This window comes from Streptomyces sp. NPDC020917 (assembly GCF_044333795.1).
GTDB lineage: Bacteria > Actinomycetota > Actinomycetes > Streptomycetales > Streptomycetaceae > Actinacidiphila.
Genome location: NZ_JBIRRR010000007.1, coordinates 398,964 through 453,672 on the forward strand (window position 1 = coordinate 398,964; position 54,709 = coordinate 453,672).

Below are 54,709 nucleotides of genomic sequence, written 5' to 3' on the forward strand. Positions count from 1 at the left end.
TCGAGGTCGACGACGACCGGCGCGTGGTCCGACGCGCCCTTGCCCTTGCGCTCCTCGCGGTCCACGTACGCGTCCGAGACCGCCTTGGCGAACGGCTCGTTGCCGTACACCAGGTCGATCCGCATGCCGCGGTTCTTGGGGAAGCTGAGCTGGCGGTAGTCCCAGTAGGTGTACGGGCGGTCGTACTTCAGCGGGCGCGGCACCACGTCGTCCAGCCCGGAGCCGCGGAGCGCGGCGAGCGCCGCCCGCTCCGGCTCGGTGACGTGCGTCTGGCCCTCGAAGAACGCGGTGTCGAAGACGTCCTCGTCGGTGGGGGCGACGTTGTAGTCGCCGAGGATCGCGAACGGGCGCCCGCCCGCGGCATCCTCAGCGGTGGCCACCCGCAGCGCCTCCAGCCAGGCCAGCTTGTAGGTGTAGTGGGCGTGGCCGATCTCCCGGCCGTTCGGCACGTACACCGACCACAGCCGGACCGGGCCGCAGGTCGCGGAGACCGCGCGGGGCTCCTGGACGCCCTCGTACTCCGGACCGCCGGGCAGGCCGGACACCACGTCCTCCAGTCCCACCCGGGAGACCAGCGCCACGCCGTTCCACCGGCCGTCGGCGTTGACGGCGGCCTCGTAGCCGATGGCGCGCAGCTCGTCGTGCGGGAACTGCTCCTGGGTGCACTTGGTCTCCTGCAGGCACAGGACGTCCGTCCCGGTGCTCTCCAGCCAGGCCAGCAGCCGGGGCAGGCGGACGGTGACGGAGTTGATGTTCCAGGTCGCGATGCGCATGTCCCTCAACCTAGCGGCTCGGTCCGACAGTCCGGGTACGACGGGGTGTCATGCCTGGTCACCGGGGGCCAGCCGGACGTGCTCGGCGCCGCCCAGCTCGCCGATCTGCCGGTCGTAGATGGGCCGGGCCAGGTCGGTGAGCAGCGCGTCGTGCACGTCGACGCTGCGGCGCGGGGCGACCTCGCGGACGTAGTCGATGACCTCGGAGATCTTGTTCCACGGTGCCATCACCGGCAGCAGCAGGGTGTCGACCGGGACGCCGGGCACGGTCAGCGCGTCACCGGGGTGGAACACCGATCCGTCGACGAGGTAGCCGACGTTGGTGATCCGCGGGATGTCGGGGTGGATCACCGCGTGCAGCTGCCCGTGCACCTGCACCTCGAAGCCCGCCGCGGTGAAGGCGTCGCCCTCGCCGACGGTGTGCACCCGGCCGGGGAACGCCGCGGAGACCTGGTCGGCCACGCTGGCCAGCGTCCACAGCTCGGCGGCCGGGTTGGCGTCGAGGCCGGTGCGCAGCCGCTCCTCGTTGAAGTGGTCGGGGTGCTCGTGGGTGACGAGGATCGCGTCGGCGCCGGCCGCCGCGTCCGGCTCGCTGAAGGTGCCGGGATCGATGACGAGCGTCCGCCCGTCCTTCTCCAGCCGCACGCAGGAGTGCAGTTTCTTGGTCAACTTCATGGCACCCATCTTCCTACGGGTGTCAGTCGCCCGCAGTCTCCTGCTCGATCACCGGACGCGCCGCGTCCACCGCCGCCTGGGCGGCGGGCAGGCCGCAGTAGACGGCGGTGTGCAGCAGCGCCTCCTCTATCTCGGCCGGGGTCAGGCCGTTGCGCAGCGCGGCGCGGGTGTGGTCGGCCAGGTCGCCGAGCCGGCCGAGCGCGGTCAGCACGGACAGGGTGAGGAAGCTGCGGGTGCGGCGGTCCAGGCCGGGCCTGCTCCACACCTCGCCCCAGCCGAACCGGGTGGCGAACGCGTCGAAGCCGGCGCCGAAGCCCTCGGCGCGGGCCTGCGCGGCGTCCACCTCGGCGTCGCCGACCAGTTCCCGGCGGATCCGCAGCCCCTCGGCGTAGCGGTCGGGTGCCGTGGGCGCGCCGGACGGCAGCGCGGGCGGGCGCGGCGGCACCGGCGGCGGCGCGGGGGCGAACGGCGCGGACGGCACCGTGCGGTCCCACGCGGTGTCGAAGTGCCGGGCGAGCAGGTCGCCGACGGCTGCCGGCTCCTCGACGGGCGCGAGGTGGCCGGTGGCGGGGACGACGGCCAGGCGCGCGTCGGGGATGCCGGCGACCAGCATCCGGGCGTCGGCCGGCGGCGTCTCGGTGTCGTCGGCGCCGGCCACGACGAGCGTCGGCACGGTGATGCCGCCGAGCGACTCGCGGATGTCGAACGCGGCGAGCGCCTCGCAGGCCGCGACGTAGCAGGCGGTGTCGGTGGTGCCGACCATCTGCACCGCCCACTCGGTGATCGCCGGCTGGGTGGCCAGGAACGCCTCGGTGAACCAGCGCTCCGGTGTGGCCTGCGCGGTGCGCTCCAGGCCGTTGGCGCGGACCACGACGCCGCGCTGCCGCCAGGTGTCGGCGGTGGCGTAGCGGGCCGCGGCCGAGACCAGGGCGAGCGCGGCGACCCGGTCGGGCCGCAGCAGCGCCAGCCGGGCGCCGATGGCCGCGCCGAGGCCGCAACCGGCGTACCCGAAGCTGTCGATGCCCTCGTCGTCCAGCACGGCCAGCAGGCGCCGCGCCAGGTCGTCGACGGACGCGGCGGGCTCGGCGGGCGCGCCGCCGTGGCCCGGCAGTTCGTACCGCAGCACCCGCCAGGTACCGGTGAGCACCGGGAGTTGGCGGTCCCACATGTGCCAGGTGGCGCCCAGGGCCGGGCCGAGGACCACCACCGGCGCGTCGTCGGGCCCGTCGAAGCGGTACTGCAGCGGCGGCTGGAGCAGATCGTCACGGTCGTCGTACAGGTCGTGACCGTCGGCGTACGTGGTGGCGTACGTACCGGACCCGGCAGCAGTCATATCGGTCGTCTCGCTCATCGGCTCACACGCTACCCAGGGATCGGGGGACGGCAACAGACGGGTAGGGGCGGGGGCCCGCGGCCGCGCGCCGGTCCGCCCGCCGGCACGCGCCGACTCCCTTGCGGGCGGCGTCAGTTGCCGCGGAAGCCGTGCTGGAAGTTGACGGTGGAAACCACGTACACGGTGGGGACGTCGGGGTCGCGCAGGTCCACGCTGATGGCGTGGTCGGGCTTGTCGCCGGGTTTGTGCATGCTGATGCCGGCCCACGGGCCGGGCCCGGTGAACGTCCAGTGCGCCGCCCGGGCCTGGGCCGCGGTGATGTCGGACGCGCCGGCGTGCAGCGCCTCGCGGCTGGTGCCGACCTTGGCCAGGAAGGTGTCGAGCCCGCCCGCGGTGGTGGTGAACTGCGTGTACAGCACGCTGGTGTCCCAGGAGTTGGTCTCCAGGTAGCCGACGTGCGCGGCACCGTACGGGATCGGCATCTCGTAGATGCGCTGCTGCAGCGCGCTCGGGTAGTAGCCGAAGGTCATGTGCCGGGAGGCGGCCTCCTGCTGCTTGCTCTCGCCGCTCTCCCGGCTCTGCTGGGCCGAGATGATCACGTAGCCGAGGGGGACGAGGACCAGCAGCGGCAGGACGGTCCACCGCACCCAGCGCGGCAGGTCCCGCGGGGTGGCCGCGGACCCGGCCCCCGCGGACCCGGCCGTCGCGCCGGGGCGCCGCGGTTTCGGGGTGCGGGTGTCGGCGCCGCGCGGGCCGGGCTGCTCCGGCGCGAGCGGCTCCGCGGTGCGGGTCCCGGCGGCACGCTGCTCCGGCGGGCGCTGGTCCGCCGCGTGATCGGTGGCGAGCGCGTCCTGCTCGTGCTGGTCCGGCGTGCTGTCGGGGGTGCGCTGGTCGGGGCTCGTGGTCATGAGTCGGCCGCCTGGCGCCCGGCGACCCGGCCGTAGCGCTCGTACCGCTCGACGCGGCGCCGGTTGGCGCGGCGGAAGCGGCGGGCGACCAGCCGGGCCAGGTCCGCGGCGCCGACCATGCCGGCCTCCGGGCCCAGCTCGGCGCGGACGATGCGCGCCTCGGGGCGGTAGCCGCGCCCGGTCAGGGTGCGCCGGAAGGCGTCCCTGGCGGGGGCGATGAGCAAGTCGTCGGCGGCGCTGACGCCGCCGCCGATGACGAAGCAGGACGGGTCGAGGGCGGCGGCCAGGTTGGCGATGCCGACGCCCAGCCACTGGCCGATGTCCTGGAACAGCTCGACGCACATCGGGTCGCCCTGCCGGGCCAGTTCGGTGATCAGCGGTCCGGTGATGTCCCGGACGTTGCCGCCGACCCGGTCGATGATCCCGTACGCCACCGGGGAGTCGGCGACCGCGAGCTCGCGTGCCTCCCTGACCAGGGCGTTGCCGGAGCTGTACTGCTCCCAGCAGCCGCGGTTGCCGCACGGGCAGCGGTGCCCGCCGGGCACCACCTGCATGTGGCCGAACTCGCCGGCCACCCCGTAGCGGCCACGCTTGACCTGGCCGTCCTCCAGGATGGCGCCGCCGATGCCGGTGCCGAGGGTGATCATCACCAGGTCGGGTTCGCCGCGGGCGGCACCGAACCGCCACTCCGCCCAGGCGGCGGTGTTCGCGTCGTTGTCGACCATGACCGGCACCAGCAGCCGCTCGGAGAGCCGGTCGCGCAGCGGCTCGTCGCGCCACGACAGGTGCGGGGCGAACAGCACCCGGGAGCGGTCGGCGTCCACCCAGCCGGCGGCGCCGATGCCGACCGCGTGCACGTCGTGCCGCTCGGACAGGTCGAGCACCAGCTCGACGATGGTGTCCTCGACGACCTTGGGGCTCTTGGACTTGTCGGGCGTCTCGGTGCGCAGCTTCTCCAGGATGTTGCCGTCGGCGTCGACCACCCCGGCCATCACCTTGGTGCCGCCGATGTCGATGCCGACGGTCGGCACGCGCGGGGCGGTCAGGTGCGAGCGCCGCTCACGCCGGTCCATCCCGCTGACGTTGCGCCACACAGTGGCACGGGCGGCACCGCCGCGGTAAACACGTTCACGATAGGCACTCAAGCGGTGGTCTCCGGATCGGCGGCTGCCGCCGCTTCGGTGGCAGCCGGTGTACGGCTCAGTTCGTGGGTCAGCTCGTCGAGCTCACTGCCCCCGGCCATCTCCCGGGTCAGCTCGTCCAGCGTAATGTCCTCCTTGAGGTGGCTGCCGGACATCGCGCCACGCTTGAGAAGGACGAAACGATCTCCGACCAGGTAGGCATGGTGGGGGTTGTGTGTGATGAGCACCACGCCCAGGCCCGCGTCGCGGGCCGCTGCCACGTACTTGAGCACGACACCCGACTGCTTGACGCCGAGCGCGGCGGTCGGCTCGTCGAGCACCAGCACCTTGGCGCCGAAGTGGACGGCCCGCGCGATGGCCACGCACTGCCGCTCGCCGCCGGACAGGGTGCCGATCGGCTGGTCGACGTCGCGCAGGTCGATGCCCATCCGCAGCAGCGCCTCGCGGGTGGTGGCCCGCATGGTGGCCACGTCGAGGCGGCGCAGCGGCCCGCGGCCCCTGGTCGGCTCCGAGCCGAGGAAGAAGTTCCGCCACACCGGCATCAGCGGCACGACCGCCAGGTCCTGGTAGACGGTCGCGATGCCGCGGTCCAGCGCCTCGCGGGGCGAGGCGTGCCGCACCTGCTCGCCCTCGACGGTGTACGTGCCGGCGTCGTGCGGGTGCAGCCCGGCGATGATCTTGATCAGGGTGGACTTGCCCGCGCCGTTGTCGCCGAGCACGCAGGTGATCTCGCCGGCGTGCACGTCCAGCGAGACGCCGTGCAGCGCGCGGACGCTGCCGTAGGACTTCGCCACATCGGTCAGCGAGACCAGCGGGGTGCGCTCGCCCTCGGCCGGGGTCGTGGTGTCGGTCATGTGCTGGCCTCCGCACGCCTGCGGACCCAGGCGTTGAGCAGGGTGGCGAGCAGCAGCATCGCCCCGAGGAAGAACTTGAACCAGTCCGGGTTCCACTGCGCGTAGATGATGCCCTTGCTGGTCATGCCGAAGATGAACGCGCCGACCGCGGAGCCGATCGCGCTGCCGTAGCCGCCGGTCATCAGGCAGCCGCCGATGACGGCCGCGATGATGTACAGGAACTCGTTGCCCACGCCCTCGCCGGACTGCACCACGTCGAACGAGAACAGCAGGTGCTGTCCTGAGATCCAGGCGCAGAAGGCCACGGCCATGTAGAGGCCGACCTTGGTGCGGGCGACCGGCACGCCCACCGCGCGGGCCGCGTCGGCGTTGCCGCCCGCGGCGAAGATCCAGTTGCCCGCGCGGGTGCGCAGCAGCACCCAGGTGGCGACCGCGACCAGGCCGATCCACCACAGGATCGTCACCTGCAGGTCGACCGAGCCGATCGTCCAGTGCGAGGCGAACACGTCCCTGGCGGCCGGGAAGCCCTCCATGTCGCCGATCGACTTGGTGGACACGGTGCCGCTGATCAGCTTGGTCAGGCCCAGGTTCAGGCCGGTGAGCATGAGGAACGTGCCCAGCGTGATGATGAAGCTGGGCAGCTTGGTGCGCACCAGCATGATCCCGTTGAACGCGCCGAGCGCGAGCGTGGCGACCAGCGAGACGCCCACGCCCACCCAGGTGTTCGCGGTCATCTGGTAGCTGACCATCGAGGAGATCAGCGCGGAGCTGGTGACCATCACGCCGGCCGACAGGTCGAACTCGCCGCCGATCATCAGCAGCGCCACCGGCACCGCCATGATCCCGATGGTCGACGAGGCGTAGAGCACGGTGCCGAGGCTGGACGCCTGGAGGAACGAGTCGGCGACGACCGAGAAGAAGACGAAGACCGCTGCCGCGCCGACCACCGCGCCCAGCTCCGGCCGGCCCAGCAACCGGCGCCCCAGCGACCGGGGGGCCAGCCGTTCGTCACGCGCCGCGGCGGGCGGGGTGAGGACGCTCACCGGGTACCCCGCTTGGTGTACGACAGCAGGGCGTCGGCGTCGTCCTTGGTGACGATCTGCGGGCCGGTCAGCACCGGCTTGCCGCCGCCGAGGCTGTCGCCGTTGTAGCGGTAGAGCCACAGCAGGTCGATCGCCTCGTAGCCCTGAAGGTACGGCTGCTGGTCGACGGCGAAGCCGATCGTGCCGTCCTTGAGTTCGGTGGCGACCTGCGCGTTGAGGTCGAAGGTGTCGATCTCGGCGCCGGACCCGGCCTGCTGCTTGGCCTTGGCGGCGGTGGCGGCGAAGGGCGCGCCGAGGGTGACCACCGAGTCGATGCTCTTGTCCGACTGCAGCTTGGCCTGGATCGCGGACTGCACGTCCGGCATGTTGGTGCCGTTGACGTAGAGGTTGTCCATCCGGCCGCCGAAGGTGGCCTTGGCGCCGGCGCAGCGCTGCTCGTGGCCCACGTTGCCCTGCTCGTGCAGGATGCACAGGGCGTGCTGCTTGTGCCGCTTGTTCAGCTCCTCGCCCACCGCGTTGCCGGCCACCGTCTCGTCCTGGCCGATGTGGGTGAGCGCCCCGAACTTCTTGGAGTCCTCGGACCCGGAGTTGATGGTGATCACCGGGATGCCGGCCTTCTCGGCCCTGGCCACCACGTCCTTCATGGCGTCGGGCTTGGCGAGGGTGACGATCAGCCCGTCGACGTGCTGGTCAATGGCGGTCTGCACCAGCTGGGCCTGCTGGTCGCCCTGGTCGCTGTTGGAGTACAGGAACTTGATGTTGTCCTTGGCCGCGGCCTGCTTGGCACCGCTCTGGACGATGTCCCAGAAGGTGTCGCCGGCGCCGGAGTGGGTGACCATGGCGAAGGTCCAGTGCGGGGTGTTGACGGCCGAGCCGTTGGCCGCGAGCCGCTTCGCCCGGTCCTCCGCGCGCTTGCCCCCGGTGCTGCTGCAGCCGGCCAGCGCGCCGGCGCCCAGGGCCGTCGCCACGACCACGCAGAGTATGCCGAGGACCCGCCCGCGGGCGGAGCTCCTTCTCCGTCCAGCCCTTGCCTTCGCCACGTGGCCCTGCCTTTCCGTCCTGTCCGTGGTGCAGCCGGGAGACCTGTGCATCGAAGTGCTGCGAGTGACCTTCCCGGGGGCCCCAGTATCCGTCAAGGGGGTGCGGGCCCTGTCCGCCGGCCCGGAGAGGGGCGTGCTCGGAGGCGCGGGCGGGGCTGTGCACGTGGGCACTCCCCCGAAAGCCCCCTGGGCACGCGGGCGCGGGACACAACGCCAGGAAGTCCGCAGATCGGGGCATAACGTTGACAGGGTGCGAGGCGGCGCGGAAGGTCGGCGCCGCACCACCTCCGTTCTCCTTCTTCCGAGGAGCAGGTCATGCGGATCGGAGTACTCGGCGCCGGGCGGATGGGCGCCTTCCACGCGGGGACGCTGGCGGCGCACCCCGCCGTGGGCGAACTGGTGATCGCGGACGCGGATCCGGAGCGGGCCCGTGAGGTCGCGAAACGCCTGAACGCGGTCGCTCTGCCGGTGGACCGGCTGCTCGCCGGCGCACCGGACGCGGTGGTGATCGCCTCCGCGACGGCGGCTCATGCCGGGCTGGTCGCCAGGGCCGCGCGGGCCGGCATCCCCGCCTTCTGCGAGAAGCCGATCGCCGTGGACCTGGCAGGCACGGTCGCGGCGCTGGACGCGGTCACCAGAGCCGGGACGCTGCTGCAGGTCGGCTTCCAGCGGCGCTTCGACGCGGGGTACGCGGCCGCCCGCGAAGCCCTGCGGGACGGTCGGGTGGGCCGGCTGCACACGGTGCGGACCGTCAGCTCCGACCCGGCGCCGCCACCGGCCGCGTACGTGCCGCTGTCCGGCGGCCTGTACCGGGACTGCCTGATCCACGACTTCGACATCGTGCGCTGGGTGACCGGGCGCGAGGTCACCGAGGTGTACGCGGCCGGTACGAACGAGGGCGAGGAGTTCTTCCGCGCCGCGGGCGACGCCGACACCGCGGCCGCGCTGCTCACCCTGGAGGGCGGCGTCCTGGCGACGGCCACCGCGACCCGCTACCACGCGGCCGGCTACGACGTGCGGATGGAGCTTGCCGGGACCGCCGAGCAGCTGGTGGTGGGGGTGGGGCCGCGGGCCCCGCTCACGTCGGTCGAACCGGAGAGCCAGGGCGAGCGGCAGGCGGCGGCCGGACCGGCGCGCTGGCCGGGGTTCCTGGAGCGGTTCGCCCCTGCGTACCGGGCCGAACTCGACGCCTTCCTGCGCGTGGTGCGCGGCGAGCTGCCCAATCCCTGCGAGGGGCGGGAGGCCCTGCGGGCCCTGCTGGTGGCCGAGGCGTGCGAGGTGTCCCGGCGTGAGCGGCGGCCGGTGGCGGTCGCCGAGATGGAGGCGGCCGCGCGGGCCTTCGCGGCCGAGGTGAACGGTGTCGTGGTGTGAGCGAGGGGTCAGCGGGGCGGCCGCGCGGCGCCACGGTCGATCCCGCGGGCGCGGGTCTGGCGGGTCTGGCGGGTCTACAAGTCGACATGCTTGTGCGCCGGTAGGTCCACGCCGTCGGGACGACCTCCGCGAGGGTCACGCCGCTCCCCAGCGCCGACACCACGTCCAGCGCCTCGAATTCGTTCGCGTAACGCCCGCTCAGGGCGCCAGGCTTGGCCCGTGTCCGAGCCCAAGTACGAGATCCGCGCTGCCCACACGGCCACGACCCTGACCGTCTACCAGGCCTACTCCCCCGCCCTCGGCCTCCCCGCGGCGCGGCACGGCCGCTTCCCCGCGGCCTGGAAGCGCGACCGCATGACGTGGATCAAGCCGTCGTTCCTGTGGATGATGTACCGCTGCGGGTGGGGCACGAAGGAGGGCCAGGAGACCGTCCTGGCCGTCGAGATCACCCGCGAGGGATTCGAGTGGGCCCTCGCCCACGCCTGCCTGTCCCACTACGAGCGCGGCTTCCACGCCGACCAGGCCACCTGGAAACGGCAGTTGAGGACGTCCCCCGCCCGCGTCCAGTGGGACCCCGAACGCGACCTCCACCTGCGGTCGTTGCCCCACCGCTCCCTCCAACTCGGCGTCTCCGGCGAAGCCACCCGCCTCTACGCCGACGAATGGACCGTCTCCCTCACCGACGTCACGCCCCTCGCCCACGAGATCCACGCCCTGGTCCGCGCCGGCCACCTCGACCAGGCCCGCGCCCTCCTCCCCGAGGAACGCCCCTACCCCACCACCGGCGAACTCTTGACCCGTCTCCGCCCCGAGTGACCAGCGCAGCGCACCCGGTCCACGAATCCCACAGCTGAGGTCAGAGTCAGCGCAGGGTCTCGATGCTGAACAGCTCTGTCAGGCTCGGCACCTTGCGTGCTGACGTTGCCTCGTCACGCGCGTCCCAGCGCTCCCCCATGGGGTCTCGGGGGAAGGGGTGTCCGCTCAATCGGACCTCGACGGCGTCGTAGAAGCCTTCGGAGCACTCGTCGTCATCACCCGTGACCCGGGCGTAGGCCTTGGCGGCGGTGTAGTCCAGCGACTCCCACTCGGGCCACTCCACGTCGCTGCTCCATGTACGGCGGTGGCGGCCGGCAAGGCACCGAACCTCTGCGAAGCCGGCCAACGCGTCGGGTTCCGCGACGGCTCGCTCGAAGACCGTGCGGCCTCGGCCGATGAGCCAGAGTCTGAAGTACTCGAAGCCGTCGTCAGAGCACCAGCCACCGAAGATGCGCATGGCGGCCCCCCAGAGATCCCAGGCGTACGCACGTCCGCACGCGATGTCCAGGTGGGTCTGGAACAGGACTATGTGGTCGGCAGGCAGTTCGGCCAGCCGCTCGGCCAGGAACGCCTCCCGCCGGCTGCGGCTCGGTGAGTACCGCAAGCTGTCCTCGATCAGTCGCCAGAACGCGTCGTTGTCCACAGCGGGCACTTTCGCAGTCCTCACTGACACCGCCCCCAGCTCGCATCCGCCACGGACTCCGCGCGGCCGCTGCTCAAGGAGCCGGGCCCGCCGTCGTGGCCGAGCCGGACGCCCCCCACGACCGGCCGGGCCCCTCACGCTAGAGTGCGGCCCTCACAAGAAGGGCGGACCATGCAGCCACCGATGCAGCTCAAGCTGGGTGACACGCTCCTCGGGACACTCGTTGTCGATGGCGGCGACATGCCCTGGTGGTACGGCCACTTCCAACCCACGGTCGAATTCACGCCCGCCCGGCCGCTCTTCGACGAGTGGTCGCGGGCTGTGGAAGAGAGCGACGAAGCCGCGATGATCGCTGCCGACCAAGCGCTGGAGGCGATGGACCTCGTGATCACCGGTGCCGGCGACGGGGAGCCGCTCACAGAGTTCCTGCTCTACATCGACGACGATCGCTTCCGTCTGCGCTACTGACCGATCCGAAGGTGTCCAGGATCTCCCGGCCTCTGCTGAGACTGGTCGGCAGGATCGAGTCGTGCCCTCGGACGGCTGGAGGCCAGCCTGAGGCCGAGCCCAATCATGCTGCACACAGGGAGACGGGCCGAGAGGGTTCGGCCGACACCGCTGACGGGTTCTCAGCCTGCGAGACATGCTGATCGCCTGCCCAGGCGCGGCTACGGGCGGTGCGCACGGGGCGGCGACGAGAGACGTGGACCCGGCGATCCAGGGTTGTCGCAGCCCTTGGGAACGAAGGGCCTTCTTGCGCCCTGCTCGGCCGCCGCAGAGCATCGAGTCCGTATCCCAACGTGCGCTGATGAAGGGCGGCTTCCATGCTCGAGGAGTACATCGACCGCGCCGCGATCGTCGACGTCGCCGTCGCGTACGCGACGGCCCTGGACACCGGGGACTGGAAGCTGCTGGGCGGGCTCTTCACCGAGGACGCCTCCTGGGCGTACAGCGGTTCGGGTGAGCAGGTCCGCGGGCGGGACGCGATCGTTGCCCGGCTCAGCACCGGCGGCGATCGCTACGACGCCACCCATCACCTGAACGGCAACCATGTCACCGTCGTAAGCGGGGACGAAGCCGAGCACAGGTGCTACTTCCAGGCCCAGCACATCCGTCGCGGTCTGCCCGACGGGGAGCACCTCCTCGTGGGGGGCCGGTACGACGACCGGCTGCGGCGTACCCCGGCCGGCTGGCAGATCACCCACCGCGAGGTCACCAAGGTGTGGAGCGAGGGAAACCCCGCCGTCAGCGCGTCCTGACCCGACCGAGGCCCGGCGTGAAACGGCCGGCTGTCGTACCTGAGTTCTAGAGTCCTCCTCATGTCCCGTCACACGCCCGGCCGTCCGGTCGACGTCGAGAAGCTCTTTCCCGAGTTGCTGCCCTTCCGGCGCGAGTCGGTCCGCCTTCACCCGCGTCCTGGCACTCCGACGTGCCAGGAGAGTTCCGTGGGAGGTCCGTTGCTGTGGCCTGCCGCGGAGCCGTGGCCGATGTGCCGGGAGGAGCACTCGGACCCGGACAGCGCGAGTCGGCCCGCGCCCGCGGTGGCCATGGTCCCGATCGTGCAGGTCCGCCGTGCCGACGCGCCGTCCGTGCCCTTCCCCGAGGGGACCGACCTGCTGCAGGTCCTGTGGTGCCCTTATGAGCACGGCGAGTTCTGCTACCCGCTGCCGCGGGTCCACTGGCGGGACTCCGGTGCCGTGGGCGAGGTACTCCCCACTCCTGCACCGGGGCCCGAACTGCCCGAGGACTGGTATCCGGCCCGCTGCGCCGTGCACCCCGAGCAGGTGACCGAGTACCCGGGATGGGATCTTCCCGATGAGGTCGGGGACCCACTCAAAGGACGTTTCGACGAACTGCTCGCCGAGACCGGCTGGCGCTACTTCTACCACCTGGCGGACGCCCCCGGAATCAAACTGGGCGGCTACCCGGGCTGGACGCAGGAGCCGGTGTGGCCCGACTGCGAGGGGTGCGGCAACCGGATGGAACACCTTCTGACCGTGGCCAGTTGGGAGTTCGACGGCGAGTCCTGGCGCACCTGGCTTCCCGAAGAGGACCGGGTCGACCCGCGCGTATCGGACGGCCGGCGGTGGAAGGAAGAAGCCCACAACCCTGCCGGCCTCTGCCTCGGCGACGCCGGAGGCGTCTACATCTTCGAGTGCCGCACCTGCCCCGAACGCCCCATCGGCCACTGGTTCGACTGCTCCTGACGGCCCAACAGCGTCGCCGCGCCCGTCGGTTGACTCGGCAGTATCCGCCGACCGGTAAACCGTCGAAGCGCCGGCCGTGATGGCCGCCGCCTCGATCACGAGGTACTCCCTGCCTACCGAATCGAGCCCACGATGAGCGACGACGTCCTGTCGGTGATCCCCACGGCCCCCCACTGGCAACCCGATCAGGCCGCAGCCGACCGGCTGCTGTCGATCGTCGAGGAACTGGCGCCCGGGCTGGAGGGTGGCGTTGACGTGGACATCGACGTCACCTGGCACGACAAGGTCACCGTCGTGGACTGCGGCTCGAACCTGGAATGGATCACTTGCCCGCTGTGCGCGGCCTCGATCGACACCGAGTGGTGGGAGGACCTGGTGGAGGCCCACGTCGAGGACGGCTTCCCGACCCTCACGATCGACGCTCCGTGCTGCGGTCGAACGACGTCTCTGGACGCGTTGACGTACGAATGGCCCTGCGGCTTCGCTCGCTTCGAGGTCGCCATCTGGAATCCGGAACGGGCCTGGTTCAGCGACCAGGAACTCGCCACGCTCGGCGAGGCACTCGGACACCCCGTGGCGCAGGTCAGGGCCCACATCTGAGCTACCCGAGCCCTCTTGTCCGTTCTCGCTGCCGAAGCCCGGGCAAAGCTCAGTGTCGCGGTCGTGGGGACACCACCGCGCCGGCGTGGGGGCCCGCTTCCGGGGCGGTCCGCGTCAGCGAGGGATGCCCGCGTCGTCCAGATGTTGGTGCATGACCTCCGAGGGAAGGCTGGGGTTGCTGAGGGCCTGCGCGAAGATCTCGGGATGACCGCAGCTATGGATGATGAGCTCGACCGGCAGTGCGGGGTGCCGGGCTGCCATGGCGCGGACACGAGCGTCCGGGTCCGCAAGCAACCGGATCACTGTGTCAGCGGGTGCTTCGGCGTCGAGCCCCACGAGCCATCGCTTCTCCGGGTCCGGGTCGTCGGCGAAGCGTTGTCCGGCGCCCGCGCGGGGGAAGTTCGGGTGGGACAGCAGGGCACCCTTGGTGATGACCTGGCAGTCCAGATACGTCTGGAGCACTACTTCGCCGTCCACCGTCGGCTGGTTCTCGCAGAGAAGGAGCCGCACGGCGTAGTCGTCGTCGTGGGAGAGCAGGTCGACGGCGTCGGCAGGCAGGTGCCGACTGTACGCGGCGCTGCGCCGTAGCAGCGTATTGGTCGACTTGGCGCACTGGCGCAGGACTTCGGGATCGGCACAGAGGCGAACCCACTCGACGGGATAGAGCCGGTCGGACGGCCTCACGCTGATGTCGACAGCAGTTCGTGCGGTCTCCGTCAGTTCGGGTCGAACGGATACGGCCAGCCGAACGCTGTGTGCTTCGTCGTCCGCCAACGTCCGGACGATGTCGATGGCCACGTTCGGATTGGCGGCCAGTTCGCGCCGGTCCTCCTCGTCGGGGCTTGCCGCGAGCCGTTCGGCGGTCGCCCTGCTCATGGCGCCGTTCCGGATCACGTCCTGCCTGGCGAAGCGGCCAAGTTCGCTCGCGAGAAGAAGCTCGGTAATGCCCGCGTCATCGCGGCAGGCCTCGATCATGGCCGCCTGACGGACCGTGCCATCAACGTCGCGGACAAGACGGCTTCGGGTGTCCTCGGACAGCAGGGCCCACTGGCTGCAGGCCGCCTGCCGAAGCGGCGCATCCTGGTGGTCGGCGAGCGCAGCGACCATGCTTGGCGCGGTGTCGCGGCAGAAGGCGGCGGTGCGGCGGATCCGCGGGTCCGGATCGGCCAGCAGGCGCTGCTGGGCGGGCAGGGGCAGGGGCTGCGCGGAAATGCGGAACCACTCGGGTCCGTGGGCCAGTGCATGGCGGACACGTGGATCGGGATCGTCCACGAGCCGGGCGCGTTGCTCCGCCGTCACTTCGACGTTCTCGGCGAACGCGGTTCGCAACCTGTGGTCGGGATGCGTGACGATGGCGTCGACGACGTCGTCCGGCAGAGCGCGCCAGGCGATCCTGCTCCAGACTTCGACGGCTTCCTCGCACAGAAGCCTGGTCAACACCGCTGCCGACGCGCCGGGATTGCGCGCGATCGCTGCAACGGTCTCGCGGTGACGGCGATCTCCGCTCATGATGCCCCCTCGTTCGCCCGCGGGTGTCGCGGGCTCGCCGATTGTGTGCCTGCCGCAGGCAGAGGGGCAACGCCGCGGTGCGGCCCCCTGGTGAGGGGCCGCACCAGGGGGATCAGTGCTGGGCCATGGCGGGCGGGGCCGCGTTGACGCCCCAACTCGTCGGCTGGGACGAGAGGTCGACCTTGAGGGTGCCGGCGCGGAGCAGGTCCTCGTGGGAGAGCCAGCTCTGGTTCAGCGCACCCTTGTTCGTGCTCACGGAGGACACGTACTGCAGCTTCGACGCGTCCGCTCCCGGAGCGTCGATCCTGATCGTGCGCCCGTGGGCCGGCCGGATCTCGACCTTGTCGAACATCGGCGCGCTGATCACGTAGGTGGCGGAGCCGGGCTGCGCCTCGAAGATGCCGGCCATCGCGAAGACGAGCAGCGACGAGGTGGCGCCGAGGTCGTCGTTGCCGGGCATGCCGTACACGTTGTCCGTGAACAGCGTCCGCAGCGCGCGCAGCACGGCCGAGGTCTTCCACGGCGCGCCCGTCCAGGTGTACATCCACGGAGCGCTGAAGTCGGGCTCGTTGTTGGGGTTGAAGGCGAAGTTGTTGTGGTAGTCGTAGGCGCCGGTCACCCACGAGTCCGAGGCGGCCTTCGCCGGGTCGGTGAGCACGGTCGGCATGTCGAAGAACTTGTCGAGCCGCTGCTCGGCCTGCGCCTGGCCGCCCATGAGCCCGAAGAGGGTCTGCGGGTCCTGCTGGGCGAGCCACTGGTACTGCCACGCGGTGCCCTCGTGGAACGGGGCGGTCTGGGTGGGGTCGGGGTTGCCGGCGACGGAACCGTCGGCGTTCCTCGCGACCGGGAACCCGGTGAAGCCCTGCGAAGTGACGCCGGGCTCCCAGAGCTTGGTGAAGTTGTCGCAGCGCGAGGCGAGCGTCGCGGCCTCGTCCTGGTGGCCCAGGCCCTTCGCCATCGTGGACAGCGCGCAGTCCGCGAGCGCGTACTCGAGCGTGGCCGAGCCCGCCTGGCGGCTGTCGCCGTACTTGTAGCCGGGCAGGTTCTGGTAGGCCACCCAGCCGTTCTTGACGTACGACGGGTTGCCGTCGCGGCCGCGGAAGATCGACTGGTCGGCCGGCACCTCGTTGACGTTCTTCCACAGCGCGTCGAAGAGCTGGTTCGCGGTGGTGCCGTCCAGCAGGCCGCGGTTGTAGATGTCGACGATCCACGGGGTGATGGGGTCACCGCTCATGACGTTGGTCTCGCTGTTGGCGAGCGCCCACCGGGGCAGCCAGCCGCCGTCCTGGTAGATGTGCAGCACGGACTTGGCCATGTCGGCGGCCCGGCCGGGCTCCAGCAGGTCCACCAGCTGGTTCTGCGAGCGGTACGTGTCCCACAGCGAGAACATCTGGTAGTACGGCGAACTCGCCTGGTGCACCTGGTCGTCGAAGCCGCGGTAGCGGTTGTCGACGTCGGACCCGATCGCCGGATCCAGCAGCGAGTGGTAGAGCGCGGTGTAGTACGTCCGCTGGTCGGCGGTGCTGCCGCCGGCCACCCGCATGCGGTTCAGCTCGTCCTGCCACGACGCGTGCGCGGCGTCGCGGGCCTTGTCGAACGACTTCGGCTGCTCCGCCGTGCGGTTGAGGCGCGCGCCGTCGACCGAGGTGTAGGAAAGGCCGACCGACGCGCCGACCTGGCCGCCCTTGGCCGGGTCGAACGTCAGCCAGGCGCCGGCACGTTGGCTGCCGCGCGACGCGTCCCGCTGGTTCGGGGTGAGCGTGTTGTCGGTCCACGTGCCGAAGCTCGAGAACGTCCGGTCGAACTTGGCGCTGAAGAAGATCCGGTAGCGCTCCTTGCCCGTCTCACCGCAGAAGTTGCCGCCCTGGAGCCAGCCTTCGACGGTGTCGTCGCCGACCACGTGGACGTCACCGGCGTAGGTGCTGCCGTTGCTCTGGCCGACCTCGATGAGCACGTTCTCGGGGCCCGAACCGGCGGGGTAGGTGTAGCGCTGCTGGCCGGTCCGCTCCGTCGCGCTCAGCTCGCTCTGGATGCCGTTGTCGAACTTCACGCCGTAGTAGCCCGGCGCGCGGGTCTCGTTGTCGTGGCTGAACTTCGCGCCGTACTGGGCCGGGTCGGACGACGTGACGGCGCCGGTGGTCGGCATGAACCGGAAGTTGCCCATCGTCTGGCAGCCGACGCCCGACAGGTGGGTCATGCTGAAGCCGAGGATGCTGTTCTGGCTGTAGTCGTAGGAGGCGTACTTGTTCAGCTGGGTGTCGGGGCTCAGCTGCACCATGCCGAACGGGACCGCGGCCCCGGGGAACGTGGTCCCGTCGCCGTTGTTGCCGATCGAGGTGTCGACCAGCGTGGTGGGGTCCTTGGCGAACTTCGGCCCGCTCTCGGCGTCGGCGACGCCGCCGGTCGCGGCGGAAGCCACGGTGACGGTCGTGGCGAGCGCCAAGGCGGCCAGCACGCGTTTCAACGCACTCATGACGATCCTTTCGTGCGACAACGTTGTCACTCTCGCGGGGACGATCCTCGCCGGTGTGGTGGTGCACCGTCAATCCCTCCAGCCCCACGGATCGTCGCAGTCACCCGACCTTTGACAACCGGCTGGCCCGCGACCGGCGTTCGGGCGGCCGTGGAGCCGAGGCTCAGGCCCCGCCTCCGTGCGAGTCGCCGCCCGCCGCCCCGCCGCCTTCCGCGTCGCCGCCGGCCGCCTCGTCGCCCGCGCGTCGCGCGCGGAACACCGCTGTCTTGACCCGGTTCTGGCAGGCGGTCGAGCAGAACTGGCGGCCGGCGTTGCGGGAGGTGTCCACGTAGACCCGGTCGCAGCGCGGGGCCGCGCAGACGCCGAGGCGGCCGGCGTAGTCGCCGCCGAGCGCCATGGCCAGGCCGGTGGCGCAGCCCGCGCTCCAGCCGACGGCGTAGGAGTCGTCGGCGCCGTGGAAGTGGACCTGCCACGGCTGGCCGGGAGTGCGGTCGAGTTGGGGGCGGGCGCCGGTCTCGCGCAGCAGCGCGTTGAGGGCGGGCGCGGCGTCGTCGAGGCGGTCGGCTGCCGCGGCCTCGAACACGACGCGCAGGACCCGGGCGGTGCCGGCGAGTTGATCGGCGTCGCCGATCCCCAGGTCCGGCCCGGCGGAGAGCGCGGCGCGGACCGCGTCGACCCGCTCGGGTCCCTCCGGCGCGACGTAGCGCCGCCCCCGCGCCTCGCCGGGGGTCAACGTGTTGACGAGCTCCGCCGACGCGGCGAGCAAGGCACGCATGTGACTGTCGAACAACACTTGACCAGTTACCTTTCCCTCACCTACGGTTCTCGTCACTGACCATAGTCGATTGACCAGTGACAGGAGGCGCCGTGCTGCGCGCTGACCCGCTGCCCCGCGCCGTTCGCCTGCTGCTGCTGGCCCGGGTCGTCAACCAGCTCGGCGCGTTCTCGCTCCCCTTCCTCACGGCCCTGATCTGCGCCGGGCAGCACGCGAGCCTGACCACGGCCGGCCTGGTCAGCGCCGCCTTCGGGCTCGCGACCATCCCCTCCCGGCTGGCCGGGGGCCGGCTGGCCGACCGGATCGGCAGGCGTACGACGATCCTGCTCGGGCTCTGCGGATGCGCCGTGTCGCAGCTGGCGATCGCGGCCTGCAGGTCGCTGGCCTGGACGGTCGCCGCGGCGGTGCTACTCGGGCTGGCCTTCGAACTCTACGAGCCGCCGAGCCAGGCGATCATCGGCGAGTCCGTGCCGGAACGGCAACGGGTGCGCGCGTTCAGCCTGCTCAGCGCCGCACTCGCGGCCGGCGGCATGGGCGCGGGGCTGCTGGCCGCCCTGCTCGGGCGCTGGGATCTACGGTGGCTCTTCGTCGTCGACGCGGCCACCTGCCTGAGCTGCGCGCTGCTGGTCCGGCTGGCCCTGCCCCGCGACCGTCCCGCACCGGCCGGGGCGGACCGGGGGGACACCGCCGTGCGCCCGCTGCGGGACCGGGCCCTGCTGACCGTCCTGGCCACCGGCACCGCCTACGCCCTGATCAACCAGCAGACCGTGATGACCCTGCCGCTGGCCCTCGCGCGGCGGGACCTGCCCGCCGCCGACGCCGGGCTGCTGTTCACCGCCACCGCGGCCACCACCGTGCTCGCCCAGCCGCTGATCCGGCTGGCCTGGACGAACCGGCTCACGACGCCCGCCGCGCTCGCCCTCGCCCATCTCCTCCTGGCCGCGGGGCTGTCCGGCTACACCCTCGCCCGCACGCTGCCCGCGCTGCTCGTCTCGGCCGCCGTGTGGAGTCTGGGCGACCTGCTGATCATGGGCCGCGTGTACGCGCTCGTCACCGACCTCGCGCCGCCCGGCGGGAGCGGCCGCTACCTGGCCGTCTTCGGTACGAGTTGGGGCGTGGCCGCCACGCTCGCCCCCGTTCTGGGCACCCAGCTGCTCGCCCGGGCCGGGACGACGACGCTGTGGTCGACGATGGCGGCGCTCTGCCTGGGGCTCGCCGCACTGCACCTGAAGGTGACACCGCAGTCCCCCGGCCCGCGCGCCGTCGCGCACGAGGTCCGCCGGCGGGCCGCCTCGGACGCGGCATAGAGGCGCGGGGAGGCGGCTCCGCGCCCGCCACTTCTCGCGCCCGGTTCCGGAGCTTTCGCGGTCCCGTCCACGGGCCTCACCGCTGGCTCTGCGCACGTGCTAGAAACGGGAGTTCACCCTCGATCGGGGAAGGGGCCGGCGGTGAACATCGGATCTATGAAGCGCCCTGGACGTGTGGCCGTCATCGGAGCGGGCATCCTCGGAGCCAGTGTGGGCTGGAACCTGTCCCGGCAGGGCGCCGAGGTGGTCCTCGTGGACACGGGGCGGCCGGGCGAGGGCGTCACCAACTGGTCCTTCTCCTGGGTCAACGCCAGCAACAAGACGGCGCGCAGGTCCTACTTCGCGCTGAACGTCGCGGGCATGGCCGCGTACCGCGAGCTCGCCACGGCCCTCGGACCCGACTCGTGGTGGTTTCCCGGCGGCCACCTGCGCTGGGCGGACGATCCCGCGGCGGAGGCGAAGCTCCTGGAGGCGGCGCGCCTGCTGGCCGGCTGGGACTACCGGCTGGAGGTGTGCACGGGGGCCGAGGTGCGCCGCCGCCTCGAACCGGCCCTCACCGTGCCGGATGAGGCGCCGGTCGTGTTCTACCCCGACGAGGCCTGGGTGCACGGACGGCATCTCGTCGGCCGCCTGGTCGGCCGGGCCGTCGCGTCCGGCGCCGAACTCCGGTCCGGCACCTCGGTCCACGACATCGGCACCGGTGCCGACGGGAGCGTCCGGAGCGTGGCGCTGTCCGACGGGAGCCGTCTCGACGTCGACGCCGTCGTGAACGCGGCGGGCCCCGACGCCGCCCACGTCGCCGGGCTCGTCGCACGGCACCTGCCGATGCGCAGGGAGCCCGGCGCCGTCACCCGGCTCGCATGCACCGAGGTCCCGGTGCGCCGGGCCATGCACGCGCCGCACATCGAGATCCGCCCCGACGGGGACGCGTCGGTGGTCCTCCACAGCCGCGAGATCGACGCGCTCATCGACACGGGCGAGGAGCCGGCGGAACTCGGCGCGCGGCTCCACGCGTCGGCGCGGCAGGTCGTTCCCGGACTCGGCACCGCCCGCGTCGCCCGGACGCGGGTGGCCCACCGGCCCATCCCCGGAGACGGATTCCCCTCGGTGGGAGCGGTGCCGTCCGTGCCGGGCTACTACGAGGCCGTCACCCACAGCGGCATCACCCTCGGCCCGGTCATCGGCCGGCTGCTCGCCGCGGAGATCCTCACCGGCACGCCGGACGCGATGCTCGCGGACTTCCGCCCGGACCGGTTCCCTGCCATGGCGTCGGGCGAGGTGTGATGGTCAGCGCAGTGGTCCGTGCGGAACTGGAGCGGGTGGACTGGGCCGCGCTGGAGTGCGGGTGCGGCGGGTCCGCGGAGCATGTGCCCCTGCTGATCGAGACGATCATCACCGCCGGGACGCCCCGCGACATGATCGGGTACACCCTCGACGGCCATGTCGAGGTCGGCACGGTCGTCTTCGCGTGCACCCCGCCTGCCGTCTCCGTGATCATGGCGGCGCTGGCCGGGGAACTCTCCGCCCTTGCCCGGGGCGTCCTGCTGCAGACGCTGTCGTTCGTGGCCGCGAGTTCGGACGGCTCCGGCCTGGAGGCGGCGTGCCGGCGGAACGCGCAACAGGGATTCTGGGACCTCGTGGGGATCGGCCTCACCGGCACCGCGGACGACGCCGAAACGGTCGCCGACATCTGCGAGTTCTTCGGCCTCGGCGGCGAGAAGTCCGCGTTCTACCAGGCCCGGCTCCGCGCCCGGATGCGCGAGAAGACCAAGCGCCGGTGACGCGTCCGGGCCTGGCCGGGCGCCGGCGCCCGCAGCAACCGGCTCATTGACGCGAGGCGGCGGGGACGCCGTACCTCGGCCCTCGCCGGACGACCAGGGCCCTCCGTCGCCTGCCCCATCGGCCGGTCTCCCGGCTAACCTGCCGACGTGGAGCACGACCGCCCCCTCGTTCGCGATGCCTTCCCCGACCTGGTGGCCGAGGTGATTGCCCTCCTGGAGGAGGAAGGCGAACGCGAGTTGGCCATCTGCGCACGGGACCTCCGGCTGGTCGCCATGTGCGACTGCGGTGACGACTTCTGCCAGAGCATCCACACGGCGGACCATCCGCAGGGTCAGCCCTACGGAGAGGGTCACCGATGCGTCCCGCTCCTCCCGGCGCAGGGCATGCTCGTCCTGGACGTCGTCCACGGCACGATCATGTACGTCGAGGTGCTGAACCGGCCGCCCATGCACAACCGGCTCGACGGGCGCTGAACTCTCCCTCCAGGGGGGTGCGTTGGCCAACGGCGTCGCACCGCGGCGGTGTCACCTCGTGGCCGGGGCCGGGGCCGGGGCCGGGGCGAAGGGGCCGTCCAGGGCCGCCCATTGGAGGAGCAGGATGGTCTTGCCGTCGATGATGCGGCCGTCGCGGACCATGGCGAGGGCCTCGGCGAAGGGGAGTTCGAGGACTTCGATGTCCTCGCCTTCCTCCTCCAGGCCGCCGCCGCTGCCAGTGCGGTCGGCCGGGGTGTAGGGGGCGGCGTAGAAGTGCAGGCGCTCGGTGACCGAGCCGGGGCTCATGTATGCGTCGAGGACGTGGGTGAGCGGGCCGAGCGTGACACCGAGTTCCTCGGCGCTCTCGCGCCGGATCGCGGCGAGCGGGTCGTCGCCGTCGAGCAGCCCGGCCGCGGCCTCGACGAGCATGCCGTCCGGATGGTCGTTGACGTAGGCCGGGTAGCGGAACTGGCGGATGAGCAGCACCCGGCCGCGCTCGGCGTCGTACGGCAGGACGACCGCGCCGTTGCCGCGGTCGTACGTCTCGCGGTGCTGGGTGACCCAGCGCCCGTCGCGGCGCCGGTAGTCGAAGGTGGTGCGGCGCAGCACGTGCCAGCCCTGCGAGGTGAGTTCGACGTCGCGGACCGCCACGTCGGGGTTGCGGTCCAGGTCGCGCCCGGCCCGGTCGAGGCCGGTGCGGCCGCGGTGGTCGGGGGCGTCGACGCCGGGGCGGGCGGTCACGCGGCCTCCTTCGGGATGCGGCGCGGGATCTCGGCCACGTCGCGGTAGACGGGCAGGCCGCGGCGGCGGGCCGTGTCGACGTCCCGGTCGGCGCCGGTGGAGTCGCCGGGGAGCCGGAGCACGGCGTCGCAGTGGGCCAGCAGGCGCTGGGCGGTCGGGTACAGGACCTCGTCGGCGAGGGGGTCCGTGGGGCCCGCGCCGGCCGAGCGGAGGACGGGCAGGGCGACCCACTCCCCGATCACGGGAAGGTGCCCGGCGGCGAAGACCGGCCACGCCGCCGCTTCGAGGCGGGCCAGGTTCGCGGCCATGGCCTGCGGATCGCCACCGGTGCCGGAGCGGTACGGGCCGGCGATGAGGATGAGCATCGGCTTGTCGGTCATGGCGCGCTACGATACACGCAGAAACGTGCAAGAACAGGAGAGAGTGCGGATGCTGGCTGCCGAACGGCGCGACCACCTGCTGGGCCTGCTCGCCCGCGAGGGCAAGATCGTCGCCAAGGACGTCGCCGCCGACCTGGGCATCTCCGAGGACAGCGTGCGGCGCGACCTGCGCGACCTCGCCGCCGAGGGACTCTGCCAGCGGGTCTACGGCGGGGCGCTGCCCGTCTCCCCTGCCGTGGCGGACTACGCCGCCCGGCAGACCGTCACCCCCGACGGCAAGCAGAAGGTCGCCGCGGTGGCCGCCGCGCTGGTGCGGCCGGGCAGCGCGCTCATCCTGGACGGCGGGACCACCGCCCTCGCCGTCGCCCACGCGCTCCCGCCGGCCCTGGCCTGCACCGTGATCACCCACAGCCCGACGATCGCGGCCGCGCTGCTGGACCATCCGCAGGCCGAGGTCTTCCTGCTCGGCGGCCGGATCTTCAAGCACTCGGCGGTCGCCTGCGGTGCGGCCGCGGTCGAGGCCGCCCAGAACGTCTCGGCCGACCTCTGCCTGCTCGGTGTCACCGGCGTCCACCCGGAGGCGGGACTGACCACCGGTGACGCCGAGGAGGCCGCGATGAAACGCGCCCTGGCCGCACGGGCCGCGGACACCTACATCCTCGCCTCGTCCGAGAAGATCGGCACGGCTTCACGGTTCCGCGTCCTGCCCTGGGAGGAGATCAGCGGGCTGATCACCGACGCCGACCCCCACCACCCGGTGGTCGGGCAGCTCGCGGCCCGCGGCGTCGAGGTCCTGGCCGCCGGCTGACGGCTGGCGGCCAGGAGCCGGCCACGGCACCGCCGGAGAGACGGGCGCCGGCGCGAGGCCGCGGACTCAGCCGGTCTTCTCCGTGGGCGTGAGCCCGGTGCGTTCGCAGATGATGCGCTGGACGGCATCGACGTCGTCCGGGGTGATGAAGGGGTGGACGAACCGGCCGAGGTCGAGGACCAGCGCGGCCCTCTTGGACATCCGCCGCGGGTCCAGGCTCGCCCAGTAGTGCGGGCTGGCGGTGCCCCAGATCCGCCCGCCGCCGTTGAGCGGTGTCAGGGTGACGCGCCGTACCCCGCGGATCGCCGTGTACGGGACGGTCTTCGTCCCCCACGGCAGGTAGTACCCGCGGATCCGGACGGCCTCGGGCGTGCACTCGATCCAGCGGTCCCGGTAGACGCCGCTCCCGCCGCTGTCCATGCCCAGTCCTCCTGGCTACCCGCCCTTCGGCCGACGACCTCCGCCGGCCGCTACACCCACAACCGCCTGGTGCCCTGGCTCTCCACCGGCTCGAAGGCGGTCAGTTCCAGGTACCCGTCCCCATTCTCCGTGACGTCGACCAGCAGGGCGCTGTCCTCGGCGAACCGCAGGGTGAAGACCGGGTCGAGTGCCATGAGGAAGGCGAAAGCCTCCCGGCCGCCGTCTGCCGGCGGGTCGTTCAAGGACGCTTGGCAGGTCCAGCGGTCGCCGGCCACGCGCACGGTGACGTGCACCGGGAAGTCGCCCAGGCACGTCGACCGGTTGGCCCACCATTCCAGCGTGGCGGGTCCTTCGTAGTCGTCCACCGGCCAAGTGTCGCGAGGATCAGGGTGATTGACCACCCGGATCGGGTCAGCGGAGGAGAGGGGGGGACGGGGAGAGGAGGCGCTCGGCCAGGGTGAGGAAGGGGACGCGGAGGCCGGTGGTGAGTTCGGCGACCGGGTCGGCGGTGTAACCGGCGACGGCCGCGTAGTAGAGCGGGACCGCCGCCGCATAGGGGACCAGGGCGGTGCGTTCGAGGGCGGACAGCGGTGAGGCGGCCTGCTCGTACGCGGTGAGGGCGCGCGCGAGAAGGTCGTCCTCCGGGCCGGCGTCGGCGGTGGGCAGCAGCCGCCAGGCGAGCGCGTAGGCCAGGTCGTGGACGCGCGGGCGGACCGCCGCGAAGCCGAAGTCGAGGTAGACCGCGGCGCCTTGGGCGTCGGCGACGATGTTGCCCGTCTTGGCGTCGCCGTGGACCGGGTGGACCGGCAGGGCGGTGGCCGGCACCCATCGCGTGTCGAGCCGGGCGACGAGCCGGCGGACGCGTGCGACGGTCCGGGTGGCTTCGGGGTGGTGGGCGACGGCGGGTCCGGTGACCGCCAGCCAGCGGCGCAACGACCGCGGCGGCCCGTACGTGGCCACCGCCGGGCGCGGCACGGTCAGGTCGAGAGAGGCCAGGACGCGGTGCAGCCGGCCGAGGGCCCCGAACAGCCATGCGTCGCCGGGCGGTTGGGATCGATGCGGCATGTACTCCTCCAGCTCCGCCCACCGGCCGCCGACGCGGACGGCCTCGCGGCCGTGCCAGGCGACGGGTCGCGCGGTGCGCACGCCCGCGTCCAGCAGTCGGCGGCGCAGCGCGCGTTCGGCGGTGACGCGCCGCAGGGAGTCGGTGGGCGGGTGGACGCGCAGGACGAGCCCGGCACCGGGCAGGTGCAGGTTGCGGCTGAAGGTTCCTCGCAGATCGACCGGTCGGTCCCCTGGGGCAAGGTCCTCCACGAGGTGCCGCAACTCCGCGTCGCCGCCCGCACGTTCGCGGCCCGGCAGGTGGCCGGGGCCATGGTCGCCGGCCGACGACTGCTGCGACGGCTGCTGCGGCGGCGGCTTCGCGTTCATGCACGCGATGATGGCCCGGCGGCCGGCGGCCTCACCACGCGATATCGCCGCGGTCCGCGGTCCGGCCGATCCAGCGGGTGTGGCCCGCGTGTCCGGCGAGGCCGGTCGGCGGACGGTCCACGCCGCCGGACACCGGGCGCTCCGGAGCCCCGTCCGGGGCCGCCTCCCGGCCGGGGCGCGCGCCGTCCTGCGGGGGTGGATGGTGCTGCTGGCGCCTGCGCGTGCTCCTGGTACGGAAGGGGTCGCAAAAGACCGAATGCACAGCTCAGAGGTGTTGTCCGCCGATCCGGCGGAGCACAGGATGGCCGTCATGAATCAGACACGCGAGGTCGGTCGGGGTGCGGTGGTGCGGGCGCGCGGGTTCTCGTCCGGAGCGGTCGGGCACCGGTCCGGGCCCGTGCCCGGGCGCGGTGTCGGACGGCGTCGCGAGGTGCCGGCGGGAGTGGGCCGATGAGCCGGGAACCCGCCGGCGCGGCGCCGTCCTCCGAACGGGTGGAGGCCGATCCCGAGCTGTACCCGGACCTGGCGGCGGCGGGCGGGTTGCAGGCTGCGCTGGAGAAGGCCGCCGCGGACCTCGACCCCGGCGAACTCCCCAGCGGCGAACCGGACATGGAGCAGGAGGGCGCGGTCCCCGGTGCCGCACCGGCTGCCGGCCCGACGGCCCGGCGCGACGCCCTCGCGATCCACCTCGGTTCTGTGGAGCGTCGCTTCATTGTCAGCGGGTGGAGCCGCGGCGTCGAGCTGGTCCGCGGCGGCACCGCGGATCTGGCCGAGGTGGCGAAGGCGGCCGCGGCCTGGCGCTCCGGGGAGTCCCTCCACGAGCTGCGCGACCTCTGCCCGTTCCTGGACTTCGGCGAACTCGCGGAGGCGCACGAGCGCGGGCCGGCGGAAGCCGTCACCGTCAAGTGGCGCCAACTGCGCGAGGCGCTGCGGGAACCCGTACCGTTCCCGAACATCCGCGAGCTGATGGAAGCGGCCTTCGTGGAACCGCGCCTGCGGCAGCTGTTCCCGTTCACCAGCCACTGGTCGCTGCACTTCACCACCTGCACGGGGTTCCCGTACACGTGGGTGGTGCCGTTCGTCGATCCGCTGCGCGACGGGCGGTTCCGGGTGTGCGGGCCGAGCCGCGGCACGGTGATCGGTGAGGCCGACTCGGTGGACGACGCCCTCGCGCTCGTCCTCGCCCATCTGCCCGCGGACATCGGCCCAGCGGTCGCCGGCACCGCGCGGGACTGAGCCCGCCACCGGCCGGGGCCGGGGCCGAGGGGCCCGGCCCGGCTCGGGTGACCGCGACGCGCTAGTAGCGGATGTCGCTCTGCAGCAGCGGCGGGTAGACGGCGGAGGACTCGCCGTCGACGGTCGTGCCGCCGAACTGCAGCATGGCGCGGAGCGCTCCCCGCATGGGCGCCGGGTAGTTGAGGTCCGGGGTGGACACGGCGTCGAGACGGCTGAGGTGGTCGGGGGTGAGGGCGACGTCGAGTCCCGCGAGGTTGTCCTCGAGGTGGTCGAGGCGGCGGGCGCCGACGATGGGGACGACCGTTCCCTCACGGGCGCGCAGCCACGCGAGGGCCACCGCGGCGGAGCTGGTGGCGAGTGCGTCGGCCACCTCGGCGACCGCGTCGATGACCTCGTGGTCGCGGTCGCTCGGACCGCCGACGTGGGCGCTGCGGGCGGAGTCCGTGACCTGGCGGTCGCGCCGGTACTTGCCGGACAGGAAGCCGTTCTTCAGCGGGCTCCACGGCACGAGCGCGAGGCCCTGGTCGCGGGCGAACGGCGCCAGTTCGCCCTCGACTTCGCGGGCGAGCAGCGAGTACTCGACCTGCAGGGCGACGAGCGGCGTCCAGCCCCGCAGCGCGGCCATGGTGTGGGCCTGGGCGGTGAGCCAGGCGGGGGTGTTGCTGAAGCCGATGTAGCGGACCTTGCCGGCGCGCACCAGGTCGTCCAGGGCCCGCATCGTCTCCTCGATCGGCGTGTTGCGGTCCCACTGGTGCAGCCAGTACAGGTCGAGGCGGTCCGTGCGCAGCCGCCGCAGCGTCTCCTCCAGTTGCGCGATGATCGAACGGCGCCCGGCGCCACCGCCGTTCGGGTCACCGGGGAAGAGGTTGCCGAAGAACTTCGAGGCCAGCACCACCCGGTCCCGCAGTCCGGGCCGCGCGGCGAAGAAGTCGCCGAGGATCGCCTCGGAGTGGCCGTTGGTGTAGAAGTTCGCGGTGTCGACGAAGTTGCCCCCGCCGTCGAGGTAGCGGGTGAGGATCTTCTCGGACTCCTCGACGCCGGAGCCGGCGCCCGGCGGATCCTCGCCGAACGTCATCGCCCCCGAGGGCGAACGGGCTGACGCGGAGTCCGGAGCGGCCGAGGGTCACGTAGTGGTCGAGTGGCATGGGTTCTCCCGTGGATGCGTCCTTGTCGTCTCCCCACCATCGAAACGCGGACCCGGCCCGGCACCTAGACCGATCCTGGCGAACCTTTGCACGATCCTGGTCGCTACGGATTCGCCGCCCTGCGGACACCTCACGCGTCCTGCCCATGTACGTCGGCATCCTGCCGAACGAGCCGGGCATCCGTTGCACGATCCTGCCGACCTCTTGCCCGATCGCCGCACGACCGGCGGTGGCGCGTGGCCTCCCCGGGCCGTCCGGTGTTTCAATCGGAACATGGCCCACGACGAGCTCCGGGCGCTGCTGGCATGCCATGCCCGCTCGGACGGCAGCACCGCCATCGACGGCGTGATGATCTCGAAGGTGGAGCACCCGGCCCCGCCCGCCGCGTCGACGACCGGGACGGTCCTGGCGGTGGTCGCCCAGGGTGCGAAGCGGCTCGCGCTCGGCGACCGCGTGTACGACTACCACGCGGGCCAGTACCTGGTCGCCTCAGTGGACCTCCCCGTGACCGGCCACTTCGTCGACCCGCGCCCGGAGGAGCCGGCGCTGGGCTTCGGCATGGACCTGCGGCCCGAGGAGATCGCCGACGTGCTGCTGAGTGCCGGCGCCGGCCAGGATCCGCAGCCCAAGACCGCCGCCACCGGAATCGCCGTCAGCGACGCGCCGCCGGAACTGCTCGACGCCGTCGTCCGCATGGTCCGGCTGCTGGAGAGCCCGCGGGACATCCCCGTCCTGGCGCCGCTGATCAAGCGGGAGATCCTGTGGCGTCTGATCAGCGGCGAGCAGGGCGCGGTCGTGCGCCAACTCGGCCTGCCCAACGGCGGGTTCTCCCACATGACGCGCGCCATCCACTGGATCCGCGACAACTACGCCACCGCCTTCCGTGTGGAGGACGTGGCCAGGATGGCCGGGATGAGCACGTCCGCCTTCCACCGGAACTTCCAGTCGGTGACGGCGATGAGCCCGATCCAGTTCCAGAAGCACATCCGGCTGCAGGAGGCGCGGCTGCTGCTCGCCGGGCGTCCGGGAGCGGTGACGTCGGTGTGCCATTCAGTGGGGTACGACAGTGCCTCGCAGTTCAGCCGGGAGTACCGCCGCCTGTTCGGGGTGTCGCCGAGCGAGGACGCCCGCCGCATGCGCGGTTCCGATCCCGGTTCCTGGACGTCAGGTGCCTCTCCGGCGCCGCAGCGGGATGCGTCGCCGCTGCCCTAACCGGGCGGCTGGGGGCGGGCGGTGAGGTCGAGGGCGGCGGCCGGGAGGACGCGGACGGTGCGGGCGGGGAAGTCGATGTGGCGGTAGATCTCGTTGTGGTGCGCGATGGACCGGTCGGGCGGCGCGAAGTCCGTGGGGTCGGGGCGCAGGGACGTCGTGTGGCCGTCGGCGACGAGGACGAGGTCGTAGCCGAGGGTGAGGGCGTGGCGTGCGGTGGTCTCCACGCAGTTCTCGGTGGCGAAGCCGGTGATCAGGACCTCGGTCACGCCGAGCCGGCGCAGCGTCGCGTCGAGGTCGGTGTCGAGGAAGGCGTTCGCGGTGGTCTTGGTGACGGGGGCCTCGTCGCCATCCCGCGGCGCCAGTTCGGGCAGCACGGGCCCGCACCCGCGCTGCTGGACCGTGATCACCGGAACGCCTGCGGCGCGCGCCCGGGAGCTGAGGCCGGCGATGGTCGCCACCGTCCGGTCGGGGCGGTGCATGATCGGCCGCATGGCCTCCTGCATGTCGATGACCAGCAGGGCGGGACGGTACGGCGGCGCGTCGGCGGACGGGTGCGGCTGGTCCTGCTCCGGCTCGGCGGTGCGCGGCTCGGCGGTGCGCGGCTCGGCGTGCGGGTGGGGCGGCATGGCGTCACGGTAGCCCGGGGGTGAGCGTCACCCTCCGGATTTTTCGGCGGCTCTCGCCGGCCACCGCGCCGTGCGGCACCCGAGGGGCGCTCTCGTAGGGTGTGCGGAGCAGGACCGGACGGCGACACCGGAGGGGCGGGGATGGCGACCAGGCTGGCCGCAGTGGCGGTCGAGGGGCGGGACGTACGGGAGTTGGCCCGGTTCTGGGCGCACGCCCTGGGCTGGTGGGAGGCCGGGGACGGCGTCGTCCGGCCGGAGGCGGGCGGCGCCGTCGAACTGGCCTTCGTCGCGTCGGCGCGTCCCAAGTCGGCAAAGAACCGGCTGCACCTCGACCTGTCGGGCGGCGACGACCAGGCGGGGGCGGTCGGGCGGCTGCTCGCCCTCGGGGCCCGCCGCGCCGACATCGGCCAGGGCGACGTGCCGTGGGAGGTCCTCGCCGATCCGGAGGGGAACGAGTTCTGCGTGCTCCCCGGCGCCGACGCGGCCGACGGACTGGCGCAGATCTGCCAGGACGCGGCGGACCCTGCGCGGCAGGGACGGTTCTGGGCGGCCGCCACGGGCTGGTCGGTCACCGAGCGGGGCGACTGGGGCGTCCGCCTCCAGCCGGCTCCCGGCGTCGCGCCGTCGCTGGTCATGGGACCGCCCGTCGCGGCCAAGCCGGCGGTGAACCGCGTGCAGTTCGTGCTCGCCGCGCGGGAGCCCGGAGACGCGGAGGACTGCGCGGCGGGGCTGGTCGCGGCGGGGGCCGCGCGCACGGCCGGCCCGCACGTGTTCACCGACCCCGAGGGCAACGAGTTCCGGCTGGACGTCGCGCCCCGGAGCGGCCGGCCACTCCGATAACCCATTGCCGTACGGTCGCACGCCCCGGATCATCGTCGGCGATGACTGAGATGACGCATCCCGAACTGTCCACGGCATGGGAACTGTTCGACTCCGGCGACCCGCGGGGCGCCATGCGGACCCTGCGGTTCGCCGCCGACTCGCTCGCGCCGGGGGAAATGGCGCCACTGGTCGGGAAGTTGGCGCAGAGCGCCGGGTTCGACGATCTGGAGAAGTCCGCCGCGAAGGTCGCGGCCACGCCCGAGGACGCGGTCGCCCTCTACGCGTTCGGGTACGACTGCGTCGAACGCGGCGTGCCCGCGCTCGCCGTGCCCGTGCTGCGCGAGTCGCTGCGGCTGAGCGGGGCGCACAGGGTGCTCGCGGAGCTGGCCGTCGCGCTGGAGGACGAGGAGCGGCACGCCGAGGCGGCGGACGTGCTCGCCGAGCACGACGCGCTGGCCCAGGACTGGCCCGACCGCTACCTGCTCGCGTACAACGCGGTGATGGCCGGGCGGCTGGACCAGGCCGGGCGGGTGTTCGCGGCGCTCGGTGCCGCGCCGGAGCAGTGGCGGGCGGCCGCCGGCCGGCTCGCGCGCATCCTGGCCCGCGCCGAACTGGCCGCGCCGCGAGACCGCGAGGACCTGCGCGGCTGGCACTTCGCCCTCACCGGCGGGCTGTTGACCACGCGGTCGCCGTACGGTTTCGCGAGCATGACCGGGCGGTGGGCGTACCTGCAGGACAGCGTCGAGCTGTGCCGGCTCGGGCTGGAGCGGCTGCGGGTGGTGCTTGCCGCTTCGGGTCACGCGCCGGTGTCCGTCGGGCTGCTGCCCGACCGCGGCAGCCAGGTGCTGGGGCTCGCGGCGGCGTCCGTGCTGGGTCTGCCGGCGGCGCCGTACCGGCCGGGGACGCCGGATGTGCTGGTCGTGGCGTACGACCTTGCTGACTGCGAGCGGAAGTTGGTGGCTGCACTGCGGGAACGGGCTCCCGGCGAGGTGCTGTTCGAGCATGCGACGTGCTGGACGGATCCGCCCGGCGCGGCGGCGGACGTCAGCACGCTGCTGGTGCAGACGGTGGTGGCGCCGTGGGCCGCCCGGATGCGGTTCTCGGCCGGCGGCGAGGCGGAGGACGTCCCGGCGGACGCGCGGCCTCCCGAGGAGGTGGCCGCGGAGATCGCCGCGGCGTCGCCCGTGGCGGACGAGGGCGACGGGGATTCCCCGCCCGACCCCGTCGACGGGCTGGCCGCGTTCGCGGCGGGCGTCCGCGAGGCGTGGCTCACCGCGCCCCGCGATCGCGTACGGACGGCCGGACCAGTACGGAGTGGCCGCTTCGCCTGACCCCACGAACGGGGTTGCCCCCGCCCCGGCTCTGGGTGTCCCAGGGGCATGGCAGGGGCACCCATCCCCTCCCCGGTGGCCCGGCCAACCCACCCACACCACCAGGCCGGTGACGACCCACCCGCCTCACCGTGGCTGATCGCGCAGTTCCCCGCGCCCCTCACCCCCACCCCGCCGGTGACTCACGGACCCGCGTGCCCCACCCGGCCTCGCGCTGGCTGGTCGCGCAACAGGGACGCGCCCCGTCAGGGGCGCGAGGAACTGCGCGACCAGCCCACCAGCGGCGGGTGGGCGCGGCAACGGGTGCAACCACCCCGCCCGGAGTGGTGGGACGCGGAACTGGTGGCGTGGAGGAGGGGCGCGCTCCCCCCGCGTGCGCCTGATACGCGGGGGCCGAATGGGGGTGACATGGGTGTGGTGCGGCCCGCATAGCGGCGAAGTGGTGGTGAGCTGTCGGGTGCGGGTCGTGTCACGGCCCGGCGTTCCCGCGTAACCCCGCACACCGGAGGAGCCCCGTGCGTATCCGCTCGCTCGTGTCCCTCGCCGCGTCCGCCGCGGCCCTGCTGGTGCCGGCCGCGCCGGCCCACGCCGCCACCGACGGCCTCTACCTGCTGCGTGACGCGGCGTCGGGCCGCTGCGTGGCGCCGGCGGACGGCCCGATCGGCGGCCCGCTCCAGGCGTGCGGCCCGGACACCCGGTGGAACCTGCAGTCGGTCGGCGACGGCACCGTGCGGTTCACCGAGGTGAGCGGCGAGGGCCGCTGCCTGGGGGTGTCGCCGGCGTTCGTCTACCCGACGGCCCTGCGGCTGAGCGCCTGCGGCAGCGCGCCCGACGCCTTCCGTGTCATCGGCCCGCAGGCACCCGAGGTGGACGCCCTCGAACTCGCCGCCGCTCCGCGCAGCGCCCTCACCGTGCTGGGCGACCGCGCGACGCTCGCCGACGGCCTCAGCTTCCAGTGGATCGTGCAGAAGGTCGGCTGACCGCGTACCGCCCCCGGCCGGGCGGCCGGCGCCGCCTCCGGCATAGGGTGCCCGCATGGCATCACTGGTACGACATGTGACTTTCGACTGCGCCGACGCCCACCGCCTCGCGTCCTTCTGGGCCGAGGCGCTGGACGGCACGCTCGCGGACGACGACCTCCCCGGCGATCCCGAGGCCCTCGTGACGTCCGAAGGCGCGGTGATCCTCTTCGTGACCGTGCCCGACGCCAAGTCGGTGAAGAACCGCGTGCACCTGGACCTGCAACCGCAGGACCGCAGCCGTGACGAGGAGGTGACGCGGCTGCTCGCCCGCGGGGCCGAGCTGGTGGCGGACCACCGGCGGCCCGACGGCACGGGGTGGGTGACGCTGGCCGATCCCGAGGGGAACGAGTTCTGCGTGGAGCGCAGCGCGGCCGAACGCGCGGTCCCCGGTGCCTGACGCGCTGGGTCCCGACGCGACGGCCGCCTACCTGCGCCGCATCGGCGTCGAGCGGCCGGCCGCGGCCGACGCGGAGTCGCTGCGCACGCTGCACCTCCACCACCAGCTGGCCGTGCCGTTCGAGAACCTGTCGATCCATCTCGGCCAGGAGATCGTGCTGGAGGAGGGCGCCCTGGTCGACAAGGTGGTGGGCGCCCACCGGGGCGGGTTCTGCTACGAACTCAACGGCGCCTTCGCCGCGTTGCTGCGGTCGCTCGGATACGAGGTGACGCTGCTCGCGGCGCGGGTGTTCGGCAGGGACGGGCAACTCGGCGTGCCGTACGACCACTTGGCGCTGCGGGTCGTCCCGTCCGACGGCAGCGGCCCGTGGCTGGCGGACGTCGGCTTCGGCCGGCACAGCCACTACCCGCTGCGCTTCGCCAGCCGCGACGAACAGCCCGACCCCGGCGGCGTGTTCCGGATCGAGGAGACCGCCGACGGCGACCTGGACGTGGTGCGGGACGGCGAGCCGCAGTACCGCCTGGAGCAGCGACCCCGCGAACTGCGGGACTTCGAGGCCACGTGCTGGTGGCAGCGGACGTCACCGAAGTCCCATTTCCGGCAGTCGCTGGTGTGCTCGCGGCTGACCGAGTCCGGCCGGATCACGCTCAGCGGTCGCGTCCTGGTGCTGACCACCGGGGAAGGCGGCCGCGAGCAGCGGGAGTTGGCGGCCGACGAGGTCCTGCCCGCGTACCGGGAGCACTTCGGGATCACGCTGGACCGCGAGCCGGTCGTCGCCCCGCTCGGCTGACGAAGCGGAGGCGGGCAGGTCCCCGGCCACCAGCCCTGCGGCGCCGGGCGCCGCGCCCGCCCCGCGCGAAGGTCACGCCGGGCGCCGCGCCCGCCTCACACGCCCCACTCGGCCCGCACCCCGGCGAAGAACTCGTGGAACCCGGGGAACGTCTTCTTCACGCAGCCCGGGTCGTCGAAGGTGGTGCCGGGGGTGCGCAGGCCGGCGACGGCGAAGCTCATCGCGATGCGGTGGTCGGCGTGGCAGGCGATCTCGACGGGCGCGGGGGTGCCGGGCCGGATCTCGATCCAGTCGCGGCCGGTCTCGACGGCGATGCCCTGGCGGCGCAGGTTCATCGCGCACGCCTCCAGGCGGTCGCACTCCTTGACGCGGGTGTTGTAGACGTCCTCGATGCGGACCGGACCGTCCGCGAAGGGCGCGATGGCGGCGAGCGTCGGCATGGTGTCGGAGATGTCGCGCATGGCCACGGTGATGCCGGACAGCCGGCCGGTGCCGGTGACCGTCGTGCTGTCCGGGCCGATTTCGACGTCCGCGCCCATGCCGCGCAGCACCTCCACGAACTGCAGGTCGCCCTGCAGGGCCCCGGCGCCCAGGCCGGGGACGGTGGCGCTGCGGCCGGTGAGCGCGGCGGCGGCGAAGAAGTAGCTCGCCGTGGAGGCGTCCGGCTCGATCGGGTAGTCGGTGGCGGTGTAGCCGCCGGGCGGCACGACGAAGGTGTCGCCCTCGCGGGACACGGTGACGCCGAACCGGCGCATCATCGCCAGGGTGATCTCGACGTACGGCACCGAGACGATGCCGGTGACGCGGATCCGCAGGCCCTCGGCGGTCAGCGGGCCGGTGAGCAGCAGCGCGGTGAGGAACTGCGAGGACAGGCTGGCGTCGAGGTCGATCGCGCCGCCCTTGATGCCGTCGGCGACGACCGTCAGCGGCAGGTGGCCCTCGGTCTCCTCGTGGGTGAGGTCGACGCCGAGCGAGCGCAGCGCGCCGGTGAGCGGGGCGACGGGGCGGCGGCGCATCTGCGCGGAGGCGTCGAAGCGGTAGGTGCCGTGTCCCGCGGCGGCGAGCGCGGGCAGGAAGCGGGCGGCGGTGGCCGCGTCACGGCAGTAGACCTCGGCCTCGGGTGCCGCCGGGCCCTGCGGGCGGCCGGTGATCCGCCACTCCTGCTCGCCGCGCCGTACGTCGTACCCGAGGCGGGTCAGGCCCTCGGCGAAACCGTCGGTGTCGTCGGACAGCAGCGGGCGCCGCAGGACGGTGGTGCCGTCGGCTGCGGCGGCGAGGAACAGGGCCCTCGCGGTCACCGACTTGGAGCCGGGTACGGCGACGACACTCACGGGATGCCTCCTTGGCGGGGTCTTTCGGCGCGGGCGGGGCGGGCGTGGCGGGCACGGCCTCGCCCCGCGCGAGTCTAGGACGGGCGGCGGGTGCGGGTGCGTGCTGTCCGGGCCCTGGACCGGCCCGCCTCCACCGGTCCGCGAGGCCGGCCCAGGGGAGGGCCCGGGGACGGCCCGGGGAACGTCCCAGGGGACGGCCCGTTCCGGGCCCGATCAAGGCCCGGAACGGGGACAGCCCCGAGCACCGAGCCCCGGTCGCCCACCGGCCCCGACGGCCCCGGCGCGCGGAATCGTTCAGAAGGTGACGGGCAGCCGGTCGAGGCCGCGGACCAGGGGGTTGGGGCGCCAGGCGAGCGGGCCGGCGCCGGGGTCGAGGGCGAGGCGGGGGGCGCGGGTGAGCAGCGTGGTCAGCGCGATCGCGCCCTCCATGCGGGCCAGCGGCGCGCCCAGGCAGTAGTGGATGCCGTGGCCGAAGGCGAGCTGGCCGTCGGGGGGCCGGCGGATGTCGAAGGTGTCGGCGGCGCTGTGGTGGGCGCCGTCGCGGGCGGCCGAGGCCAGGACGACGGCGACCACCTCGCCGGCCGGGATGACCGTGCCGCCGATCGGATAGGGGGCCCGGGTGATGCGGTAGGTGGCGCGTTCGACCGGGCCGTCGTAGCGCAGCACCTCCTCGATCGCGCCGGGCATCAGCCCGGGCAGGTCGGCGCGGAGCGCCGCGAGCTGGTCGGGGTGGCGCAGCAGGGCCAGGACGCCGTTGGCGACGAGGTTGACGGTGGTCTCGTGGCCGGCGACGAGCAGCAGGAACGCCATGCTGACGAGTTCCGGCGCGGACAGCCGGTCGCCGTCCTCGTAGCGGGTGCGGATCAGCGCGCTGAGCAGGTCGTCGCGCGGGCCGCTGCACCGCTTGTCCTCGATCAGATCGGCCAGGTAGGCGCTCACGGCCTGCGCGGCGGCCATCTCCTCGGCGTCGCCGCCGGTCTCGCCGAGGACGGCCCGGGTCCATGCGCGGAACGCGTCCCGGTCCAGGTCGGGCACGCCGAGCAGCTCGCAGATCACGGTGAGCGGGAGGGGGAAGGCGAAGTCCTCGATGAGGTCGGCGCTTCCGGCCGGCAGCATCTTGTCGAGCAGGTCGTCGGTGATCTGCTGGACGCGGGGCCGCAGTTCGGCGACCCGGCGCGGGGTGAACTCGCGGGCGACCAGCCGCCGCAGCCGGGTGTGGCTCGGCGGGTCGGACTCCAGCATGTGGGCGCTGACCGGCCCGGCGCTCTCGGGGCCGCCGCCCAGGGTGTGCCAGTCCTTGCTCAGCCGCGGGTCGGCGAGCGCGGTGCGGGCCTCGTCGTACCCGACGACGAGCCACAGCTCCCCGCTCTCCACGACGGCCCGGTGGACGGGCCCTCTCGCGCGCAGCCGGGCGTAGTAGGGGTAGGGGTCGGTGACGAAGTCCTCGCCGTATGCGGTCAGATCGACGATGTCCTGGTCGTGTGCCACTGCTCCCCCAGGTCGTGTCAGTTCGGGTCGGCCAGGCGCTCCAGCAGGTGGGTGAGGCGCTTGGTGACAGTCTGACGGTCGCCGTCGGTGAGTGCCGACCCCATTCCGACGGCGACGGCGCCCGCGGTGACCCAGTCGGGCGCGGCGGCGACGGTGATGCCGCCGATCGGCAGCAGCGCGACGTGCGGGATGATCGCTCGCAGGTCGACGACCCAGTCCGGGGAGTACGCGGTGGCCGGGTAGAGGGTGAGGGCGTCGGCGCCGAGTTCCATGGCGCGGACGGCTTCGGTGGGCGTGGCGATGCCGGGGAAGACGGGGATGCCGTAGCGGTGGCCGGTGCGCAGTACGGCCTCGTCGAGGTTGGGGGCGAGCAGGAAGCGGGCGCCGGCCTCGATGGCCATCCGGGCGGAGACCTCGTCGAGCACGGTGCCGGCGCCGATCACCGCGTCGTCGCCGACCTCGCGGACCAGGGTGGTGACCGCTTCGAGGGCGAACGGGGTGGTGAGGGAGATCTCCAGGGTGGTGAGGCCGGCGGACAGCAGGGTGTCGGCGGTGGCCGCGGCCTGGTCGTAGCTCTCGGTGCGGATGGTGGCGAAAACCCGCTGGGCCAAGGCGGCCCGGGTGGTCTCCCAGCGGTACACGGCGGTCGCCCACCTTCCTGGAGAGGTGATGCACGGGCTCAGCACGGTACCGGCGCGGTGGCGGCGGGTGATCCCCGGACGGCGGAGCTGTTTCCGCACCGTGACATGAGGGGGGCATGGGCCCCCTGATGCGCCTGGGTCGTGCGGGTCCGGCGTCTCTCCCGGCGTGCGTGCGCGGGTCCGCGGGGGCGCCCCCCGGGCCGTCGGGTCAGCCCACGTGCGTGGAGAACATCCCGCCGGTGGGTCCCTGCTTGTCGCCGCCCTGGGCCTTCTTCAGCGCGTTCGCCAGGCCCTCCAGCGTCATGGACTGGAGGATCACCCGGCCGTTGCCCTCCAGGGTGGCCAGCGACAGGCCCTCGCCGCCGAAGACGGCGTTCATGATGCCCTGGCGGTTGAGGCCGCCGATGCGCTGGACGCCGTACTGGATGCCCTCCTCGAAGGCGACGATGCAGCCGGTGTCGACCTCGATCCGGCCGCCGAAGTCCGCGGGGTTGAGGTCGATGAAGTTGCCGGCGCCGGCGATGATCACGGTGCCGTGGCCGGTGAACTTCTCCAGGATGAAGCCCTCGCCGCCGCTCATGCCCTGCCGGCCGCCGGCGAAGGCGATGCCGAACCGCACGGTGTCCTCGGCGGCCACGAACGCGTCCTTCTCGGCGAACCAGGCGCGCGACCCGCTCAGCTCCAGGGCCCGCATCTCGCCGGGCAGCACCCCGGCGAAGCCGACGGTGCCCTCGCCGCCGGACGCGGTGAAGTACTGGAAGGCCAGCGACTCGCCGGCCAGGGCGCGCTGCCCGACCTGCATGGCGGTGCCCATGGCCTGGCGCAGGAAGCCGCCCATGCCCCCGGCGCCGCCGCCCTGCTGCCCGCCGCCGCCCTGCCCGCCGGGGCCGCCGAGCCGGGTCTCCATGCTGACGTTGGCCGTCTTGAACAGGAACTTGCCCGCCTCGCAGTACACCGTCTGGCCGGGGTTCAGGGTGCAGACGGCCATCTGCATGGCGTTGCCGACGATCTGCTGCTGCAGGGTCACAGCGGGCTCCTCAGGACGAGCTGGTGGTACGCGGGTGGCGCGGTGGGCGCCGCCGGGTCAACGTACCGCCCGGGCGATCCGGTTCCGCAAGTGGTCGGCGCCACTGTCCGGTCCGTCGGTCTGCTGTTCCGGCAGCCGCACCGGGCGCTCGCCGCCGGTGTCGAGGAAGCGGGCCAGCGGGAGGGTCGCGGCGCCGACGGTGACGGCGTCGGGGCCGAGCCTGCCCAGTTCGATGGAGGTCTGCGCGCAGGGGTGGTGCAGGGAGTAGGCGGCGGCGACCTCGCGGACCGCGGGCAGCAGCCGGGGGCCGAGCAGCAGTCCGGCCCAGCCGCCGATGACGATCCGCTGCGGGTTGAAGAGGTTGATCAGGTCGGCGATGCCCGCGCCGAGGTACTCGGCGGCCTCGGCGAGCAGCGCCTCGGCCTCGGGGTCGTGGTCGGCGGCGGCCAGCAGCGCGGCGAGCCCGGTCTCCTCGCTGACGCCTTCGGGCGCCGACGGCCAGCGCTCCAGCAGCGCCTCGGCGCCGACGTACGCCTCCAGGCAGCCGCGGGAGCCGCAGCGGCAGGTGCGCCCGCCGACCCGCAGCGTGGTGTGCCCCCACTCCCCCGCGCTGCTGCTGGCGCCGTGGTACGGGGTGCCGTCGGCGACGACGGCGGCGCCGACGCCGGATCCGATGAGGGCGATGACGACGTTGCGGGAGCCGCGGCCGCCGCCGAACCACATCTCGGCCTGGCCCAGGGTCTTGGCGCCGTTGTCGATGTACAGGGGCAGGGTGGTGCCGGCGCGCAGCAGCCGGCCGAGCGGGACGGCGTCCCAGCCGATGGTCTGGCCGTGCACGACGATGCCGTCGGCGTCGCCGGGGGCCGCGGTCTGCCCGGGTTCCGGCGGGACGTGCTCGACGATGCCGGGTACGCCGATGCCGACGCCGAGCACCTCGCTGTCGTCGATGCCGGCCTCGCGCACCACGGACTCGATGCCCTGCAGGGCCAGGCTCACCACGTGGTCGACGTCGTGCCCGCTGTCGGACAACGGCAGGTCGGCGGAGGCCCGTTCGGTCAGGGCGAGGTCGAACAGCTCGACCCTGACCCGGGTTTCGCCGACGTCGACGCCGACGACGTAGCCGTAGAGGGCGGAGACCTGGAGCAGGATGCGGGGGCGGCCGCCGTCGGACTCGACGGCGCCGGCCTCCTCGACCATGCCGTCCGCGATCAGCTCGCCCACCACGTTGCTGATGGAACCTGCACTCAGACCGGTGTCCCGGCCCAGCTCCTGGCGGCTCAGGGGCCCTTCGAAATACAAATGACGCAGAAGCGATGCACGGTTGCCGCGCCGCAGGTCACGCACGGTCCGTTTGCCCCGCTCAGCCATCGACCCTCCCTCTCCGCCCGTCGCCGGTGAATCTATCGCTGCACGAGGTCTTGACGCCACCTTTTCTCACAAGTTAAATCACGGCCTGAATTAAGGCACAGGCGCTGTTCACTTCCTGAAGCGATCCCCACCCCTGAGAGGGAACCGGTATGCGCACCTCCAGCACCTCCAGCAGACTCCTCGCGGCCACCGCCCTCGTGGCCGCGCTCGGTCTGACCGCCACCGCGTGTGGCGGCGGCAGCTCCGACAGCAGCGGCGGCGACAAGAGCGACCCCGCCAGCCTCAAGGGGCAGACCATCACGTACTGGGCGAGCAACCAGGGCACCAGCCTCGACAACGACAAGCAGGTGCTGACCCCGGAGCTCAACAAGTTCACCCAGCAGACCGGGATCAAGGTCAAGCTGGAGGTGATCGGCTGGGCCGATCTGCTCAACCGCATCCTGGCGGCGACCACCTCCGGGCAGGGCCCGGACGTGCTCAACATCGGCAACACCTGGTCAGCTTCGCTGCAGGCGACCGGCGCCCTCATGCCGTGGGACGCCACCGCGTTCAACACCATCGGCGGCAAGGACCGGTTCGCGCCCGCCGCGATCGCGGCCGCCGGTGCGGCCGGCAAGGACCCGGCCGCGGTGCCGCTGTACTCGATGGCGTACGGCCTGTACTACAACAAGAAGATGTTCGCCGACGCGGGCATCGCCAACCCGCCCAAGACCTGGGACGAGTTGGTCACCGACGCCAAGAAGCTCACCACCGGCGGCCACTACGGCCTCGCGGTCGAGGGCAGCAACGGCGCGGAGAACATCCACCACGTCTTCGTCCTGGCCAAGCAGCGCGGCTCGGACTGGTTCGACTCGTCCGGCAAGGCGACCTTCGACACCCCGGCGAACGTGGCCGCGGTCAAGCAGTACGTCGACTTCATCGCCGCCGACAAGGTCGCCGCCAAGGGCAACGCGGAGTACTCGCAGAACCAGACCATCACCGACTTCGCCACCGGCAAGGCCGCGATGATGATGTGGCAGTCCGCCGCGACCTCCATCAAGTCGCACGGCATGTCGCCCGACCAGTACGGCGTGGTCCCGGTTCCCACCCAGACCGCGGGCGCCACCGGTGACGCGGGCGTGACGTCCATGGTGGCCGGCATCAACCTGGCGGTGTTCCAGAACACCAAGCACAAGGCCGCCGCCGAGGCGCTGGTGAAGTTCATGACCAGCACGCCGGAGCAGAAGATCCTCAACGGCACGTACGGTTCGCTGCCGCCGGTCAAGGAGGCGCAGAGCGACGCGGCGTTCCAGACCCCGGACTTGAAGGTGCTGGCGAGCGTGCTCGGCTCCTCCGCCGCGCCGCTGCCGCAGGTGCCCAACGAGGCGCAGTTCGAGACGCTGGTCGGCACCGCGGTCAAGGACCTGTTCGCCGACGCCGCGGCGGGCAAGCCCGTCACCACCGACTCCGTCAAGGCCGCGCTGACCAAGGCGCAGCAGCAGATGCCCGCGTCCTAAGGATCGGCCCTCCTCCATGACTGCGACCGCCCCCACAAGGCGCGCACCCGAAGCCGGCCCCGGCAGCAGCGGCAAGACCGCTGCCGGGCGCCGGCTCCGGCCGCGTGCGAGAGAACGGCTGCGCCAGATCGGCCTGCCGTACCTGCTCCTGCTCCCCGCCCTCATCGCCGAACTGCTGATCCACATCGTGCCGATGTTCTTCGGCATCGTCATCAGCTTCAAGAACCTGACGCTCTTCTTCATCCGCAACTGGAGCAAGGCCCCCTGGGCCGGGTTCGACAACTACCGCGCCGCGATCAAGATCCACCAGCCCATCGGCCAGGCGCTGCTGCACTCGTTCTGGGTGACGCTGGCCTACACCGTACTGTCGGTGGGCCTGTCGTGGCTGCTGGGCACCGCCGCCGCGATCCTGATGCAGGACTCCTTCCGCGGCCGCGCGCTGATGCGCGCGATCTTCCTGGTGCCGTACGCGCTGCCGGCCTACGCGGCGCTGATCACCTGGACGTTCATGTTCCAGCAGGACACCGGCCTGGTGAACCACGTGCTGCACGACCAGTTGCACGTGACGTCGAACAAGCCGTTCTGGCTGATCGGCGACAACTCCTTCTGGGCGATGGTCATCGTCTCGGTGTGGAAGTCCTGGCCGTTCGCCTTCCTGGCGCTGATGGCCGGCCTGCAGAACATCCCGCGCGAGCTGTACGAGGCCGCGGCGATGGACGGCGCCGGTGTCTGGCAGCAGATCCGGAAGATCACCATGCCGTCGCTGCGGCCGGTCAACCAGGTGCTGGTGCTGGTGCTGTTCCTGTGGACGTTCAACGACTTCAACACGCCGTACGTGATGTTCGGCCAGTCCGCGCCGCACCAGGCCGACCTGATCTCGATCCACATCTACCAGTCGTCGTTCATCACCTGGAACTTCGGCTCGGGCTCGGCGATGTCCGTGCTCCTGCTGCTGTTCCTGCTGCTGGTCACGGCGGTGTACCTGCTGCTCACGTCCAGGAAGCGGGGCGACGCCGATGCCTAGGATCCCCGACCAGCCGTCCCCCATGGCGCAGCCGAAGTCCTTCATCTGGACCCGGCGCATCGTGCTCACCCTGCTGCTGGTGTTCGTGCTGACGCCGGTGTACGTGATGCTCAGCTCGTCCCTGAAGAACCTCCAGGACGTGCAGGGTTCGTTCAAGTGGATACCGCACGGGCTGACCATCCGTCCGTACCTGGACATCTGGAAGACCGTTCCGCTCGCGCACTACTTCATGAACTCGCTGATCGTGTCGGTGAGCGCGACGGTCTTCTCGGTGGTGGTGGCGATCTTCGCCGCCTACGGCGTCAGCCGCTACCGCTTCGCGGGCCGCAAGGTGTTCACCGTGACGGTGCTGTCCACCCAGATGTTCCCCGGCATCCTGTTCCTGCTGCCGCTGTACCTGATCTTCGTCAACATCGGGAACAGCACGGGCATCACCCTCAACGGCAGCCGGCTCGGGCTGATCATCACGTATCTGACGTTCTCGCTGCCGTTCTCCATCTGGATGCTGGTCGGCTACTTCGACTCGATCCCGCGGGACCTCGACGAGGCCGCGAAGGTGGACGGCTGCGGGCCGTTCGGCGCGCTGTTCCGCGTCGTCGTGCCGGCGGCCATTCCCGGCATCGTCGCGGTGAGCGTCTACGCCTTCATGACCGCCTGGGGCGAGGTGCTGTTCGCCTCGGTCATGACGAACTCCAGTACCCGCACGCTCGCCGTCGGCCTGCGCGAGTACGCCACCCAGAACGACGTCTACTGGAACCAGGTCATGGCCGCCTCGCTCGTGGTGAGCGTGCCGGTGGTCGCCGGATTCCTGCTTCTGCAGCGTTACTTGGTCGCCGGCCTGACCGCCGGTGCCGTCAAGTGACCCCCACCGAAAGGTAACTTGTGAACGACCTGAGCGCTCTTCCCGCCGATTTCGTCTGGGGAGCGGCCACCGCCGCGTACCAGATCGAGGGCGCGGTGGACGAGGACGGCCGGGCCCCGTCCATCTGGGACACCTTCTCCCACACCCCCGGCAAGGTCGCGGGCGGCGACACCGGCGACGTCGCCTGCGACCACTACCACCGCGTGCCCGAGGACCTGGAGCTGATGAAGGCTCTGAGCCTGGACTCGTACCGGTTCTCCGTCGCGTGGCCGCGGATCTTCCCGCAGGGCTCCGGCACCCTCAACCAGCCCGGCCTGGACTTCTACGACCGGCTGGTGGACTCGCTGCTGGAAGCGGGCATCACCCCCAACGCGACGCTCTACCACTGGGATCTGCCGCAGGCGCAGCAGGACCGCGGAGGCTGGCCCGAGCGGGAGACCGCCGAGCGGTTCGCCGCGTACGCGGCGGTCGTCGCCGAGGCCCTCGGCGACCGGGTCAAGGACTGGGCGACCCTCAACGAGCCCCTTTGCTCGGCGTGGATCGGCCACCTCGAGGGCACCATGGCGCCCGGCTGGACCGATCTGAGCGCCGCCGTGCGCGCCTCGTTCCACCTGCACCTGGGCCACGGCCTGGCGGTGCAGGCGCTCCGCGCCGCGCACTCCGACCTGCGGATCGGCATCGTCAACAACCTCAGCCCGATCGTGGCGGCCAGCGACCGCGACGAGGACGTCGCGGCCGCCCGCCGCGCCGACGGGCACACCAACCGCTGGTGGCTGGACCCGATCCACGGGCGCGGCTACCCGCAGGACATGGTGGAGCTGTACGGCGTCGAACTGCCGGTCAAGGACGGCGACATGGAGCTGATCGCGGCTCCGCTGGACTGGCTGGGCCTGAACTACTACTTCCCGCAGACCGTCGTGGACGACCCGACCGGGCCGGCCCCGCACGCGAAGATGACCTACGTGCCGGGGCTGCGGCGCACCGCGATGGACTGGGAGGTCAACGCGGGCGGCCTGGAGCAGCTGCTGGTCCGGCTGTCGGAGGAGTACGGCGCCCGGAAGATCTTCGTCACCGAGAACGGCTCCGCCTACCTGGACACGGTCGGCGAGGACGGGCAGGTCGACGACCCGGAGCGGGTGGAGTACCTGGAGGAGCACCTGGCCGCCTGCGCCCGCGCCGTCGGGCGGGGCGTGCCGCTGGCCGGCTACTACGCCTGGTCGCTGCTGGACAACTTCGAGTGGGCGTACGGCTACGACAAGCGCTTCGGTCTGGTGCACGTCGACTACGCCACGCAGGTCCGCACCGTGAAGGGCAGCGGACGCCGGTACGCGGACATCATCGCCGCACACCGGCGCAGGGTCCGGCGCGCGGCCTGACCCCGCGCGCCGGCCGGTGGCCCGGGGGCTGCGTCCCGGGCCACCGGCTTTCTTTCGTGCTCGTGCTCACCAGGCGGTGAGCTTCTCCGGGTTGCGCACGGTCCAGATCTCGGAGATCCGGCCGTCGCCGGTGAAGGCGAACGCGGCCACGGAGACGGTCGTGCCCGCGTGCCGGGCGACGAGGCCGGGCTGCCCGTTCACCGTCCGCACCTCCAGGGCGAGTCCGGGGGCCCGGTCCACGAAGTGCACAAGGTACTGCGCGATGCGCTCGCCGCCCTCGACCGGGCGGGCGTTGGCGCCCGCCAGTCCGCCGCCGTCGGTGGTCATCACGGCGCCGGGGTCGAGGAGGCCGACCAGGGCCGCGATGTCCTTCGCCTGCCAGGCCTGCTGGAACTCCTTGATGCGGGCGGCCTGTTGCGCCGCCGCTGCCGTCGGGGCGGTCGAGTCCGCTGCCGCCGGGCCCGGTTGGGCGGCGCGGACGCGGCGGCGCGCCGAGGCCGCCAGCTGCCGGCAGGCCGCCGGGGTGCGGCCGACCACGTCCGCGATCTCGGCGAAGGAGTACCGGAAGACGTCGTGCAGCACGAACGCCACCCGCTCGGCGGGCGTCACCGACTCCAGCAGGACGAGGAAGGCCATGTGCACGGACTCGTCGAGGGCGACGCGGTCCGCGGGGTCGGTGCCGTCCGCCGCGTGCCCGAGCCGCTGCCCGGCGCCGGGCAGCGGCTCGGGCAGCCACACGCCGACGTAGCGCTCGCGCCGCACCCGCGCCGACCGCAGCAGGTCCAGGCAGATGCGGCCGGCCACCGTGGTCAGCCAGGCTGCGGGCACCTCGACGTCCTGCCGCTGCCGCGGCGACAGCCCGTACCAGCGGGCGTAGGTCTCCTGCACCGCGTCCTCGGCCTCGGTCAGCGAACCCAGCAGCCGGTAGGCGAGGCTGGTCAGGTGCTGCCGTTCACCGGCCACCCCGTGCTCGCCATCGGTCCTGACCGCAGCGGCCACGGTCCACCTCACATTTCGCGGGCCTGCCTCGTCGTGGTACCGAAACCGTACCCACCGACTGCCGCGAGGCAGAAGGGAGGGCCAGTTCATGGCCGTCCAGACCACCGCAGCGCCGAGCAGCACCACCGCCTTCGTCCGCGTCGCGGTCGCCCTGCAGACCCTCGCCATCTTCTTCCAGGCGGTCACCGCGGGGGTGCTGCTCGGCTCGTCGCACGGCGAGGCGCTGCACAGCGCGGGGGCGCGGGTGATGTACGGCGCGTCGATGCTGTACGTGCTCGCCGCGGTCCTGGCCTGGAAGCCGGGCGGCGGCTCGCCCCGCCCGGTCGGGTACGCGACCGGCTTCCTGGTCCTCGCCTCGGTGCAGGTGGTGCTGGGCATCAAGCACGTGCCGTCGGTCCATGTGCCGCTGGGCGTGCTGATGTTCGGCCTGAGCGTGCTGGTGCTGGGCCAGCAGCTGACCCGGCGCGGGGACATGCCGGGTGGCGGGGAGGGCCGCTGACCGCCGCCCGGGCTGCCCGGCCCGCGGTCAGCGGGGGCGGGCGGCCGGGCGGGTGAGCAGCCGGCCGGCGGGCTCGCCGCCGGTCAGGCGGCCGTCGCCGGCGATCGGCCGGCCGCGCAGGTAGGTCGCGCGGACCACGCCGTGCAGGGTCCGCCCGGCGTAGGCGGTGAGGGGGTTGCGGTGGTGCAGCCGCGCCGGGTCCACGGTGAAGGTCTCGTCGGGCGCGAGCACCGCGAAGTCGGCGTCGTGGCCGGGTGCGACGGCGCCCTTGGTGCCGGCGAGGCCGGCCAGCGCGGCCGGGCCCGCGGACATCCAGCGGGCGATGTCGGCGACGGTGTGGCCGCGCCGCCTGGCCTCCGTCCAGACCGCGGACAGGCCCAGTTGCAGCGAGGAGATGCCGCCCCAGGCGGCGGCGAAGTCGCCGGTGTCGCGGGCCTTGAGGTCGACGGTGGACGGGGAGTGGTCGGAGACCACGCAGTCGATCGTGCCGTCGGCCAGCGCCTGCCACAGGGCGTCCTGGTTGGCCGCCTCGCGGATCGGCGGGCAGCACTTGAACTCCGTTGCCCCGTCCGGGACTTCCTCGGCGGTGAGGGTGAGGAAGTGCGGGCAGGTCTCGACGGTGACCCGCACGCCCTCGCGCCGGGCCGCGGCGATCAGCGGCAGCGCGCTCGCGGAGGACAGGTGGAGGATGTGGATGCGGGCCCCGAACCGCCGGGCGAGCGCGATGAGTCCGGCGATCGCGGTGTCCTCGGCGGCCGGCGGGCGCGAGGCGAGGAAGTCGGCGTACCGCGGCCCGGGACGCCGAGGAGCCGCGTCGATCAGCCGCGGGTCCTCGGCGTGCACGATGAGCAGCCCGTCGAACTGCGTCAACTCCGCGAGTGCATCGGCTAGTTCGTCCTGGCTCAGCTGCGGGAACTCGTCCACGCCGGAGTGCAGCAGGAAGCACTTGAAGCCGAAGACGCCCGCGTCGTGCAGCGGCCGCAGGTCCTTGGCGTTGCCGGGGACGGCGCCGCCCCAGAAACCGGTGTCGACGTGCACCCGGCCGAGGGCGGCGGCGCGCTTGACGTCGAGGTGGGCGGTCGTGGTGGTCGGCGGGATGCTGTTCAGCGGCATGTCGATCACCGTGGTGATCCCGCCGGCCGCGGCGGCCGCGGTCGCGGTCGCGAAGCCCTCCCACTCGGCGCGCCCGGGGTCGTTGATGTGCACATGAGTGTCGACCAGGCCGGGCAGCAGGACGTCGTCCCCGAGGTCGGTGAGCCGGGCGCCGGCCGGCGGCGGCGCGTCATGGGGCAGGACCGCGGCGATGGTGCCGCCGGCCACCAGGACCGAGGCGGCCCTCTCGCCTTCGGGCGTCACGACGCGCGTCGAGCGCAGGACCTGCTCCTCCACTGCCACGGGGGCCTCCGCCTGGAAGAAATTCAACGATCTGTTGACGGCCATGGTGGGTATCGTTCTGCCCGGCGTCAAGGGCGGTACGATTCCACAGAGTGAAAGCTATATTCCGCATGGTGTGGTTCTGCGGCGTGCGGATCCGCGTCGTACGGACGTCGTCCACCGGGAAGCCGGTCGACCGAGGGGAGCGCAGGTGTCTGCTGACCGGACCGGGGGCGTCCAGTCGCTGGAACGCGCCTTCGACCTGCTGGAGCGGATGGCCGACGCGGGCGGCGAGGTGGGCCTGAGCGAGCTGTCCGCCGGCAGCGGGCTGCCGCTGCCCACCATCCACCGGCTCATGCGGACGCTCGTGGCCTGCGGATACGTCCGCCAGCAGCCCAACCGCCGCTATGCGCTCGGCCCCCGGCTGATCCGGCTCGGCGAGAGCGCCTCCCGGCTGCTGGGCACCTGGGCCCGGCCGTACCTGGCGGAACTGGTCGAGGCGACCGGTGAGACCGCGAACATGGCGCTGCTCGACGGCGACGAGGTCGTCTACGTCGCGCAGGTCCCGTCCCGGCACTCGATGCGGATGTTCACCGAGGTCGGGCGGCGGGTGCTGCCGCACTCCACCGGCGTCGGCAAGGCGCTGCTGGCGTCGGTCCCGCCGGAGGAGGTGCGGGCGCTGCTCGGCCGTACCGGTATGCCCGCGGCGACCGACCGGACGATCACCGACCCGGACGCTTTTCTGGCGGAGCTGGAGCGGATCCGGGCGCTCGGGTACGCCGTCGACGACAACGAGCAGGAGGTCGGGGTGCGGTGCCTGGCGGTGACGGTTCCCGACTCCCCCACTGCTGCGGCCATTTCCATCTCCGGCCCGGCCGGTCGGGTCACCGAGGGCGCCACGGACAAGATCGTTCCCGTGCTGCAGGGGGTGGCTCGGCAGTTGTCGGTCGCGCTCTCCAACGCGGGTGCGGCGCCTCTGGGTTGAGCTCGGCTCGCCATCCGGGGTGCCCCCGGATCCTGCTCTGCCGCCTGCCGCGCCGTCGTGGCTGTTCGCGCTGGGGGCACCTCCCAGGCGAAGCGCTGGGGGACCCCGCGTCCCTTGCGGGGTCCGGGGTGCCCTGCGGGGTGCTCTGCCGTGTGCGGGTCTCGTCGTGGCTGGTGGCGCAGTTCCCCGCGCCCCTGGCGGTGCACCTTCGGTGGGTGGGGTCGGGGCCGCCACGGGAGTATCTCCTCGGAACTGTGCGTGCGGCTCTCTCCATTGGGTGGGCCGGGAGCATGCACAGTTCCTGCGGGGACACTCCCGCACCGTCCCCTCCCGGGCCGTCCCCCGACTGCGGGAGGACATTGGCCTGAGCTCCCCTGCCCACCGGGCGCACCCAAGGGGCGCGGGGTCCCCCAGCGCGACCAGCCACGACGGCGCAGCACCCGGCAACGGCGGCCCGGGGGCACCCCGGATTCCCGCCCCGGAGGGGCGATGCTCCAGGAGCGCGGGGAACTCCGCGACCAGCCACAGCGCACGTGGCAGACGGCAAATCACCCGGCGGGGCAGCCCAGTTGCCGAAGGGGCGCGGGGAACTGCGCGCCCAGGCACGACGCATGTCGCAGACGGCGAACCACCTGGCGGGGCAGCCCCGTTGCCGAAGGGGCGCGGGTCAGCGGGGTGACGCCACCGCCTCGACAGCCTCCCTGAGAACTTCCAAAGCAACGGACAACGCACTGACCGACCCCAGCGCGGCAGCAACCAGCAGTAAGGAGTGCCGCAGCCGCTCCGTGTCAGGAACGGCCTCGGCCGCGCACGCGGCCAGCACGTCGAGTTCGTCCTCGGCCACCGCGCGGTCCGGTAACGGCCGCCGGTAGGTGGCGAGTTCACGCTTCAGGCGGGTCACCGCGACCAGCAGTCCGGCGGCCCCGAGTTCGCCGAGCGCGGGCGCGGACGCACCACCGCGGTCGTCTTCGAGCACCTGTGTCTCCCCCAACACGTACCAATCCCCTGTCTTCTGCCCTGCTCGCTCGCACCACGTGATCGCCGGACGGGCCATCCGGGGCGGCTCAGTAAACGCGACTCGGCCCCGCCGCGCTATACGCTCCAACGAAATTGCGCTGAATTCCGTGCCGCGCACCGCTCCAGGGGTCCGGCGAGAGGCCCCTACAGATCACTTTCGGCACTCTGGTCCACGAGGCGCCACACCGTCACGTCGATGACGGCGTACTGCAACGACGCGGCGGGCGGAGTGATCTGACGGAGAGTCACCAGTGCGATGGTGCCGTCCACCAGACGCACGCACACCCGGCCGCTGCCCGGGCTCAGCGCGTGCCGCGGGACGGACGTGAGCTGCGGGCCGGTGTCGGTGCGGCACGCCTCCGCGGTCGGCGGCAGGCCCGGATCCAGCACGGTCAGATGCGCCTGGTGCGCCTCCGCGACGAAGGACTGCCCGTCGGCGGAGAACCCGAAGGCCCCTCCGGAAGCGTCCGGTTGGACGGACGGGGGGTTCTCGTGCAGCGCCAGGGAGTTCCCGGACGGCAGCCGGATCCCCGGGTACACCTCCCCGGCCGCCGGGTCGCCTTGGCCGGTCGGGTCGGTGGGCGTGGCGGACGCGGACGGCGTGCCGCCGGGCTGCGGGACGGAGGAAGTGGGCGCGGCGGCGGGCGCGGTCGCGCCGAACCCCTTGCCGCGCGCGTCGTCCCGACCGCTCCCGCCCAGCCCGCCGGCCAGCGTGATCCCCGCGGTGACGGCGACGACCAGCCCCACGGCGGCGGCCGCCACCCCCGCGGTCCTGCGCCGCGGCCGTACCAGCGGCAGATGGGCCAGATGCGGGAAGTGGGAAAGGTGAGGGATGTGGGGGAACTGCGGCCGGTGCGGCCAGTGCAGACCGCCCGGCGCGGGCGCGCCCGGCGGCGGCACCGGGGCACCTCCTCCGGGCAGCGGCGCCTGGACCGGACCACCCGGCGGGGGCCCGGGAACAGGGCCGCCGGGTGCGGGTACGGGCGCGGGCACGCCAGGGGCCGGCGGCGCACCGGGCGACCCCGGTGGCGGTCCCTGCGGCCCAGCGGGCGGCGCGCCCGCAGGAAGGCCCGCAGGAGGGCACGGAGGAGAGCCGCCCGGCACCGGAGCAGGCCCCATCGGGACGGGACCGCCAGGCGTGGCCCCAGGGGCCGTCGGCAGCCCGCCGGGCGCCGGGCCCGGGGGTGCGGCGGGAGGCCGCGCAACAGGCGTTCCCGGCGCGGCAATCGGCACCTGCGGCACAGCGGCGGACGCTCCCGGACCGGCAGGCGGCGCCTGCGGCGACCCAACAGGCCCACCCGGCAGGGCAGTCGGCGACTGAGGCACGGCGGCGGGCGCTCCCGCCGCGGGCGCCGGCGCAACAGGACCGCCTGGAGCGGCAGTTTGACCCTGCGAGGCGGCAACGGGCCCGCGCGGAACGGCAGTCGGCGGCTGAGGCACGGCAACGGGCCCGCCCGGCGTGGGCGCCGGGGTCTGCGGGGGCGCAACGGGGCCGCCCGCGGGCGGTGTCGGGGGCGCGGGGGCCGGGGGGATGGCGGGGTGCGGAGGGGCCGGGGCGGGCATCGCGGGGACGATGGCGGCGAGCAGGGCGGGCGGCAGCCACGTGTCGGGCCGGGGGCCGGCGGGCACGGCCTGGGCGCACATGGCGGTGACCTGGGCGAGCGAGGGGCGCAGGCCCGGCTCCTTGATCAGGCAGCGGGTGACGATCTCCCGCAGCTCGCCCGGGAGTTCGTTGAGGTCGGGCTCGTCCTGCTGGATGCGAGCCGGGGCGTCGAAGGGCGGGCGTCCGATGGACGCGTAGGCCGCGACCTGACCCAGGGCGAAGACGTCGGTGGCCGGCACGGCCGGCTTGCCCGCGGCCTGTTCCGGCGCGAGGAAGGCCGGCCCGGTGCCCTCGGCCGTCCCGTCGGCGGCCGGAGCGGCGAGCGCGGCCAGCCCGTAGCCGGTGGCCTTGGGCCCGTCCGCGGCGAGCAGCACATGGGCCGGGCGCAGGTCGCCGTGGACGACGCCGGCGTGGTGCAGCGCCTGGAGCGTCTCGGCGAGCCCGGCCACCAGCCGCAGCACGACCCGGGTGGGCAGCGGGCCCGTCCCGTCCACCGCACGGTCCAGCGGCAGCGCGGGCACGAACGCGGTGGCGATCCAGAACCGGCCGCCCTCCTGGCCGCTGCCGAGCACGGGCACCGCACCCGGCGCCTGCACCCGCCCGGCGTCCTGGGCGTCGTGGTGGAAGCGCGCGGCGAAACCGTCGCGGGCGGCGCGTTCGGGGTGGACGACGGTGAGCGCCACCGGCTGACCGCCGGGCGCGTGCGCGAAGTAGACCCGGCCGAGCGCGCTCGTGCCGAGCCGGGCGCTGATCCGGTGCCCGGAGACGGACGCCGGGTCGTCGCCGGTCGTCGGCTCGAACGCCGGCCCCTGGATGTCGGGGCCGCTGTGCGAAGCGCCCATCAGTCCCCGTTCCTCCCCAGTGCTCACCGCACAGGCGCCGCACCTCGCGCGACACGGCCCGACGATACCGGAACACGCCGCGCCGCCTGCGCCCTGTTCCGCCGCGGCGCCGCGCGCGGTATCCAGGAGGGATGGACGCAAAAGGCGAGGTGGCCGGACTGCTGCTGGCAGCCGGTGGGGGGCGGCGGCTGGGGGGCAGGCCGAAGGCGCTGCTGCCGTACGGGGAGCGGCCGCTCGTGGAGCACGCGGTCGCGGTGCTGCGCGAGGGCGGCTGCGGCCCGGTGCACGTGGTGCTGGGGGCGGCCGCGGCCGAGGTGCGCGAACGGGCCGATCTGACCGGCTGCGTGGTGGTGGAGAACCCGCACTGGGCGGAGGGCATGGGCTCGTCGCTGCGGGCCGGGCTGGCCTCGCTGGCGGCCGCGCGGGACCGGCCGTCCGCGACGGTGATCGGGCTGGTGGACCAGCCGGGGGTGACCGGGGCCGCGGTGGCGCGGGTGATCGACGCGGCGCGGCAGGGGGACGACATGGTGTCGAGCCTGGTGTCGGCGATGTACGACGGCCGGCGCGGCCATCCGGTGCTGATCGGCGCCAGCCGCTGGGCCGGGGTGGCGATGAGCGCGGGCGAGGACCGGGGGGCGCGCACGTACCTGCGGGAGCACGCGGAGCAGACCGTGCTGGTGGAGTGCGGTGACATCAGCGATCACACGGACATCGACACCCCCGCGGACCTGCGGCTTCTGGCCGAGGCTGCACAGCGTGCCACAAAACGTTGAACTTCCGCACTGCGAAACCTATGCTCCACCTTGCAGAAAGCACCCATCGCACGGACCGGTCCGGCACCGCGTGCCACACCCCTTGCGGTGCCGGGCCGGGCACCCCTCTGGAGGAGTGACACCATGTCCGCAAGCAGCTCGTCCCCGGCGGTCGTCAGCCCGGCCGCAGGCCCGGTTCCCCGCGGGGAGGAGGTGCTGACCCCGCAGGCGCTGGCCTTCCTCGGCGACCTGCACCGGCGGTTCGCCCCGCGCCGGGCCGAGCTGCTGGAGCGGCGCGCGCGGCGGCGCGCCGAGATCGCCCGCACCGCCACCCTCGACTTCCTGCCGGAGACCGCGCACGTGCGCGACGGCGACTGGCAGGTCGCCCCGGCCCCGGCGGCGCTCCAGGACCGCAGGGTGGAGATCACCGGGCCGACCGACCGGAAGATGACGATCAACGCGCTCAACTCCGGGGCGCGGATCTGGCTCGCGGACTTCGAGGACGCCTCCGCGCCCACCTGGGAGAACGTCGTCGGCGGCCAGCTGAACCTGATCGACGCCTACGAGCGGCGGATCGACTTCACCTCGCCCGAGGGCAAGACGTACGCCCTCAAGGACGCGGACGAGCTGGCGACCGTGGTCACGCGCCCGCGCGGCTGGCACCTGGACGAGCGGCACCTGACGGTCGACGGCGAGCCGATCCCCGGCGGCCTGGTCGACTTCGGCCTCTACTTCTTCCACAACGCGCAGCGCCTGATCGACCTCGGCAAGGGCCCGTACTTCTACCTGCCCAAGACCGAGTCGCACCTCGAAGCGCGGCTGTGGAACGACGTGTTCGTCTTCGCCCAGGACCGGCTCGGCATCCCGCAGGGCACCGTGCGGGCCACCGTGCTGATCGAGACGATCACCGCCGCGTACGAGATGGAGGAGATCCTCTACGAACTGCGCGACCACGCCTCGGGGCTGAACGCCGGCCGCTGGGACTACCTGTTCTCGATCGTGAAGAACTTCCGCGACGGCGGCCCGCGGTTCGTGCTGCCGGACCGCAACGCGGTGACGATGACCGCGCCGTTCATGCGCGCGTACACCGAGCTGCTGGTGCGCACCTGCCACAAGCGCGGCGCCCACGCGATCGGCGGCATGGCGGCGTTCATCCCGTCGCGCCGCGACGCGGAGGTCAACCGGGTGGCGTTCGAAAAGGTCAAGGCCGACAAGGACCGGGAGGCCGGGGACGGCTTCGACGGCTCCTGGGTCGCCCACCCCGACCTGGTGCCGATCGCCCGCGCCTCCTTCGACGCGGTGCTCGGCGACCGCCCGCACCAGAAGGACCGGCTGCGCGAGGACGTGCACGTCACGGCCGAGCAGCTCATCGACATCGCGTCGCTCCACGCCAAGCCGACGTTCGAGGGCCTGCGCAACGCCGTCCAGGTCGGCATCCGCTACATCGAGGCGTGGCTGCGCGGCCTCGGCGCGGTGGCCATCTTCAACCTGATGGAGGACGCGGCGACCGCGGAGATCTCCCGGTCGCAGATCTGGCAGTGGACCAACGCCGGCGTGGTCTTCGACGATGTCGAGGGCACCGGCCAGGCGGGCAAGGCCACGCCCGAACTGGTCCGCCAGGTCGCCGCCGACGAGCTCACCGCGATCCGCGACGAGGTCGGCGAGGACGCCTTCGCGACCGGCAAGTGGACCGAGGCGTACGAGCTGCTGCTGCGGACGGCGCTGGACACCGAGTACGTCGACTTCCTGACGCTGCCGGCGTACGAGCTGCTCCAGAGCTGAGCCCGGTAGGACTCGGGGACATCGGCGGACACGGGGATCGGCGGGCGGATTCGGGCGGGGCTTAGAGGAGCTAACACAATGCTCGGATGCGTCTGAAGACGATGATGCAGCAGGCGAGCTTGAGGAAGGCCTCGTGGATGTCGTCGCGGACTTCCCAG

At 72.9% G+C, this 54,709-nt stretch carries 54 protein-coding genes (1 of these 54 running past the window's edge); 26 read left to right on the forward strand and 28 right to left on the reverse strand.

Features of this window, described 5'->3' with window-relative positions; genetic code table 11:
* The 8 genes from ACH4TG_RS18585 to ACH4TG_RS18620 form a co-directional block, all read right to left on the reverse strand.
* On the reverse strand, positions 1–773 hold the 5' portion of the coding sequence (locus ACH4TG_RS18585; RefSeq protein WP_398243393.1) for an exodeoxyribonuclease III. Its footprint begins 7 nt before the window's first position; 773 of the gene's 780 nt are visible here — the first part of the coding sequence; it begins with the start codon at positions 771–773; its stop codon lies beyond the left edge, outside the window.
* Positions 774–821: 48 nt separating this feature from the next.
* On the reverse strand, positions 822–1,448 hold the full coding sequence (locus ACH4TG_RS18590; protein WP_398243394.1) for an MBL fold metallo-hydrolase: 627 nt from the start codon (positions 1,446–1,448) through the stop codon (positions 822–824).
* Between the two features lie 22 nt (positions 1,449–1,470).
* Positions 1,471–2,799 (reverse strand): alpha/beta fold hydrolase, encoded by a 1,329-nt coding sequence (locus ACH4TG_RS18595; protein ID WP_398243395.1) that lies wholly within the window; start codon positions 2,797–2,799, stop codon positions 1,471–1,473.
* A 113-nt stretch (positions 2,800–2,912) separates the two neighbouring features.
* Positions 2,913–3,689: a hypothetical protein gene (locus tag ACH4TG_RS18600; protein WP_398243396.1), complete on the reverse strand. Its 777-nt coding sequence runs from the start codon at positions 3,687–3,689 to the stop codon at positions 2,913–2,915.
* A complete protein-coding gene (locus ACH4TG_RS18605; protein ID WP_398243397.1) occupies positions 3,686–4,834 on the reverse strand; it encodes an ROK family glucokinase in 1,149 nt (382 codons plus the stop codon). Before ACH4TG_RS18605 ends, ACH4TG_RS18600 begins: the two co-directional genes overlap by 4 nt.
* Positions 4,831–5,685, reverse strand: coding sequence for an ATP-binding cassette domain-containing protein (locus ACH4TG_RS18610; protein WP_398243398.1), 855 nt, complete (start codon positions 5,683–5,685; stop codon positions 4,831–4,833). Before ACH4TG_RS18610 ends, ACH4TG_RS18605 begins: the two co-directional genes overlap by 4 nt.
* Positions 5,682–6,728, reverse strand: a complete 1,047-nt coding sequence (locus ACH4TG_RS18615; RefSeq protein ID WP_398243399.1) for an ABC transporter permease — start codon at positions 6,726–6,728, stop codon at positions 5,682–5,684. Before ACH4TG_RS18615 ends, ACH4TG_RS18610 begins: the two co-directional genes overlap by 4 nt.
* Complete coding sequence (locus ACH4TG_RS18620; RefSeq protein WP_398243401.1) at positions 6,725–7,768, reverse strand: sugar ABC transporter substrate-binding protein; 1,044 nt, start codon at positions 7,766–7,768, stop codon at positions 6,725–6,727. Before ACH4TG_RS18620 ends, ACH4TG_RS18615 begins: the two co-directional genes overlap by 4 nt.
* 315 nt (positions 7,769–8,083) lie before the next feature.
* Between ACH4TG_RS18620 and ACH4TG_RS18625 the strand changes: the two genes are divergently transcribed.
* Positions 8,084–9,139, forward strand: a complete 1,056-nt coding sequence (locus tag ACH4TG_RS18625) for a Gfo/Idh/MocA family oxidoreductase (protein ID WP_398243402.1) — start codon at positions 8,084–8,086, stop codon at positions 9,137–9,139.
* Between the two features lie 219 nt (positions 9,140–9,358).
* The gene (locus ACH4TG_RS18630) at positions 9,359–9,955 is read left to right on the forward strand and encodes a DUF4291 domain-containing protein (RefSeq protein WP_398243403.1); all 597 of its coding nucleotides are present in this window, start codon (positions 9,359–9,361) and stop codon (positions 9,953–9,955) included.
* A gap of 46 nt (positions 9,956–10,001) precedes the next feature.
* Here ACH4TG_RS18630 and ACH4TG_RS18635 read toward each other — a convergent pair whose 3' ends face one another.
* Positions 10,002–10,598: a DUF4240 domain-containing protein gene (locus tag ACH4TG_RS18635; protein WP_398243404.1), complete on the reverse strand. Its 597-nt coding sequence runs from the start codon at positions 10,596–10,598 to the stop codon at positions 10,002–10,004.
* Between the two features lie 183 nt (positions 10,599–10,781).
* Between ACH4TG_RS18635 and ACH4TG_RS18640 the strand changes: the two genes are divergently transcribed.
* The 4 genes from ACH4TG_RS18640 (at position 10,782) to ACH4TG_RS18655 (ending at position 13,405) form a co-directional block, all read left to right on the forward strand.
* On the forward strand, positions 10,782–11,066 hold the full coding sequence (locus ACH4TG_RS18640) for a hypothetical protein (protein ID WP_398243405.1): 285 nt from the start codon (positions 10,782–10,784) through the stop codon (positions 11,064–11,066).
* Positions 11,067–11,422: 356 nt separating this feature from the next.
* Positions 11,423–11,857, forward strand: coding sequence for a nuclear transport factor 2 family protein (locus ACH4TG_RS18645; RefSeq protein WP_398243406.1), 435 nt, complete (start codon positions 11,423–11,425; stop codon positions 11,855–11,857).
* 186 nt (positions 11,858–12,043) lie between these two features.
* Positions 12,044–12,805 (forward strand): DUF1963 domain-containing protein, encoded by a 762-nt coding sequence (locus ACH4TG_RS18650; RefSeq protein WP_398243407.1) that lies wholly within the window; start codon positions 12,044–12,046, stop codon positions 12,803–12,805.
* 132 nt (positions 12,806–12,937) lie between these two features.
* Complete coding sequence (locus tag ACH4TG_RS18655; RefSeq protein ID WP_398243408.1) at positions 12,938–13,405, forward strand: hypothetical protein; 468 nt, start codon at positions 12,938–12,940, stop codon at positions 13,403–13,405.
* Between the two features lie 114 nt (positions 13,406–13,519).
* Here ACH4TG_RS18655 and ACH4TG_RS18660 read toward each other — a convergent pair whose 3' ends face one another.
* From ACH4TG_RS18660 to ACH4TG_RS18670, 3 genes are all read right to left on the reverse strand, one after another.
* A complete protein-coding gene (locus ACH4TG_RS18660) occupies positions 13,520–14,914 on the reverse strand; it encodes a hypothetical protein (RefSeq protein ID WP_398243409.1) in 1,395 nt (464 codons plus the stop codon).
* 112 nt (positions 14,915–15,026) lie between these two features.
* Positions 15,027–17,387: a GH92 family glycosyl hydrolase gene (locus ACH4TG_RS18665; RefSeq protein ID WP_398243410.1), complete on the reverse strand. Its 2,361-nt coding sequence runs from the start codon at positions 17,385–17,387 to the stop codon at positions 15,027–15,029.
* 163 nt (positions 17,388–17,550) lie between these two features.
* Positions 17,551–18,162: a CGNR zinc finger domain-containing protein gene (locus tag ACH4TG_RS18670; RefSeq protein WP_398243411.1), complete on the reverse strand. Its 612-nt coding sequence runs from the start codon at positions 18,160–18,162 to the stop codon at positions 17,551–17,553.
* A gap of 92 nt (positions 18,163–18,254) precedes the next feature.
* On the opposite strand from ACH4TG_RS18670, the gene ACH4TG_RS18675 reads away from it, so the two are divergent.
* From ACH4TG_RS18675 to ACH4TG_RS18690, 4 genes are all read left to right on the forward strand, one after another.
* Entirely contained in the window at positions 18,255–19,469 is a 1,215-nt protein-coding gene (locus tag ACH4TG_RS18675) for an MFS transporter (RefSeq protein WP_398243412.1), read from the forward strand.
* Between the two features lie 156 nt (positions 19,470–19,625).
* On the forward strand, positions 19,626–20,753 hold the full coding sequence (locus tag ACH4TG_RS18680; protein ID WP_398243413.1) for an NAD(P)/FAD-dependent oxidoreductase: 1,128 nt from the start codon (positions 19,626–19,628) through the stop codon (positions 20,751–20,753).
* Positions 20,753–21,250: a hypothetical protein gene (locus ACH4TG_RS18685; RefSeq protein ID WP_398243414.1), complete on the forward strand. Its 498-nt coding sequence runs from the start codon at positions 20,753–20,755 to the stop codon at positions 21,248–21,250. The genes ACH4TG_RS18680 and ACH4TG_RS18685 overlap by 1 nt, the downstream gene beginning before the upstream one ends.
* A 147-nt stretch (positions 21,251–21,397) precedes the next feature.
* Complete coding sequence (locus ACH4TG_RS18690; protein ID WP_398243415.1) at positions 21,398–21,724, forward strand: hypothetical protein; 327 nt, start codon at positions 21,398–21,400, stop codon at positions 21,722–21,724.
* A 51-nt stretch (positions 21,725–21,775) separates the two neighbouring features.
* On the opposite strand, the gene ACH4TG_RS18695 is transcribed toward ACH4TG_RS18690, so the two are convergent.
* Positions 21,776–22,465, reverse strand: a complete 690-nt coding sequence (locus tag ACH4TG_RS18695) for an NUDIX domain-containing protein (protein WP_398243416.1) — start codon at positions 22,463–22,465, stop codon at positions 21,776–21,778.
* Positions 22,462–22,845, reverse strand: a complete 384-nt coding sequence (locus ACH4TG_RS18700; protein ID WP_398243417.1) for a DUF4406 domain-containing protein — start codon at positions 22,843–22,845, stop codon at positions 22,462–22,464. Before ACH4TG_RS18700 ends, ACH4TG_RS18695 begins: the two co-directional genes overlap by 4 nt.
* A 49-nt stretch (positions 22,846–22,894) precedes the next feature.
* Between ACH4TG_RS18700 and ACH4TG_RS18705 the strand changes: the two genes are divergently transcribed.
* Entirely contained in the window at positions 22,895–23,653 is a 759-nt protein-coding gene (locus ACH4TG_RS18705) for a DeoR/GlpR family DNA-binding transcription regulator (RefSeq protein ID WP_398243418.1), read from the forward strand.
* Between the two features lie 66 nt (positions 23,654–23,719).
* Here the strand turns inward: ACH4TG_RS18705 and ACH4TG_RS18710 are convergent, their stop codons facing one another.
* Genes ACH4TG_RS18710 through ACH4TG_RS18720 form a run of 3 tightly spaced genes read right to left on the reverse strand, consistent with a single transcriptional unit; the run spans position 23,720 to position 25,504 of the window.
* Positions 23,720–24,073 (reverse strand): hypothetical protein, encoded by a 354-nt coding sequence (locus ACH4TG_RS18710; protein WP_398243419.1) that lies wholly within the window; start codon positions 24,071–24,073, stop codon positions 23,720–23,722.
* A 50-nt stretch (positions 24,074–24,123) separates the two neighbouring features.
* A complete protein-coding gene (locus tag ACH4TG_RS18715; protein WP_398243420.1) occupies positions 24,124–24,438 on the reverse strand; it encodes a hypothetical protein in 315 nt (104 codons plus the stop codon).
* A 46-nt stretch (positions 24,439–24,484) separates the two neighbouring features.
* A complete protein-coding gene (locus ACH4TG_RS18720; RefSeq protein ID WP_398243421.1) occupies positions 24,485–25,504 on the reverse strand; it encodes a phosphotransferase enzyme family protein in 1,020 nt (339 codons plus the stop codon).
* Between the two features lie 450 nt (positions 25,505–25,954).
* Here ACH4TG_RS18720 and ACH4TG_RS18725 point away from each other — a divergent pair, with 450 nt between their 5' ends.
* Complete coding sequence (locus ACH4TG_RS18725) at positions 25,955–26,740, forward strand: DUF6193 family natural product biosynthesis protein (RefSeq protein WP_398243422.1); 786 nt, start codon at positions 25,955–25,957, stop codon at positions 26,738–26,740.
* A gap of 61 nt (positions 26,741–26,801) precedes the next feature.
* Here ACH4TG_RS18725 and ACH4TG_RS18730 read toward each other — a convergent pair whose 3' ends face one another.
* On the reverse strand, positions 26,802–27,815 hold the full coding sequence (locus ACH4TG_RS18730) for an aldo/keto reductase (RefSeq protein WP_398243423.1): 1,014 nt from the start codon (positions 27,813–27,815) through the stop codon (positions 26,802–26,804).
* A gap of 343 nt (positions 27,816–28,158) precedes the next feature.
* Here ACH4TG_RS18730 and ACH4TG_RS18735 point away from each other — a divergent pair, with 343 nt between their 5' ends.
* On the forward strand, positions 28,159–29,097 hold the full coding sequence (locus ACH4TG_RS18735) for an AraC family transcriptional regulator N-terminal domain-containing protein (RefSeq protein ID WP_398243424.1): 939 nt from the start codon (positions 28,159–28,161) through the stop codon (positions 29,095–29,097).
* Here the strand turns inward: ACH4TG_RS18735 and ACH4TG_RS18740 are convergent.
* Positions 29,094–29,723 (reverse strand): isochorismatase family protein, encoded by a 630-nt coding sequence (locus tag ACH4TG_RS18740; protein WP_398243425.1) that lies wholly within the window; start codon positions 29,721–29,723, stop codon positions 29,094–29,096. The two genes, ACH4TG_RS18735 and ACH4TG_RS18740, sit on opposite strands and share 4 nt — an antisense overlap.
* Before the next feature lie 141 nt (positions 29,724–29,864).
* Here ACH4TG_RS18740 and ACH4TG_RS18745 point away from each other — a divergent pair, with 141 nt between their 5' ends.
* From ACH4TG_RS18745 to ACH4TG_RS18765, 5 genes are all read left to right on the forward strand, one after another.
* On the forward strand, positions 29,865–30,563 hold the full coding sequence (locus ACH4TG_RS18745) for a VOC family protein (RefSeq protein ID WP_398243426.1): 699 nt from the start codon (positions 29,865–29,867) through the stop codon (positions 30,561–30,563).
* Positions 30,564–30,604: 41 nt separating this feature from the next.
* Positions 30,605–31,876, forward strand: coding sequence for a hypothetical protein (locus ACH4TG_RS18750; protein WP_398243427.1), 1,272 nt, complete (start codon positions 30,605–30,607; stop codon positions 31,874–31,876).
* Positions 31,877–32,391: 515 nt separating this feature from the next.
* A complete protein-coding gene (locus tag ACH4TG_RS18755; protein WP_398243428.1) occupies positions 32,392–32,856 on the forward strand; it encodes an RICIN domain-containing protein in 465 nt (154 codons plus the stop codon).
* Between the two features lie 55 nt (positions 32,857–32,911).
* Positions 32,912–33,295: a VOC family protein gene (locus ACH4TG_RS18760; RefSeq protein ID WP_398243429.1), complete on the forward strand. Its 384-nt coding sequence runs from the start codon at positions 32,912–32,914 to the stop codon at positions 33,293–33,295.
* Positions 33,288–34,085, forward strand: a complete 798-nt coding sequence (locus tag ACH4TG_RS18765) for an arylamine N-acetyltransferase (protein WP_398243430.1) — start codon at positions 33,288–33,290, stop codon at positions 34,083–34,085. The genes ACH4TG_RS18760 and ACH4TG_RS18765 overlap by 8 nt, the downstream gene beginning before the upstream one ends.
* Before the next feature lie 95 nt (positions 34,086–34,180).
* Here ACH4TG_RS18765 and aroA read toward each other — a convergent pair whose 3' ends face one another.
* From aroA to ACH4TG_RS18790, 5 genes are all read right to left on the reverse strand, one after another.
* On the reverse strand, positions 34,181–35,416 hold the full coding sequence (gene aroA, locus ACH4TG_RS18770) for a 3-phosphoshikimate 1-carboxyvinyltransferase (RefSeq protein WP_398243431.1): 1,236 nt from the start codon (positions 35,414–35,416) through the stop codon (positions 34,181–34,183).
* Positions 35,417–35,710: 294 nt separating this feature from the next.
* Positions 35,711–36,904 (reverse strand): cytochrome P450, encoded by a 1,194-nt coding sequence (locus ACH4TG_RS18775; protein ID WP_398243432.1) that lies wholly within the window; start codon positions 36,902–36,904, stop codon positions 35,711–35,713.
* 17 nt (positions 36,905–36,921) lie between these two features.
* Positions 36,922–37,545, reverse strand: a complete 624-nt coding sequence (locus ACH4TG_RS18780) for a bifunctional 4-hydroxy-2-oxoglutarate aldolase/2-dehydro-3-deoxy-phosphogluconate aldolase (protein ID WP_398243433.1) — start codon at positions 37,543–37,545, stop codon at positions 36,922–36,924.
* A gap of 208 nt (positions 37,546–37,753) precedes the next feature.
* Positions 37,754–38,572, reverse strand: coding sequence for an AIM24 family protein (locus tag ACH4TG_RS18785; RefSeq protein WP_398243434.1), 819 nt, complete (start codon positions 38,570–38,572; stop codon positions 37,754–37,756).
* A gap of 57 nt (positions 38,573–38,629) precedes the next feature.
* Positions 38,630–39,940, reverse strand: a complete 1,311-nt coding sequence (locus ACH4TG_RS18790) for an ROK family protein (protein WP_398243435.1) — start codon at positions 39,938–39,940, stop codon at positions 38,630–38,632.
* Positions 39,941–40,089: 149 nt separating this feature from the next.
* Here ACH4TG_RS18790 and ACH4TG_RS18795 point away from each other — a divergent pair, with 149 nt between their 5' ends.
* From ACH4TG_RS18795 to ACH4TG_RS18810, 4 genes are read left to right on the forward strand one after another with little or no spacing between them, the layout of a single operon-like run.
* Positions 40,090–41,436 (forward strand): ABC transporter substrate-binding protein, encoded by a 1,347-nt coding sequence (locus tag ACH4TG_RS18795; RefSeq protein ID WP_398243436.1) that lies wholly within the window; start codon positions 40,090–40,092, stop codon positions 41,434–41,436.
* Between the two features lie 16 nt (positions 41,437–41,452).
* Positions 41,453–42,460: a carbohydrate ABC transporter permease gene (locus ACH4TG_RS18800; protein ID WP_398243437.1), complete on the forward strand. Its 1,008-nt coding sequence runs from the start codon at positions 41,453–41,455 to the stop codon at positions 42,458–42,460.
* A gap of 22 nt (positions 42,461–42,482) precedes the next feature.
* Entirely contained in the window at positions 42,483–43,322 is an 840-nt protein-coding gene (locus ACH4TG_RS18805) for a carbohydrate ABC transporter permease (protein WP_398243468.1), read from the forward strand.
* A 20-nt stretch (positions 43,323–43,342) separates the two neighbouring features.
* Complete coding sequence (locus ACH4TG_RS18810) at positions 43,343–44,698, forward strand: GH1 family beta-glucosidase (protein ID WP_398243438.1); 1,356 nt, start codon at positions 43,343–43,345, stop codon at positions 44,696–44,698.
* Positions 44,699–44,764: 66 nt separating this feature from the next.
* On the opposite strand, the gene sigJ is transcribed toward ACH4TG_RS18810, so the two are convergent.
* Positions 44,765–45,697, reverse strand: coding sequence for an RNA polymerase sigma factor SigJ (gene sigJ, locus ACH4TG_RS18815; protein ID WP_398243439.1), 933 nt, complete (start codon positions 45,695–45,697; stop codon positions 44,765–44,767).
* 88 nt (positions 45,698–45,785) lie between these two features.
* On the opposite strand from sigJ, the gene ACH4TG_RS18820 reads away from it, so the two are divergent.
* A complete protein-coding gene (locus ACH4TG_RS18820; RefSeq protein ID WP_398243440.1) occupies positions 45,786–46,196 on the forward strand; it encodes a hypothetical protein in 411 nt (136 codons plus the stop codon).
* A gap of 27 nt (positions 46,197–46,223) precedes the next feature.
* Here ACH4TG_RS18820 and allB read toward each other — a convergent pair whose 3' ends face one another.
* Positions 46,224–47,636, reverse strand: coding sequence for an allantoinase AllB (gene allB / locus ACH4TG_RS18825; RefSeq protein WP_398243442.1), 1,413 nt, complete (start codon positions 47,634–47,636; stop codon positions 46,224–46,226).
* Between the two features lie 145 nt (positions 47,637–47,781).
* Between allB and ACH4TG_RS18830 the strand changes: the two genes are divergently transcribed.
* Complete coding sequence (locus ACH4TG_RS18830) at positions 47,782–48,555, forward strand: IclR family transcriptional regulator (RefSeq protein ID WP_398243443.1); 774 nt, start codon at positions 47,782–47,784, stop codon at positions 48,553–48,555.
* Positions 48,556–49,222: 667 nt separating this feature from the next.
* On the opposite strand, the gene ACH4TG_RS18835 is transcribed toward ACH4TG_RS18830, so the two are convergent.
* Together ACH4TG_RS18835 and ACH4TG_RS18840 are read right to left on the reverse strand one after the other, a co-directional pair.
* The gene (locus ACH4TG_RS18835; RefSeq protein ID WP_398243444.1) at positions 49,223–49,531 is read right to left on the reverse strand and encodes a DUF5955 family protein; all 309 of its coding nucleotides are present in this window, start codon (positions 49,529–49,531) and stop codon (positions 49,223–49,225) included.
* A 185-nt stretch (positions 49,532–49,716) separates the two neighbouring features.
* Positions 49,717–52,017 carry a protein kinase gene (locus ACH4TG_RS18840; protein ID WP_398243445.1) on the reverse strand — a complete coding sequence of 767 codons (2,301 nt, stop codon included), beginning with the start codon at positions 52,015–52,017 and terminating at the stop codon, positions 49,717–49,719.
* A gap of 131 nt (positions 52,018–52,148) precedes the next feature.
* On the opposite strand from ACH4TG_RS18840, the gene ACH4TG_RS18845 reads away from it, so the two are divergent.
* Together ACH4TG_RS18845 and aceB are read left to right on the forward strand one after the other, a co-directional pair.
* On the forward strand, positions 52,149–52,790 hold the full coding sequence (locus tag ACH4TG_RS18845; RefSeq protein ID WP_398243446.1) for an NTP transferase domain-containing protein: 642 nt from the start codon (positions 52,149–52,151) through the stop codon (positions 52,788–52,790).
* Between the two features lie 123 nt (positions 52,791–52,913).
* Entirely contained in the window at positions 52,914–54,551 is a 1,638-nt protein-coding gene (aceB, locus tag ACH4TG_RS18850) for a malate synthase A (RefSeq protein WP_398243447.1), read from the forward strand.
* The last annotated feature ends 158 nt before the right edge of the window (positions 54,552–54,709 follow it).

What these genes read in the sequence shown, in the direction of transcription:
- ACH4TG_RS18590 (WP_398243394.1), bottom strand. Translation starts at nt 1,448, where the DNA reads ATGAAGTTGACCAAGAAACTGCACTCCTGCGTGCGGCTGGAGAAGGAC.
- ACH4TG_RS18595 (WP_398243395.1), bottom strand. Translation starts at nt 2,799, where the DNA reads ATGAGCGAGACGACCGATATGACTGCTGCCGGGTCCGGTACGTACGCC.
- ACH4TG_RS18600 (WP_398243396.1), bottom strand. Translation starts at nt 3,689, where the DNA reads ATGACCACGAGCCCCGACCAGCGCACCCCCGACAGCACGCCGGACCAG.
- ACH4TG_RS18610 (WP_398243398.1), bottom strand. Translation starts at nt 5,685, where the DNA reads ATGACCGACACCACGACCCCGGCCGAGGGCGAGCGCACCCCGCTGGTC.
- ACH4TG_RS18625 (WP_398243402.1), top strand. Translation starts at nt 8,084, where the DNA reads ATGCGGATCGGAGTACTCGGCGCCGGGCGGATGGGCGCCTTCCACGCG.
- ACH4TG_RS18640 (WP_398243405.1), top strand. Translation starts at nt 10,782, where the DNA reads ATGCAGCTCAAGCTGGGTGACACGCTCCTCGGGACACTCGTTGTCGAT.
- ACH4TG_RS18645 (WP_398243406.1), top strand. Translation starts at nt 11,423, where the DNA reads ATGCTCGAGGAGTACATCGACCGCGCCGCGATCGTCGACGTCGCCGTC.
- ACH4TG_RS18655 (WP_398243408.1), top strand. Translation starts at nt 12,938, where the DNA reads ATGAGCGACGACGTCCTGTCGGTGATCCCCACGGCCCCCCACTGGCAA.
- ACH4TG_RS18660 (WP_398243409.1), bottom strand. Translation starts at nt 14,914, where the DNA reads ATGAGCGGAGATCGCCGTCACCGCGAGACCGTTGCAGCGATCGCGCGC.
- ACH4TG_RS18665 (WP_398243410.1), bottom strand. Translation starts at nt 17,387, where the DNA reads ATGAGTGCGTTGAAACGCGTGCTGGCCGCCTTGGCGCTCGCCACGACC.
- ACH4TG_RS18670 (WP_398243411.1), bottom strand. Translation starts at nt 18,162, where the DNA reads ATGCGTGCCTTGCTCGCCGCGTCGGCGGAGCTCGTCAACACGTTGACC.
- ACH4TG_RS18680 (WP_398243413.1), top strand. Translation starts at nt 19,626, where the DNA reads ATGAAGCGCCCTGGACGTGTGGCCGTCATCGGAGCGGGCATCCTCGGA.
- ACH4TG_RS18685 (WP_398243414.1), top strand. Translation starts at nt 20,753, where the DNA reads ATGGTCAGCGCAGTGGTCCGTGCGGAACTGGAGCGGGTGGACTGGGCC.
- ACH4TG_RS18700 (WP_398243417.1), bottom strand. Translation starts at nt 22,845, where the DNA reads ATGACCGACAAGCCGATGCTCATCCTCATCGCCGGCCCGTACCGCTCC.
- ACH4TG_RS18705 (WP_398243418.1), top strand. Translation starts at nt 22,895, where the DNA reads ATGCTGGCTGCCGAACGGCGCGACCACCTGCTGGGCCTGCTCGCCCGC.
- ACH4TG_RS18710 (WP_398243419.1), bottom strand. Translation starts at nt 24,073, where the DNA reads ATGGACAGCGGCGGGAGCGGCGTCTACCGGGACCGCTGGATCGAGTGC.
- ACH4TG_RS18720 (WP_398243421.1), bottom strand. Translation starts at nt 25,504, where the DNA reads ATGAACGCGAAGCCGCCGCCGCAGCAGCCGTCGCAGCAGTCGTCGGCC.
- ACH4TG_RS18725 (WP_398243422.1), top strand. Translation starts at nt 25,955, where the DNA reads ATGAGCCGGGAACCCGCCGGCGCGGCGCCGTCCTCCGAACGGGTGGAG.
- ACH4TG_RS18730 (WP_398243423.1), bottom strand. Translation starts at nt 27,815, where the DNA reads ATGACGTTCGGCGAGGATCCGCCGGGCGCCGGCTCCGGCGTCGAGGAG.
- ACH4TG_RS18735 (WP_398243424.1), top strand. Translation starts at nt 28,159, where the DNA reads ATGGCCCACGACGAGCTCCGGGCGCTGCTGGCATGCCATGCCCGCTCG.
- ACH4TG_RS18740 (WP_398243425.1), bottom strand. Translation starts at nt 29,723, where the DNA reads ATGCCGCCCCACCCGCACGCCGAGCCGCGCACCGCCGAGCCGCGCACC.
- ACH4TG_RS18745 (WP_398243426.1), top strand. Translation starts at nt 29,865, where the DNA reads ATGGCGACCAGGCTGGCCGCAGTGGCGGTCGAGGGGCGGGACGTACGG.
- ACH4TG_RS18750 (WP_398243427.1), top strand. Translation starts at nt 30,605, where the DNA reads ATGACTGAGATGACGCATCCCGAACTGTCCACGGCATGGGAACTGTTC.
- ACH4TG_RS18760 (WP_398243429.1), top strand. Translation starts at nt 32,912, where the DNA reads ATGGCATCACTGGTACGACATGTGACTTTCGACTGCGCCGACGCCCAC.
- ACH4TG_RS18790 (WP_398243435.1), bottom strand. Translation starts at nt 39,940, where the DNA reads ATGGCTGAGCGGGGCAAACGGACCGTGCGTGACCTGCGGCGCGGCAAC.
- ACH4TG_RS18795 (WP_398243436.1), top strand. Translation starts at nt 40,090, where the DNA reads ATGCGCACCTCCAGCACCTCCAGCAGACTCCTCGCGGCCACCGCCCTC.
- ACH4TG_RS18800 (WP_398243437.1), top strand. Translation starts at nt 41,453, where the DNA reads ATGACTGCGACCGCCCCCACAAGGCGCGCACCCGAAGCCGGCCCCGGC.
- ACH4TG_RS18805 (WP_398243468.1), top strand. Translation starts at nt 42,483, where the DNA reads ATGGCGCAGCCGAAGTCCTTCATCTGGACCCGGCGCATCGTGCTCACC.
- ACH4TG_RS18820 (WP_398243440.1), top strand. Translation starts at nt 45,786, where the DNA reads ATGGCCGTCCAGACCACCGCAGCGCCGAGCAGCACCACCGCCTTCGTC.
- allB (WP_398243442.1), bottom strand. Translation starts at nt 47,636, where the DNA reads ATGGCCGTCAACAGATCGTTGAATTTCTTCCAGGCGGAGGCCCCCGTG.
- ACH4TG_RS18840 (WP_398243445.1), bottom strand. Translation starts at nt 52,017, where the DNA reads ATGGGCGCTTCGCACAGCGGCCCCGACATCCAGGGGCCGGCGTTCGAG.
- ACH4TG_RS18845 (WP_398243446.1), top strand. Translation starts at nt 52,149, where the DNA reads ATGGACGCAAAAGGCGAGGTGGCCGGACTGCTGCTGGCAGCCGGTGGG.
- aceB (WP_398243447.1), top strand. Translation starts at nt 52,914, where the DNA reads ATGTCCGCAAGCAGCTCGTCCCCGGCGGTCGTCAGCCCGGCCGCAGGC.